Below are 57671 nucleotides of genomic sequence, written 5' to 3'. Positions count from 1 at the left end.
CTCGCCGATGGCGCGTCCCCATCTTTGAATGCGATCCTGAGGCGGCCTTTCTCCCTCGATGAGGTAACTGGACTTCGAATCTTTCAGCAGCAGAAAGGCGGCGGTGCGCGCGAGCAACTCCTTCGGGACTTCGCTGACGACAGCGCGCGCGCGCTCCTTCCAGTTCTGCGCGAGAAATTGGTTCAGCGCGGCCGTCTTGAAAACGAGCGGACAAAATTCCGGGGTGCCGGGAAGGTTGTTGCGAACGCGATGCCGGGCGGAATTCGTGCCAATCCCTCCGAACTGGAGGTCGGTATCGATGGCGTCTACATATGAGACCTTGTCTGTAAGCGACAAATTCAGCTCCCGGCCAAGCAACCACTCGTACAGAAACCAGATGCGCCGTGTGTAAATGCCGGTCGGCTTCTGCCGCACAAGCTCCGCGATATCACCCTCATCGACGACGCGGAAAAGTCGCTTCAGGACGGAAAGATCGACTCCTTCGTTCTTGAGGGCAAAAGTCAGGTGTCCCTCAAGCGAGGCCTGGGGAGCATGGCGAGGCGTGTAGATCCGCCAACCATCCTGTTCAATGATGCGGTGCCGGGCTCCGATGGCCGAAAGGGTGCGGGGGACCGGCACAGAGAGCGTGTAAGCGTCGATGAGCGCGGCATAACCCGCCGGGATGGCGGGCTCAGGCAATCGCCTGTCATGAAAAACCTTCACCGGCCCTGAAGATGCTGCGCTCACGATCGTTTCTCTGAAAGTTGCGGTCCACGAATTTTCCTCATCGGCGGCGTCAATTTCGAAATCACATCATGCCACGTGAAAAATATTCTCCCAATGGGCATTACTGTGAAAAGAGAACGGGAACGTCCACCAATAAACGGGCGGAGAAGGGTCGGTCTGGGCTGGGAACCCGTCATGGCGCCGGAGATCCGTCGATGTTCTTCTTTCGTTCTTCATCAAGTTCGGCCCTCGTTTGCCCGACTGTCCGACCAAGACGACGAATTCTCCAGGCATTCGGACCCACTGCGATGACGCCGGGACCACCCCGGTCCAGCCAATCGGGACGACTACGAGCGCTGCCGCTCTTGAAAATCGACACGGGCGTCCAGAAGCCGGCAGAGGCCACATCCTGTCAATCGCGGCTTCGAGCCCGCCGTCACCGGTGACATCGAAACGAGCAAGCGTCGCGTCATGCTGGTGGGTCTGCTTAGCTCGGCTCGCCGGCAGGCCTGGTGTTGACGGGACAGGTTTCGATCTCGCTCGATAGTCCCTCGATACGCCCATCCAGAGGGCGCTCCGCTAGACCCTTGATGCCTTAACCGCGATGCCTGCCTCTGCGGATAAGCCAGAAGGTGCGCAAGGTTTCGCAGAGAAACGAAAGCACCTTGGAACGGGCGCAAATGGCTGTTGGATTGGGAATAGTCGACAGAGATGTCAAATGGCCTCAAGATCTGCGATCAGCACCGAACCGGTCGATGACTCCGTAATCACCAGCATGTCGGCAGCTATATTAAGTGCGACGGTAGTGCATGTTGGGCCCGCGCAAGATTTGATGCGAGCAACGCATTCGCCGTTCGCTTGCTAGTTTGAGGAGAGCCGCGAATCCAGCGAATACCGCCGCCTTTGTGGGCGCAAGCGAAGATGCTCGTTCAAAGCTTTTCGTGCAGTAACCCCATGTGGAACCATCAAGCGCCTTCCAACAGGTCCGCCCTGTTACTCTTTCTCGTGGTGTTGCGACTACGCGTTCTCGCCTTTCAGCTCCAACTCAATCGCGGCATAGGGCTGCCTCATTCGCACCGCCATCAACGTGGCGCTGCCATCCGGCGCTAAACGGTCTCGGCGTGATCATGCGGCGCCGGGTCCGGCAGACTCATACGCTGACTCAACCGATACAGTTGAAAAGCTGGAGCTCCAGATAATCGCGGGTCAGATAGAAGCCGCCGTCGCCATTGCTACACTCGTAGCGGATCCTGCCGGCGGGACGTGCTTCGCTGACGCCGCATCGAAGGCACCGAGCCCCCGTGCCGGCTCGTGCCTATTAGACCGGCATGTTCCAGCCCGACGGACCAAGAAACCATATCGACAGAGGCTCCACCTCAATGCGAGCACGATGGACGGCTTCCCGCGGCCTGACGAACGGCGGGTACCAATGACGTATCGATCGCGATCGGCCCTCGGCACCAGCCTATTCATGGGAAGCCCTTCACTTCTAGGTTTCATATCGGCAAGAAGCCGTTCGAGCCCGTCGTTCGGGTCGTTGGCACCAGAGGCCGTGAGGCCAATGGAGCAACGGCAAATGCAACGTTGACGCGGACAGCACGGAATAATATCATTTCTAGATGGTCGAGAAGGATACACATATCGTCACCTTATTCCCCGGCATCCCAATAGGCGGGATGCCGGGATGTCGCCCGCTTTAATATCGACAGCGGAACGATACCGAGCCTCGCGCCTTCGTGGACGAGGCTTTTTGCATGACCTGTGCCTCGTCCCATCAACTTCGATGGAGTCCATCATGGCACAAAATATCTACGACAATCCCGACTTCTTTTCTGGCTATTGTCAGCTTCCCAGACAAGTTCAGGGGCTGTCCGGCGCGCCCGAATGGCCGGCGATACGCGCTCTGCTTCCTAACCTGGCCGGCAAACGGATCGTCGACCTTGGTTGCGGCTTCGGCTGGGCTTCCCGCTGGATGCGCGAACAGGGTGCGGCGTCAGTCCTCGGAATCGACCTGTCCGAGAACATGATCTCCCGTGCGCAAGAGTTCACGCGCGAGGACGCGATCACGTACCAAATGGCCGATCTCGAAACACTTGAGTTGCCCGAAGGGACTTTCGATCTCGCTTATAGCGCCCTGACATTCCACTATGTTCGCGACTTCAAACGGCTCGCTCGCATGGTTCATCGATCGCTCGCCCCCGGAGCCGATTTCGTCTTTACCGTCGAACATCCGATTTTCATGGCAGCCACCTATCCGCGATGGATCGAAGATGAGGACGGTCGCAAGACCTGGCCCGTGAACCGTTACTTTGTTGAGGGCGAGCGCCAGACCGACTGGTTCGTAAAAGGAGTGGTCAAATATCATCGGACCATTAGCACGACCCTGAACGCGCTGATCCAAGCCGGGTTTACAATTAAAGCAGTTGAAGAGTTCGCTCCATCACCGGATCAGATCAGAGAAAACCCCGCTTTGGAGGAGGAAATCGAAAGGCCGATGATGCTTCTCATATCCGCGAAACGGTAGCATGTCGGCTTTCTATCTGATGTGCTGATCATAAGATGACGCGCGCGGGCGGACATGAGAAAGGGGGCCACACTAGATCAGGGGCTCGCAACCACCGACACATTTGCTGGTAACCGCCGTCTGACGTGGACAGTTCACTTTCCCCAGCAAGGCCGCTCATCCGAACAAGATGGACGTTGCGTGCATGAAGTATCGCTCAGTTCCGACTGTCAAGCTGCGGCCGGCGTTCGCCCCCTCTCAACCCAGAAGTTGCAATAATCGGCCTGGACCGCGGCGGCGAGCCGCCAATGCGATGCCTGTACACTGGCGTCGGGGACACGCCCAGAAACGGTCGAATGGTCGGCTAAGCACTCCGCTACCAGGGAGACTGCATCGTCTCCAGAGGCTGCAAATCCGCACGGCACATTGCAAAATTTCGTAGTTCCCGACGCTTGCGGCTCGGCGGAAGCTGGCCGGTAGTGGATATCAAGACCTTCTGGGGGGGGTGGATGGACGCGCAGACTTCCGTCAATTCCGGCGTCGCGCCTCGTTCTGTCACGCTTGCGAGGAGGCGCCTTCGGATCGCGCTGCTGCTTTGTGCGACGATGATCACGATCTATTTCGGCTTCATGGCATTGTTCGCATTCGACAAGCCGCTTTTGGGCACTGTGCTTGCGCCCGGGCTCTCGCTTTGCATCGTGCTCGGCCCTCTCGTCATCGTTTCATCGTTCCTGCTCTGCCTCATCTATGTGCTGTGGGCGAACCGGGTATTTGATGCCAGCCTTCGTGACCTCGAACGATAGGACCTCGCGATGGCCAACAACTCGCTCTCGATCGGCTTCTTCTTCGCATTTATGGTCCTGACGCTCCTGATTACTTACTGGGCGGCGCGGCGCACCCGTACCACGGAGCACTTCTTTGCCGCGGGGGGCGAGATCACTGCATGGCAGAATGGCTGGGCGCTCGCTGGCGACTTCCTCAGCGCGGCCGCGCTGCTCGGCATTGCCGGCATTGTCACCTCGAATGGCTTCGATGGCATGGTCTACTCGATTGGATGGCTGGTCGGCTGGCCGATCATCCTCTTTCTGATTGTCGAGCCACTGCGCAATGTCGGGAAATTCACGTTCGCGGACGTGGTCGCCTATCGGCTCAGCCAAAAGCCGGTGCGGCTCGCCGCGGCGGTCGGTACGCTGGCGGTGATCCTGTTCTACCTGATCGCCCAGATGGTCGCGACCAGATCGTTGATCAAGTTGCTGTTCGGCCTGCCCTACACTTGGTCGGTGGCTTTGGTCGGTGGCTTTGGTCGGTGCTGCCATGCTCATCTATGTGCTGTTCGGCGGCATGCTCGCCACCACCTGGGTGCAGGTGGTGAAGGCGGCGCTGCTGCTCGCCGGCGGAGTGATCCTGGCAGTCCTGGTCCTGATGCATTTCGAAATGAACCCGCTCAAGCTGTTCGCCGCAGCGGCGGAGAAGTACGGCACAAGAGTGCTGCAGCCAGGTTCGAAGGTGGTTTCGGGGCAATGGGACGCGATCTCACTCGGCCTCGGGCTGATGTTCGGCACCGCGGCGATGCCGCACGTCCTGATGCGGGTATACACGGTTCGGGACTCCAAGGCCGCGCGACTATCGATACTTTATGCCACCGGGCTGATCGGCTTCTTCCACCTGATGGTGTTCATCATCGGCTTTGGGGCCATGGTGCTGGTCGGCCCGGAGGCGGTGATGAAAGCCGGCGGTGGCGGCAACATGGCTGCACCTCTGCTCGCCCTCACAGTCGGCGGCGACGCCTTCTTCGGTTTCATCTGCGCAGTTGCGTTTGCCACCATGCTGGCGGTGGTGGCAGGCCTGACGCTTTCCGGTGTGGCTACGTTGTGCCATGATGTCTGGACCAACGTCGTTCGCCACGGTACGGCATCGGAGGCTGAGCAGCTCAAAGTGGCGCGGATCGCCACCGTTGCCATCTCGGTGCTGGCAATCGTGCTCGGCATCACCTTCGAAGGCCAGAACGTGGCCTTCATGGCCGGGCTCGCCTTCTCCATCGCCTGTGCCGCCAATTTTCCATCACTGGTCCTCGCTATCATCTGGCGTCGCTTCACGACGCCAGCGGCCGTCGCTAGCATCATGATCGGCACGCTAAGCTCGCTGGTGCTCATTGCGCTGTCACCGACCATCCAGGTCGACGTGCTCGGTAAGCCGCTGGCCCAGGTGAGCGGCGCCTGGTGGTTCGTCTCGCTGCGTAACCCGGCCATCATCAGCATGCCGCTGTCGTTTGCCGTGGCGATCGCGGTGTCGTTGTTAACGCGGGAAACGAACGCGGATGGCCGCTTCGACGAGATGCAGCATCGCATCCTGTTCGGGCGATCAAGGACGATGCCGCAATCGGCGGAGTGAGCCAGAGCTGGGAATTCCGAATGGCATGCGCGGAACTGCAGATGCTCCTGCACAATTTCGCCGTTGGCCCTTCGAGCGTCAATGTTACGATTTTGAGCCGGACATTTTGACCAGGGGGACAGAAATGCGCGACGCCTCACATCACCATCGTTTCATCGGCAGCCTGTGCAGTTGCGGAGCGCATGCTCCCGCGCAGCCGACTGTCGAAGAGGCCGTGTCCGAAAGCGTCCAGCAGGCACTTCTGCATGGCCTTTTCCCGCAGCCGGTTTTGCGGCGGGAACTGCTTCGCACCGTTGGCGCCGGGGTGATCATCGGCGGGAGCAACTGTTTTGCTTCATCGGTCGTCAAGGCGAGAGAGTGTCTCGACTGCCGATCTATTGCGCGAGATGATCGGCTTTCACTCGACCCCTTAAGCCATAGGATACTTCGCCCCGCGCCGCCGCCAGACGACGCCTCCCTTCACAGATCCGAACTCGCATTGTGCGGCCAGCGTTATATGGACTTGGATTGAATGAGTAGCTAGTCGGGCAGACGAAGCCAAACGTCTTTACTGGATAGCGTGCCGGTTGGCGTCGCGATCTCCATATCGACGACGCGAAACGAGCCATGATTTTCGTAGACGTAGCAAAGGTGCCAGACCGGGCCGAGTTCCGGCGAAATGGCGAAGTCGTCCAAGGCGCTTGTGATGTTGTGAACGGCATCGCGTCGCCCCACCGGTGCGGAGAACATCGCCTCTATCAGGGCGGTCAGGCTCATGCCGCCGACCAGCATGGCTCGTGCAGCTTCATCGCCGTGAGTAAGCCGGAGGGCGGTCACGATTACCGCAATAGCGTCGGGGTTCTTGACAGCCACGGCAGGTTCGCTTCGCCCAGCAAAAGCATAATGCCGGATCCCGATCCTTTCATGCAAGCAGGATCGAGCCGTCGCGAACCGGCTGGGGGCCCCCGAGCCATTCTTATGGTCCGCTTATGGATGGTCGGCTTCGATTCGATTTCCTCTGCTGCGATACCACTCGCAAAATTCTGCTCTATAGATAGGAGGCGGCGGGACTGAGTGGGTTCCAGATAAAGAACCCCGTCCACCATCCTGAGATCGCATAAGAAATTTTGCTCCGCGACGAGATCGGCCGGTGCGGCTTAGGCCGCCCGCGCCACCTCGAAACCCGGGTGACGCTTAGATGTGCGTTCGAGCGTCGCGATCGTATCGTGAAGATTGGCGCGCCGAGCTCGGAGGTCCAGCGCGAGCATGGGGTAGGAGAGGCTGGCCGGGTCGGGATTTCCCGCCTTTCGCTCCTCCTCTTGGATATCGCTCCCCAGCATCCGGACCCGTCGATGCAAGTCGGAAATGAGAGCGTGGAGGTGGAGGGACGCAGTTGCATCGAAATGGGGATGTGGGTGCATGTGATCGCTCCAATTTGAAACAAACGCCGTCACGGGTCTGCTTATTAGCGGTGACTGAGCAATAGCGGTGCCAGGGCGCTGACATAGAAGGTCAGAACCGATGCCAATTCTTGGCACGACTTATGCTCAGGCTTTGGCACCGGGATTTTGCTCATCCCCCGGGGCTGGGAAGCCGCCGCCTGCGATTATTCAAGCAGGCGGCGTTTTTTCTTCTGAAATCGATCGTGATTAATCTGCCCAAATTGATCGAAGCGTGCGCGGCCTTAGCCGTCTAATCGTGTGGGTCGTTTCCTTTCGGCTCTTGCAAGATTTTTGGCAGGTGTCCGCGCGTTTCGCGGTCGCGCGGGGCGGGGCGTTCGGACGGGTCGCGGCCGAGCTTGGACTGGAGCTCGACGAGGTCGGTGAAGACGTCGGCCTGACGGCGCAGTTCGTCGGCGATCATCGGCGGCTGGCTGGCGATCGTGGAAATCACGGTCACCCGCACGCCGCGGCGCTGAACGGCCACGACCAGGGAGCGGAAGTCGCCGTCACCCGAGAACAGCACCATCTGGTCGATGTGCTCGGCGAGCTCCATGGCGTTCACGGCGAGCTCAATGTCCATGTTGCCCTTGACCTTGCGGCGGCCGGAGGCGTCGATGAACTCTTTGGTCGCCTTGGTGACGACGGTGTAGCCGTTGTAGTCGAGCCAGTCGATCAGGGGGCGGATCGAGGAGTACTCCTGATCCTCGATGATCGCGGTGTAGTAGAACGCCCGCGTCAGTGTCCCGCGGCTCTGAAATTCCTTCAACAGGCGCTTGTAATCGATGTCGAAGCCGAGAGTTTTCGCCGTCGCGTAGAGATTGGCTCCATCGATGAAGAGCGCGATCTTGTCCGTAGAGGAAGTTGACATTCGATTCACGCTTTCGGTGGAGCAGCTCGGAGCAAGCCTGGAAGCATCTCGGATACGCGATGCGCACGGGCGGTCGCATTCTATATAGATCACTACCGAAGATCGTCGAGTAGACAGACGCTTCAACCTTCTACTTTTTTCAAACGGTATCACGCCTTGGAAGTCTGACATCAGCCGAAAGTCGGCCTGTCAGATTTGTAACGTGTCCTATCTTTTTGCAGGTGCTTGTTTCAGAGTGCTCGCGCCGTGACCGTTGGCGATTTTGCTCTGTTTGATCTTTGGATCCACCGGCGGGTCCGCGGCTGTCGGTGGTCTGTCTCAGCTCCAGGCGGAGACGTTCTCCTGGTCGGAACCGACGAAGCCGACCCCGCAGCTCAATAGATGGCTTCTCGAGCCATGTTCCAGTTGCTGCTGACCGCTCCTTATCGCAACGGAATGAGATCTAAAGATAGGTCGGCGCGGTGGCGTCGACCTGAATGCCAGCAAGGGATTTCGGCGGTGCATCGCATGGGCCGAGACGGACATCCCGGCCATTGAGGCGGGTCTGCAGACGCTGTCGGAGCGGCTGACCGGATAGAAGCGGGGTGCCACGGAGACCTTGAAGGACTGGTCCACCGGCCACCCGAACGAGATTCCGAAAGCGCTTCGTCGCAAGCCTCATCGCGCCGGGAGTCGGTCCACGATGTTGGTGAGAATCTTGGGTGGCAGCCCGATTCCAGAGAGCTTCCAAGTTGTCCCTTCAAGATGCATGCTGATGCTGCCTGCCTCCTGGCCTCCTCCAAGCCGCAATGCAAACTCAACGGCTTCACAAAGGTGATCCGTCCGGCCAAGGCAAAGATGCTCGAGATGTCGAGCTCGGCCACTGAGGACATCGTTCCGAAAGTAATGTCCTCCGTGGCATTGCGAACAGCTCCGCTTTTCAGAAGTACCGACAGATTTTCCGAGGTCATGAGCTTGGCTGCCAGATCATCAGCGATGGTTGCACCAAAAGCGTTGATGGCTATTCGCTCGATCGGCCGCAGCTGGCGTTTTTGTCCGAGCCGGTCCAGGTAGGCCGTCATCACCTGGTCGACGATGGAATGGCGGAGGCGGGGCATATCCGTCCGAGCCAGGATTTGCGCAACATCGGCACCCCGGACTGCGGAAACCAAACCCACCAGCGAAACGAAAGCCGATCCGCCATAGATTCCTACACAGACCAGGACGGCCAACACGACGCCGATCAGCCATTTCATGGAATTGCAATGGAGCCAACTGAGCTTTGTTCCAAGGCCCGCGCGCGCCGGACGCTCGTTAACAGTCGCCAAAGGCACTCACGAGATCAATCGAAATGAGACCGACCGCAAGGCACGTCCATAAGGCTGGCGAGCTGGAACCGATACCGGCAATAAGGATGCCGACGCCGAGGACGACGATGAATGAGATCGCATAGGCAACCGCTTGGTCCATTGGTCCGAGGGCAGCTTTATGGGCATCCGACCCTTCTGCCGTCGAAACGTTCCTAATGAGCGGCCGGGCTCAAACCAAAGGACTGGTGCGGGATTTAGCCGGTGATTTCCACACCCCTTTCATCCGGGGTCCGCCAGGCCGCCACGCCAAAGCAGCCGGTCAGCAATACGGCCGTCACCAACAGCAGCACGGATAAAAAGTGGCTCATGCTTAAACTCCGCAAACCGAGACATAGCGGTGAGCGAGCACGCTCGGGCGCTTCGGAAAATCCAGACCGGCTGACCTACAGGCCGTTTTCTCCAGATTGTACACTTGTCTGTCAACACTCCATGTTGTTTCTTGTTTCGTGTTCGCGTCTGATCATGGCTTAGATGCGCCGAGCGGTCCCGAAAGGACCGGGGCCACAGCCTGTTTTTGTGACGCCCCCGCCTATGCTCGACCGCGCACCATCCCAGCAGCGATCTCACTGTTGCTTGTCTCTGGACTTCTTGTTGATCTTCTCCACCATCGTCGGTTGAGGCGCTAACCCGCCGTCGACAAGTGTCGCGGTACGATTGATCAACGCGGATTAGTGACGAGTACCGAGGCACGCTGGGGCATTGTGACAACGCGCTGCCTTCGAGGTGGCGGGTTTTTCAATTGGGCCATTACGGGTGGTTGGCGGGGCAGGTTTGAGTGGGGAATTTACACCTTCGATCTAAGTGCTAAGTGGCCTCCCGCGGTAAGGCGATAATTGCCAGCACCGGCGCGTTCGACCCACCCTTTGTGGAGGAGCCTAAGCACCATCCTTGGGGTTGCCTGATAGTTTCGGTCGCCCCGAACGCGTCCATCGGCCCCCGTTCTTGGTAGCTCGAGAGATGTGGAGGCGGCCGGCTCATCCTGCGATCCGGACCCATGTCGGAATCATGATACACACAACCAGCGGCCAGTGCCCGGCGGCGGTCAACAGTCTTTGATCAAACTACTCCCGCTGATCGCAAGCTCGGCAGGACTTTTGGATTTACTCAAATCGGGTTTCCCTCTAGCCTTCCAACATTGCGAAAATGACATTGTGGGGTTGCGTTATGTCGAGTGCCATTGAGTTGATCGTCGAAGGCTTCACCCAACTGAACGACCGGAGATCGCTTGAAGAGCTCAGAATGCACCGCCGGCGGTTGGCAGTCGATTTGAAGGCAAGGACTTTCGACTATGGTTTGTCAATCACACAGGTCGAGCAGGACATCGCGGCTATCGAAGCGGGCTTGCATACCCTTTCTGGACCAGTTGCAGGATGATCGCTGCTAAATCGCCGGGGTAGCTCCATCTGACTTCCTTCTACAAGCTGGGGCTAGATTGCGTGTGGTCGCATGTCAATTTTGGCGGGCTCTCTGATCCTCCGAAATAAAAGTACGGATCAACCCACCCCCGCTGCTTTGGCAGTACCTTATCAACCATAACGTTCGGCGGGAATCGTGAGCATCAAAGTTATCATGGCGGCAATGCTGGAGCGCGAGCTAGTTGCGCGAGGCGTACAATCATTGGGGTATTTCGATTGCGTGGAGATCGTGGAGAAGGTGCTCCAGCGCCTGATCGAACTAGATCGGCAGTTGATCTCGCGCAGCTTCGACCGACAGCATTGACCGGTTTTATCGACCCGCCCGCGCAATGGTTCAGGCCGTCAATTTGTGCACGTCCGCGCAAAGGGTAAACCCTGGTACAGGTGCTCACCCTGGCTTCGAGCTGCTCTGCTCCCGCGCAATCTCATTCTTTAACTCGCATTCCAACGCATGTGTCACGACTGCCGATCTTCTAGGAGAACATCGGAAGTTTGAATATCTCGTCCGCCAGCTTGCCGGTTTTCATTGGAGTTTCGCCCCTGGAGCAGCCCTCGAGCGCCGCCGGGGGGTGAATAGCGACGTATCTGCATCTTGTTGGCGAGAACGTCCCTGGCGTACAGCCTCTTCTTCTAGGCAGGAAACGGTTCGAAGGACACAGCCTTTCTATTGCTGCTGGCCCTTGGCGACGGAGCCGTCCTCATCGTCGGCTATGGGGCCTTTGCGGCCGCGCATAGCTATTGACCTTAGGAATCTGTGGTGGTCGCCGGCTCATGCTGGAGGGCGAATGGCAAATACAAAGGCCGCAGCGGGAGGTTTAAACCGCTGCGGCCTGCGCACGGTCGAATGAAGCCGGGTTAAAAAGACCAAGTGAAAATATGTAGCCAGCCCCGGTGACAAAAATCTGCCCTAGCTTTGTCTCGTTTGCAACCACCATTTCGGCGGAACCGAACTCCACTGAATGGACATTTAGTTCCGAGAACGGAACGATTTTGCTGTTCTCCCGGCGAGCCAGAGCGTGGCGGTGCCAAACGACAAACCCAAGCAGTGGACCGAGGCGCGGTAGACGCTGATCAAACTTTCGGCTTGGCCGCGGCTGAAATCTTAACCGAGCTTTGAGGTATATCGCGTGCGTAAAACGCGCGACAGGAGACATCGACATTTTGCTGCGAAGCGAGAGGGGTGCTGCACACAGAGTAGCCGTAAAAGGCGCTGCTAAAATTCCTCTATGCTGGCTCCGCCAAACCCTACGGGAAAGCAGGGAATGGTGAGGCCGCCGCGTCTTACCGCACAACGAGGCGCCCGCCCTGAGCGGATACTCTCGACGTCTTCGTTCTTGAAGGTTGGAGGCGTCTACATCGCTTGTCTGCGTTTCCAGAGGTGGTCCGCTCGGCGCGAAGGGTCATGGAGCATGGGCTACTTGTTTGTTGTGAATTCCGGTTCGCTAGTTGTATCCGGCGCGAGACGACCCATCAGTCCATGGATGTCGCCCAAGACCCACAGATCGCTCACCTTGTCGCCTCGAAACGTGAAGATCGGCGCACCGTACCACCACACGTGGCGTCCGGTGGGCGCGTGGCCGAACATCGGCTTTCGATGGATGCCGTGGAAGCGCAGCTTTCCCGAGACTGCGTTGTCCTCCTCGAGGAGATCGAGGATGTCAGACGTGTAGTTTTCCAGGGAGTCTGTCACCCATCTGACGTAGTCCGCGAACTGATCGAAGCCGACGAGGACAGGACCGAGAGAGCCCCGGAAGGTGAACCCAGGCTGAAATATTTCGGGGATTAGAGCAACATCCGCATTGTCCCACATTTCCTTGTAGAACTTTCGGACGATCTCTTTCTGAGGGCTTAGAGTAATCCGAGCAAAGTCCATGGCGGGCTCGAGTCCTGGCGGCGGCGCAATCATCTTTGGCCTCTCCTTGACTTACGTTCGTTGCGGGCGACCTAGAGACGAGTCAGGGACTGCTCAAGGTCGCCGAGCAAATCTGCCTCGTCTTCCAGACCAACCGAGAGGCGAATCAGGTCATCTCCGACTCCCCTTTGCAGGCGCGCTTCAGGACGAACGGCGCGCCGGGCATGAACCAGGCTCGCGGGATGCATGATAAGCGTTTCAGCATCTCCGAGACTGACGGCAAGCGTAATGAGCTTGAGGTGGTCGAGAAAACATCGGGCGGCATCAAAACCCCCGCGTAGACCAAAGGACAGCATTCCAGAGCCCGCTGCATTTGTCTCTTTGCGATTGCATGCCGCGGATGGGACGGCAGAAATGGATAATTCACCCACTCTACCGCCGAGTGGGCATCGAGCATGCGCGCAATCGCAAGTGCGTTGGACCCGTGGCGGTCCATTCGGAGAGGAAGCGTCTTGATCCCGCGCAAAATCAGAGAAGAAACCATCGGCGACATGACGGCACCGGTGATGTAGCGCAAGCCGCGATCACGTATTTTTTCGATCAACTCGGTCCGTCCCAGCAGAGCCCCTCCAAGAACGTCTCCATGCCCGCTGATATACTTGGTAAGGGAGTGGAGCACGATGTCCGCCCATTGGAGAGGCCTCTGCAGCGCGGGAGATGCAAATGTGCCGTCGACGATGACCAAGAGGCCGGCCCGCCGAGCACGTTGCGCAATGGCTTCGATGTCGAGCACGTCTCCTGTGGGATTGACCGGCGTCTCAAAGTAGACGGCTCTACTGCGAGATGTGAGAACAGTATCCAGATTGGCGGGGTCATTGAGATCGACAGGGATGGTCTTTATGCCGAAGCGCGGCAAGCCCTGTTCCGTCATGGTCGTCGTATTCGAATATAAGGTCCGATGGACGATGAGTTCGTCATCTTGGGATAGGAGCGAAAGTACCAAGGCACCGAACGCGGCCATTCCCGAGGCCAGTACGACGGCGTCTTCGGCACCCTCCAAGTTTGCCAAACGGGATTCCAGCAATGCGGTCGTCGGATTGAACTCCCGCCCATACAGTTTGCCCCCCAATGCGGCCACCGCATCTAATTCGGCGAGCTGTCGAAGGCGAAGGTCGACGTCATATGAATGGGATGGGATAACGCGCGAGAGTGATGGCCAGGGTCATACCCATGGTGGATCGCTCGCGTCGAGAACCCGAACGCAGGTTCATCCGTTCCAATTAGTTCCGAAGCAGCCATATTTGGGGATCTCCCATTTTTTGGACGAGCGGTCATTGCTTTCAGATTTCCCCCGAGGCGGACCGCCACGGTCGCATCGCTCTACTTTTCGGACGATGTCATCTATTGACGTTAACGACGGTGCGCCCGCGCACTTGGCCACTCATCAGGCTGCCAGCCGCGGCGACGACCTCATTCAGACCGATCTCGACCGCCGTCTTCTCCAGATCGGCTTCGGTTAGCAAGGAAGCGAGACGATCCCAGGCTTCGACGCGTTCTGCCTTCGAGCGGGTCACGCTGTTGATGCCGAACAGCGCCACTCCTCGCAGGATGAAAGGGGCGACGCTTGCGGGAAATTCCAATCCTTGCGCCATGCCGCACGCGGCGACCGCTCCGTCCGGTTTGATTCCGGCGCAAACATTGGCGAGCGTATGGCTGCCTACTGAGTCGATCGCGGCGATCCATCGTTCCTTCTGCAGCGGCTTGCCGGGCTGTGACAATTGTGACCGGTCGATGATCTCGGCAGCGCCCAGGCTCTTGAGATAGGGCTCCTCGTCCGGTCGGCCGGTCGAAGCCACGACGCGGAAACCGAGCTTGTGGAGAAGCATGATCACGATGCTGCCGACGCCTCCGCCGGCCCCGGTCACCAGCACGTCGCCCGCGCCTGGACGGATGCCATACTTCTCGAGGGCTACGACCGACAGCATCGCGGTATAGCCCGCGGTACCGATGATCATCGCGCGGCGGGAAGGCATCGAGGGCGGCAGCTTGATCAACCAGTCGGCCTTGACCTTTGCTCGCTGCGCCAGGCCGCCCCAATGTTGTTCGCCGACACCCCAGCCGTTGAGAACTACGCGGTCCCCCGGCGTGTAGGTCGGGTCGGAGCTCGACGACACCACGCCAGCGAAGTCGATCCCGGGCACCAGCGGGAAGAATCTCACGATCGGGCCCTTGCCGGTAATCGCGAGGCCATCCTTGTAGTTCAGCGTGCTGAACTCGACTTCGACCGTCACCTCACCGTCGGGGAGGCGGCTGTCCGGTAATTCAGCGACGTCGGCGCGATATCCCCGCTCGTCCTTCTCGATCAACACGGCTTTGAACAACTCGAACTCCTCTTCACGATTTTCTTCTGGACCTGGCCTTCGGCTCGTCCGGACGCGGCAGGCCGGCGACGAAACCGGCGATGAAGGTATCGAGCGGGAGGCCGTTCTTGACGAGGCGCGCACGCATCACCGCTCCCTCCCAACCGATCCAGAAAAACTCAGCCAAGGCATCGCAGTCCGCGCTGCCGATCTCGCCAGCCTCGTATGCGCGTGCCAGGCAATGCGCCACCTTCCGCTGCCATCCTTTGACGATCTCGTCCAAGGCGGACCTGTAATCGTCGGGCAGCGCTTCGACCTCTTGGCTGAGGTTTCCGACGAGGCAGCCGCGCGTATAGCTGTATTTCGCCATGCCCGCTTTGGCGCCTTCGACGAAAGCTCGCATGCGCGCCAACGGCGCAAGCGTTCCGTCGTCCAGGGCGCGGTCCAGCTTGTGTCGGAAGAAGGAGTCGTAGGCCTTCATGATTTCGCGGCCGTAGTCGGCCTTGCTTTCGAAGTAGTGGTAGAACGAACCCTTTGGCACGGTGGCGCGGCGCAGCAGCGCGTCCAGGCCCGTAGCTGCAAAACCTTGTTGGGTCATCACCTCCATTCCGCAACGGATCAGAACGTCGCGGGTCGGCGCATAGCCGACTTGGTTTCGGCCCTGCCCATTGAGCTCGCGGTGGCTGTCTGTAGATTTCGCCATTTGTGTTCTCTGTAGACCGATCGTCTAGAACACAACGACGGGGTTTGGCAACCCTGGAAGGTCGGGCTGCGGGGCGGCACATTCGGCCTCAATGTGGCGTAGCAGGCATGATGCACCCTTTTTCCGCAGCGTTTGGCCGGTCAATGTGCGCCTCCTGGGCGGATCACGATCGTTTCACACTTGACACAAAGTGTCCTTGGCTTGAAGGTGGGTCGTCCTTCGAAGGAGGTGCTGCATGTTTCGATCGTTCCGAAAAACTGCCTCGATTGGCGCCGGCGCCGCCGTTCTTTGTCTCGGCTTCCTTGCTGGACCGATCGAGGCCGCCGATGCTTATCCCTCAACCACGATCAAGCTGGTCGTCGGATTTCCCCCCGGAGGGCCAACGGACATCATCGGCCGGGTGATCGGTCGTCTGCTGGCGAAGGAGTTGAACCAGAACGTCATCGTCGAGAACAACGGCGGCGCCGGGGGCATGATCGCCGCGTCCAACGTCTCCCGCGCAAACCCTGACGGCTACACGCTTCTCGTCGCGGTGGAGTCCTCGAATACTCGCGCAAAGGCACTGTATTCGTCGGTGCGCTACGATCAGCAGAAGGGCTTCACCTATATCCGCAAGGTTGCGAAACAGCGGAACCTGCTCGTGGTGAACCCGAAGCTTCCAGTGTCCACTGTTCCGGAACTCGTGGCCTATCTGAAAGCGCACCCTGGAGAAGTAAACTTCGGCGGCACGTTCGGCGCGACGTCCCATGTCGGCGGCACGCTGTTCGACATGGCCTATGATACGAAGATGACGTTCATCCTATTCGGGCGGCAATCAACCGATCGTCGATTGCATGTCGGGCATCCTGCAGGTGGGCTTCTTCACCGAAGCCACGATCGGCCAGCAGGTCAAGGCCGGATCCCTGAAGGCGCTCGCGGTGACGTCGGCCGACCGGTCGCCGGCCTTCCCGGATCTGCCGACGATCGAGCAGGCCGCTGGCAAGCCTCTCGATATCTCGCCGTGGTTCGGGGTCGCGGGTCCGCCGAACCTTCCCGCGGACGTCGTCGTCAAGGTTGGCGCCGCACTTGACAAGGCTTCGAGCGACCCGGAATTCTTCAAGCAACTGGAAACGATCGGCGCCACGCTGATCACAGGTTCAACGGTCTCGACCTTCACGGCCGAGGTCGGACAGGAAGAGGCCTACTGGAATAAGTGGGCCAAGGACATTGGGGCGCCTCTTCAGAAGTAGCTCGAAGGATCTCCTGTGGACTTCTATTACCAGTATGACGTTCATCTCTCCGCCGAAGAGCGTGATCACGTGGCGAAGGCGCGGGCGTTCTGCGCCGGTGCCTTCTCCGAGAGCGTCTTCGCCGCGCACGTGTCAGGTGACGCGTTCCCGCAGAGGTGGATCGCCGAGTGGGCCGCTCTCGGCATGCTGGGCCTCCAGGCCAAGCGCGCTCACGGTGGCTTGGAAGCGTCTTATTTGTGCAAAGTCCGCGTTGCGCAGGAAATGGCGCACCACGGGTTTGCGGCAGCGTTCTGCCTGAACCACCATCAAGGCGGAGCGACGCGCCTATCACAAACCGGTACGTCGATCCAGATCGAGCGCCTGCTGCAGCCCGCGTTGCGCGGCGAGCTTCTTCTGACAACCGCCATGACGGAGCCAGCTGGTGGCAGCGATGTCTCCGCCCTGACCACCACCGCGGTTCCAGTCAACGGCGGCTGGGCTCTGAGCGGCACCAAGGCGTGGATGACCAACGGCCTGCTGGTCGGTGGTCTGATCGTCCTGGCCCGCGTCGGAGACGCTGCGGGGACCGGTGAGATCGCCAGCTTTTACGTGCCTTTCGGCCAAGCCGAGACGGTGAAGCGGACCGAGATCGTCGTTCCCGGAGCGCGTTCCTTCCGTCTGGCCGAAGTGGCCTTTGACGCCCACTTCATTCCCGATTGGTGTCTGATCGCAGCGCCCGGCGCCGCGCTCAAGGCATCGATGGCATCGGTCAACGCGGCCCGCGTTCACGTGGCCGCCATGTGCGTCGCAACTCTGCATGCGGCGCTGTGCGAGGCGGTGGACTACTGCGAAGGCCGGCAGGCCTTCGGAAAGCCGCTGACCGGACATCAGGGCCTGCGCTGGGAGCTGGCGGAGGTGTCGGTCCGGCTTGAGGCCGCCAACGCGCTCGTCTTCCGCGCCGCCGAGCAGATACAGACCGGGGGAAATCCGGTCGCGCTCGCGGCGCAAGCCAAGAAGTTCGCTGTCGATACCGCGCTTTGGGGCATCGATCAGTGCGTCCGGATCGTGGGCGCGACGGGCGCCGGCGCAGCCCACCGCCTGAACATGCATTTCGCCGAGGTCCGGATGGCGGCCTACGCCGACGGCACCAACCAGATGCTGCTCGACCGGGTCGGCCGTGGCCTGTCCACGACGTACCTCAAATCAATCCCGTAGCAGAGACGGCGGATTTAACGATGCGCAACGTAGTGGTTGAAGACGCGGCGGCGGCTGTGGAAGGCATCAAGGACGGCGACGCCGTCATGATGGGTGGGTTCGGCGGAGCGGGGCTTCCGCTCGGAGTGGTCAAGGCGGTGCTCGACCGGGGCGTCCGCGACCTGACGCTGATATCGAACAACGCCGGCTCCACGGAGGACGATCTGTCGCTGTGGTTCGAAGCCAGGATCGTTCGCAAGATCGTCTGCTCCTATCCGCGCAGCGCCAAGCAGTTCGCCGAGCAATATCGTGCCGGCACGGTCGAGCTCGAACTCGTTCCGCAGGGCACGTTGGTGGAGCGCATCCGGGCGGGCGGCGCCGGTCTCGGCGGCTTCCTTTCTCCCGTCGGCGTCGGAACGGTATTCGCTGACGGCAAGGAGAGGATCGTCGTCGACGGACGCGAATTTATTCTTGAGCTACCGCTTCATGCAGATTTCGCTTTCGTCAAAGGTCATCTCGCCGACACGCTCGGCAACGTCACCTATAACAAGACCGCGCGCAACCACTGCGCGGTGATGGCGACCGCCGGCCGGACGGTCGCCGTGGAAGTCGACCGCGTGGTCAACGTCGGCGATTTGGATCCGGAAGCCATAGTCACTCCATGCATCTTCGTCGATCGCGTTTTCGCAAGGAGCTCCCGATGACACCGCTTGCACGCGATGCGCTGGCGCGCATGGTCGCACTTCATCTGCCGCAGGAAGGATTCGTCAATCTCGGTATCGGCGCCCCGACGCACGTCGCTGACTACCTGCCGGAGGGGTCTGGCGTGATCCTTCACAGCGAGAACGGAGTCCTCAACGTGGGTCCGAAGCCGGCTGCGGGCGAAGAGGACTGGGATCTCATCAATGCAGGGAAGATGCCCATCTCGCTCCGGACCGGCGGTTCCTACTTCGACTCCAGCCTCTCGTTCGCGATGATGCGAGGCGGTCATCTCGACGTGGCCGTGCTCGGCGCCTTTCAGGTGTCCAAGGACGGTGATCTCGCCAACTGGACGACGGGTGACAACGGGTCTCCGCCCGGCATCGGCGGAGCCATCGATCTGGCGGTCGGCGCCAAGTCGATCTGGGTAATGATGGACCACACCACCAAGGATGGCCGCTCCCGCATCGTGGAGCGATGTGGGTATCCGCTCACGGCGCGCGGAGTGGTGACCCGCATCTTCACCAACCTCTGCATCATCGACGTAACCGAGGATGGCCTTGCCGTTCGGGCCCTACTTGACGGCCTCGCGATCGAGGCACTGCGAGATCGGACGGAGGCGCCACTGCGCGTCATGGGCGATCCCCTGACCATCAGGCAGGACGGGAGCGTCGCATGACCTATCGCGTCGCGGAACTCGTCGCGGACTGTCTCGTCGCGCACGGGGTGGACAGGGCCTTCGGCGTCCCGGGAGAAAGCTTTCTGGCGCTGCTGGACGCGCTGCGCGACCGTAACGATTTCGATCTGGTGACTTGCCGGCACGAAGGAAGCGCGAGCCTCGCGGCGGTCGCTGACGCCAAACTCACAGGGCGCGCAGGCGTCGTGATGACGAGCCGTGGTCCGGGCGCCTTCAACGCAGCGCTCGGGTTGCATGTGGCCGCGCAGGAGGCGATTCCGCTGGTGATGCTGATCGGTCAGGTCGATCGTCCGAACCTCGCAAGGAACGCGGTGCAGGAGATCGACTGTGGCCGATCTTTCGATGGCGTGCTGAAGTGGTCGGTGCGTCTGAGCTCGGCGGATCTCGTTCCAGAGATGATGGCCCGCGCGTTCGCCGTGGCCCATGCGGGAACGCCAGGTCCCGTCGCCATCGAACTGCCGGAAGATCTCCTTGAAGGGGATTTGTGGCCAGAGCCAACGGAGCTGTGCGTCCGGAGCCCGGTGCTGCGGCCATTGAACAGGCGAGGGCGGCGTTGAGGGCCGCGGAGCGGCCGATCCTGCTGGTCGGAGGCGAATGCCGGACGGCATCGTTCCGCCAAGATCTGATCGCGTTTTCCGAGAAATGGAACGTGCCGGTCGTCACTATGAACAAAATGCAGGACCAGTTCCCGAACTCTCACCCGCTGTGGGCGGGTCAGTTCGGGTTCTTCACGTCTCAGCCTCATGTGAAACTGCTCGAACGCGCCGACCTCGTCGTTGCCGTCGGAACACGTCTGGGCGATCTGTCCTCGCTCGGCTTTGCGTTTCCGAGACAGGCCGAGCCTCGCCAGCCATTGGTCCATGTCTATCCAGATCCCGATGCGATCGGAAAGCGCGTCCGAACCGACGTCGCGGTCGTCTCTGGATCGCATGCATTCGTGTCGGCCATGCTCGCAGCTCCCGCGACGGCGCGGGCCTGCGCCGAGTGGTCCTCCGCGGCTGCCGCGGCGCGGACGGCCACGCATGGTTGGCCTCAGTTCGGCGTACCATCGGCGGACGTCTTCGGTCACGCGGTGGCGGCGATCGCCGCGCACTTCAGGCCCGATGGCATCGTCACGACGGATTCAGGCAATTTCGCCGGATGGGTCCATCGCATCTTCAGCCTCGAGCCGACCGCGCGGCTGCTCGGCTCGGCTTGCGGGGCGATGGGCAGTGGGGTCCCGTCCGGGCTCGCTGCCAGCCTTCGCTTTCCGGAGCGGCAGGTGGTTGCCTTCTGCGGAGACGGCGGCTTCCTGATGACGGGCAATGAGCTTGCGACGGCCTTCGCCAGAGGCGCGAACCTCACGATCGTCGTATCCAATAACCAGTCCTACGGGACCATCCGGTCGCACCAGGAGCGTGCCTATCCCGATCGTCCGTACGGCACGGATCTTTCGAATCCCGACTTTGCCGCTTTGGCGCGCGCCTTCGGCGCGACCGGCTTCGTCATCGAGGATGCGGAATGTGCCCCCGGGACCGTCGCGGAGGCGATGACGACCAAGGGACCGGTCGTCATCGAGGTGCGATCAGACGTGCGCCAGACCCTTGACAAATCGCTCGCCGCATCACGTTGAGACCAGTTCGGATTAAGGCCCATGGAGAGAACATGATGGACGCGACCGCAATCGATGAGCCCGAGGTCACCATGTCCTGGCAGGGCGTCGTCCGCTTTTTGCACAAGACCCCGCGTGCCTTTTTGCCGATGCGCTCGTTTCCCTCGCTCGAGCTCGTCGCTGGACGCGGTATCGAGGGCGATCGATATTTCGCCGGCCAGGAAACAGGATTCTACTCCCACAAGCCGGAGGAGGGGCGGCAGGTCACCCTGTTCGAGATGGAGACGCTCGAGGCCCTGCAACGCGACCACAAGATTGAGTTGCTGCCCGAGGAACATCGCCGGAACGTCACCGTCGAAGGCGTCCCGCTGAATCATCTCGTCGGCCGTCGCTTCCGGCTCGGAGAAGCGATTGTCGAGGCGACCCGCCTTTCAACGCCGTGCCGGCACATCGAGGAGATACTCGGCAAGTCCGTCTTCGATCCGTTGATCAACCGGTCGGGGCTAAACTGCAAGATCATCGCAGGGGGCACGCTACGCGTAGGCGACGCCGTGAGGCCGATCTAGATGGCGAAGGCGATCAAGACGGTCTCCACCGTCGTCTCGAAGGTCGAGGATCTCGGCAACGACACCAAGCGCTTCACGCTGGTCGACCAGGACGATTGGGAGCTGCCACCCTTTCGGGCCGGGGCCCATATGGACGTTCACCTGGACCAGGGTCTCGTCCGGACCTATTCGCTCTGCAATGAACCGGACGATGATCGGCGCTACGTGATCGCGGTGAAGCGCGAACGCGAAGGACGCGGCGGCTCGAACTTCCTGCACGATCGCGTGGAGGCGGGACAGCCGATTTCGGTCTCGCTGCCGCGCGGCGGGATCGCACTGGACCAGGAGGGAACGAACGTATTCCTCGCGGGAGGCATCGGTGTAACCCCGTTCATCTCCGCAATTCGGCATCTCGAACGACGAGGGCGCTCGAACTACGTGCTGCACTGGACCAGCCGCGGACGACCGGTCCTGACCGACATGATCGCGCCGGCAATCGGAGCAGGCCGTGTCCGCCTCTACGATACGACCGCGCAGGCCAAGCCCGTCATCGCCGAAATTGTCGGGGAATTTGCCAGATGTGGCCTAGCGGCCTGCTGCGGACCCGCAGCGATGCTGAAGGCTTTCGAAGATGCCGTCTCGGCCTGGCCGGAAAAGCGCAAACACATCGAAATGTTCACCCCGCCCAAGGCCATCGCCCGAAGCGACGTGCCTCCCTACGAGCTGTATCTGTCGGCGAGCCAGAAGCTTGCAACTGTCACGCCAGATGTTGGTCTTCTCGGAACGCTCGATGCCCTCGGCGTCGACGTCCCCGTGTCCTGCGGCGGCGGCATCTGTGGCGCCTGCCGCACGCGCTGGACCGAAGGGCCCCCCATCCATCGCGATCGCGTGCTTTCGCCTGCTGAGCGGCAGAATGAGCTCATCGTCTGCGTGGGCGATTGCGCCGGACAACGGCTAGTGCTGGATCTGTGATCAGTCGGCACCCGTTCTAAGGTTTGAACTATCGGTGGTTTGGTGCGAGATCGATGCGGGCAATAACTTGGGAAAGAGCCGAGCGCAATGACACTCAACCTCAAATTCCTTCGCGTGCAGAGCGGCATGACGCTGGAGCAGCTTGCCGCCGATTCCGGTTTGACCCGCAGCTATCTTTCCAAGCTGGAACGCGGGCTCTCCTCTCCGTCGATAGGCTCCGCCCTCAAGATCGCCGCGGCTCTCGGAACGACCTTAGACCGCTTCTACGGCCAGCCGGACGACCACGACCCGATCACGATTGTCCGCGCGAAGAACGGGAAGGCCGGCGACGTCGACACGCACCTGTCGCTAGTCGCCGGTCTGGCTCCCGACCGCACCATGCGCGCCTTTATCGTGCGACCGACCAAGACGGCGAAACGCGGTCGCATCATGAGTCACCACGAAGGTGAGGAAATCCTGTTCATTCTCTCCGGCCGGATCGAGCTCGTCATCGGAAAGCGCAAGGAGACATTGAAGCCGGGCGATTGCGTCCAGTTCGACTCCACGATTCCGCACAAACTGACGCAGGTGTCTTCCGAACCAGCCTCGGCGCTCGTCGTGATAGCGACCAAAACCAACTAGAGGTGCCGATATGCCGATGATGCTGCGGAAGAAGGACTTCTACGCCGGGCTGCTCATGGTGCTGCTGGGCGCCGGGATCGGCGTCAACTCAGCAACATATTCGCTCGGGACCTTCGCGCACGTGGGACCGGGCATGTTTCCGTTGATGCTCGGCCTCATGATGGTTCTCGTCGGAGCCCTGATCTTCGTCACCGGATTGGCGACGCCTCTCGAAGAGGGAGAGCGCGTCTTGCCCGCGGCGATGGAATGGCGTGGCTGGGCCTGCATCCTCGCGGGTCCTCTGATGTTCGTCCTCTTCGGCCTCTATTTCGGAATGGCCGCGGCCACCTTCATGTGCGTCTTCGTCTCCGCGCTCGGCGACAGGACCGCCACGCTGAAAGGATCGGCCGTCCTGGCCGCGGTCGTCGCGGTCGTCGGCTGTCTCCTCTTTTCCTACGTGCTGAAGGTTCCTTTCCCGCTGTACCGTTGGGGGTTTTAGATGTTCGCGAGCGCGCTTTCCGATCTCTGGTACGGCTTTGGTGTCGCTTTCGAGCCGCAGAATTTCATGTGGTGTTTTGTCGGCGTCCTCGTAGGTAACATGGTGGGCGTCCTGCCGGGAATGGGGCCACTCGCCACCATCTCGGTGCTGCTGCCGCTGACGTTCGGCATCAAGCCGGTCGGCGCCATCCTGATGCTGTCAGGGGTTTTCTATGGGGCCCAATACGGCGGCGCGATTTGTTCGATCCTGCTCAACTTACCGTGCCATCCGCCGCACGCGGTGACGTGCCTCGATGGGTTTCCGCTGACGAAGCAGGGCCGCGGCGGTGCGGCGCTCGGCATCACGGTCCTATCGTCGTTCGTCGGCGCTTCCTGGGGCATCCTGGAAATGATCTTTCTGGCTCCGGTGCTGGTGAAGGTCGCGCTGGAGTTCGGTCCAACTGAAATATGCTCGCTGATGCTTCTGGGCCTGCTCGCCGGTTCGACGCTGGCGAAAGGCTCGCCTCTCAAAGGCATCGCCATGACGTTGCTCGGCCTGTTTCTAGGAATCGTGGGAACGGATGTCGAGACCGGCTCGGAGCGCTTCACCTTCGGCATCCCGAATCTCCTTGACGGCATCGAACTCGTCGGACTCGCTCTCGGCCTATTTGGTATCGCCGAGTTCATGAAGAGCGTGAACCAATACTCCGAGGTGAACACGCGCTATTCGAAAGTCGGTTTGCGCGATCTGCGCCCATCACGCGACGAACTGCGCCGTTCCATCCCTGCGATGTTGCGCGGCACCGTCATCGGGAGCCTTTGCTCGCTCATTCCGGGAACGGGACCAACGATCGCTTCCTTTATCTCCTACGCAGCCGAGAAAAAGATTTCGAAGACGCCGGAGAAGTTCGGCACCGGCATGATCGAAGGCGTCGCCTGTCCAGAGGCGTCGACGCATTCGTCGGTACAGGGCGACTTCATTCCGACAATGAGCCTTGGTATTCCCGGGGACGCAGTCATGGCGCTGATCCTGGGTGCGCTGATGATTCAGGGCATCGTACCCGGTCCCCAACTGATCAAAGAGCACCCCGACATCTTTTGGGGCCTGATCGCGAGCTTCTGGATCGGCAACGTCATGCTGGTCTTGCTCAACGTCCCGCTGATCGGGCTGTGGGTGAAGCTCCTCATGATTCCGTATAAATATCTCTATCCAAGCGCGCTGTTCTTCGTCGCGATCGGCGTCTACTCGACCAACAACGACATGTTCCAGGTCGGCGAGACCGTCGTCGTCGGATTGATCGGCTATCTACTCCTGCTGCTCGATTTCCACCCGGCCTCGATCCTGCTCGGCTTTGTCCTGGGGCCACGCTTGGAGGAGAACTTTCGCCGCTCGCTGCTGGTCTCGCGCGGCGACGCCATGATTTTCGTCGAGCGGCCGATCAGCGCGTTCTTTCTTTTTCTTTGCGTGACGCTTCTGGCGGCGCAGGTCTATGTGCGTTTGCGCAAGCCGAAGGCTCTTGCGGCGCTCGACAATGCGGAGGGGAACGCCGTCTCGACCGCCCGGCCTGCCGAGTGAGCTTCATTCGTTCAAGAGCAGGTCGCTTCGCGGGCCAATAAAGACGACAGGCACTCCAGGCAACAAGAGCCCCAAGATGAGGCGTATCTCGACGAACGCGCCACCCGCGCGATGGCGCAGCATCGGCACGCCAGCAAACGCAAGGTGCAGGTGATGATCACGATCGGCGAAACAAAGGGAAGAGTAGTATCGCAGGCAAGAAACTGGTCCGGTAAACTGCATTTATCTGGCACTGTTGGATAGGCCAGCCTTGCCCTAAATCGAACTCGTGAACCCTGCCACAGGAATAGGGGAAGTTGTCATGAGCAACGAAACTGCTCACGTGAACACGGAAATCCCAGGCGATGCGCCCGTCTACAAAACCTGGATGTGTGCGCTGTGCGGGCTCATTTACAACGAGCGAGACGGATGGCCTGACGAGGGCATTCCGCCCGGCACCCGCTGGGAGGACGTGCCCGCAGATTGGATCTGCCCCGACTGTGGTGCTGGCAAGAGTGAATTCGAGATGACCGAGGTCTGAACCAAGCCTGTTGATGCTGCGCGACCCAAGGGTGCACAGCGTCCTGCAATAGCCAAGGAGTTGTCATGTACGTCCCTCCGCACTTCGTTGAGGCTCGCGCCGAGGTGCTTCACGATCTCATTGAAAATAATCCGCTCGGCATCCTCTTTACGAACGGGAAGAGTGGACTCGACGCGAATCATATTCCGTTCGAACTGCATGCGCACGAAGGTCAGCAGGGCGTGCTTCATTCGCATGTAGCTCGTGCGAACCCTGTTTGGCAGGATCTCGCCACCGGTGATGAGGTTCTGATCGTCTTCCGCGCCGCGGATGCCTACATCGCGCCGAACTGGTATCCGAGCAAGGTCGAGTTCAAGAAGCAGGTCCCGTCGTGGAACTACATGGTTGCGCATGTGTACGGACGTGTCACAATCCGCGATGATGAGCGTTACGTCCGCGGCATGGTCGCGCGCCTGACGCGCATTCATGAGGCGAAACAGGCCGATCCTTGGAAGATGACCGACAGCCCCAAGGACTACATCGACACGATGCTGAAGATGATCGTCGGCATCGAGATCGAGATCACACGCCTGGTCGGCAAGTCGAAGCTCAGCCAGAACAAAGAGGTCCGGGATATCGTCGGCGCCGGCAATGCCCTGAAGGCACAGGGCAACATGATCGACGACGCGATGCTGGCCGTTGCCGCCGTCAAGGCGGAGCAGGCCTCATAGCCAGAGATCCCAAAAAACGACCATCGCGGCGACGCCGATCGTCGATACCGCAACGATCTCCGATCGAAACACTTCGGTTGACCTGCTCCTTGGCGGCGTTGCGCTCCAACTGCAAAGCAGAGTGCAGCTCTTAGCAGGCAATCAGTTAAGGGCTATCGAATCTCTCAGTGGCCCTCGCAACGACCAAAAACGGTCGCAAGTGAAGGGCGACGAAACGGTTGGTCGGTGCGCAGTCATCTGAATAGATTGAAACAAGCCGATGCCGGAGCTTCGACGCAAAACCGTACTCTGCCTTCAATCCGACTGAAGGCGGAGGCGCACATTTACCATCGCGACGCCGAGTTCTCTGCAGAAGCGCCGCTCTGGTGACCACCATTGATGCGGTATAAGTCATCCTACCGGAGCCGTCTTAACTCGCCGCTTCCAGACCCGGCGGCTTCGACATTTTTTAGTCTTTTACAGCACCGACGGAAGCCTCCAGGAGCGTTCTTAGTCGGATCACCGCGGCCCTCAATTCCGGCACCGAAAATCCTCCCAAGCCGAGCATCAAGCATCAAGCCGCAGCGCGCCGGAACATCAATTCCTTGGGCATCGGCCTGAATTCGATGTGTGCTCACACCGAAATTTCCAAGCACTGTGGATCCTCGCCCAGACGGCGTCGCCGGGCGGATGCGCCGCTAAGATGCTCCAGTGGCCGAGCGACTTCTGTTTGTGGCCGATCGCGTCGGTTGCGCCGTGCCGCGGCAGGTGAACTCCGGGGCAGAACAGAGTCATCCCTCCGGTGCGGACCGCACGCTTTGACCCAATTGAGACAGTGGCGGTCCACTGCGCAACGGTTTTGAAGCGGGTCTCAGCCGTACCCCAATAGCCGTCTTAGCCGTTAACGCTGGTGGAAGGACTGCGCGCGGCAGGAAAGCCCAGAAATGCGGTTCCCTTCCCAATTCGTTCTGGACAGCCGCACGGTCCGATGTAGGCTCATGATCATATTTTAATGGTTTCGTTGCGGAGTGTGGCGTTGAGTTTTCAGCTCACCATCCTCATGGTCCTGGACGGCCATCCCAGCGGACGGGCGACGCTCGAAGAGCTGAAGCGCTATCTTGCCGTGCTCATGACCAGCGGGCCGGGAATGGACGGCGCGGATGAAGCGCATGGAGACCCGTGCCGGCGGAAGCGTGGACATCTTCGGCAAGAAGCTGATTGTGCGCGAGCCTGGCGAGTGGCGCATAACCGACGCGGCAGGGTCTTTCTCGCCGCGCTGGAGCGTCCACCAGCCGAGCACGAGCCGACGCTTGGTCAGTCGACCGATGACGCGCCCTCGAGGGGTCTCCCGCGGCTTGCCAACACGCCGCAACGTCGCGTCTATGATCGCAAGGGGCATGGCGGGAGAAGGGGACGGACGCCACGAGAGCGCCGGTTGGCGTAGACCAGGAGGAGTGACGATGACCAGCGTGCTCCTTGTACACGGGACTTGTTGTCTGGATCACCATCATGGGCGCAGCCGTCGGTATTCTGGCAGCGCCCATGCATGAAGGCCGTGTCAGGCAGCAAAAACGGAGGCAGGGTTGACGGGATCGACGCAAACCACGGATCGTGTTGGGCGACATTGGCAAGGCTCGCCACCACGACGACCTCGCTGACAATTACCTCCGCGCCGCCGGCGTCGCGGCGATCAGGATCGATGGAGGCCGGGACCATCGGCGCGGCGGACGATGCGACCGTCGAGGACCGGCCGGCCGCATCGTCTATTGCTGCCCACATCCGCCTCAGCTATCACCTGTACGATTGGAAGCACTCCGTCCAGGCAAGCCCGCAGCCATCGCGCGCAAGCTCGAGGAGGCGGTGGCCGGGGGTCTGCGGAGGGGGCGCTCGCGCCGCGGTGGCGGCCTTCGAAGCCGCCATCGAGAACATGGAGGCCGAGCGGCGAACTATTCGAGTTCAAGGCCGCCTTGAAGGCCGCCCGGAAGGTGGACCCAACCATCCGCTAAAGATTACCTGCGCGCCCGAAGGCGGCTATGCTGGATGGCGAGCGAGGCGCAGCGGTAAGGCGGTCCTCAGGTTTTGACGCCTATTCACATACTAGCCGTCTTCTTCGCACCAAACCCGGTTGTGCCCATTCACTTTTCAGACGAAACCCCTCTTGATTAAATTGACTTGCCGTCCCGTCTTCGCAATGCGCTCGAGATTGAAGGCGTCAAGACTGTCGGCGAGGTCCGGCACATGACCGATGCCGATCTGCTGAGATTCCAGAACCTCGGCGCCGCCTCCGTTCGCCATCTGCGTCAATTATTCGGAGCTTGGCGAAGCGACCCGCGTCGAAAAGGACGCGGCGGCTGACCCAGGAGTGGCGCGCGAGGCGAACGCCGGACCGCTCTTTCAGTGTCCTCGCCGAGACGCGGCGCTGCCGGATAGTTAGCTTTCGACAGAGTGGCGGAGGCTGCGGCAGCCCACGCGAATATTGGCGCTTGACCTACCTCTGGTTATAAACCCGATCAGCCTGCGAAGGGTTGGCCGTGTCCGTCCGGTCTTCAAGAGCGGACGCGGCCAGTTCGCCCTAGGTAGTCGGCCAACGGCCCAGAAGCGGACGTCTCTGCGTAGAATAGCTAGGTTCCTGACAAAGGTAGACGGACGTGAAAATCGGCGCCATTCCCAGCCTTGGCCTTTGCCCAAATCTGACCTCCATGGGCTTCCACTATAGTGCGGACAATTGACAATCCCATTCCCATGCCTTCGGGCTTCGTCGAGAAAAATGGCTCAAACACCATTTTCAGACAGCTCTGTTGTTCGATCGTCTTGGTCGGCACGAACCGCATGTTGGGCCTCGTGACCGCCTCGCAAATAGCCTCCGCATCGGTGCTGTCGTTCTTCTGCCGCTTAACGTAGGGCTTCACAAGGCCGGAGGCATCAATCGCACCGTATGCCCCAACGCCTGCAGCTCGCGGGACCAATGGTGCGATGAAGCGCAAGCCTCGATCCCAACTAGGCACGGCGGCAACTTCTCAAGGAAGGATAGCACGAAACGGCGCTTGAGCTGACGGCGTATGACCACCTGGCCGGCTGCATCGACGCCATGCACTTGAAAGACCGACTTCGCGATATTTAGACCAATCGTTGAAATTGACTGCATAGGCTGCTCCTCCGAATCGTGGGAGCCTTAAACGGCGCCCACTCCTTTGCACTCTCGTGCCCGTGGAGGAGCCGTCCACAGCATCACGAGCGGACCTGTCCGCGGCGCATTCGGGACCAGAGCCGTTAAGCGACCGGTACGAAGAGCTATTTCCGGACGGGCGCGTCGAGATTATTCCTTGCTTGGAGTGACATTTTTGTCCTTTTGTTCCCGTGGCTGCATGGTAGCCTTGTGACGGGTCAATGCACTCCACACCTCCAACGCCTTCAGCGCCGATCGAAGTCAACCGTGGGCCTATTTGCGAGAGAACCGCGGCGGGGTTTCCAATCCAGATTGATGATCGTCTGGATTGCGGCCTATGCCTTGGCATTCCAAACGGTGCTCGTGCCGCTGCTGGCGGCTCCCATGCAAGTGAGCGGTCCGGACGGGGCTCCGCTGTTTGCGCTCTGCCTTGCGGGCAAGGCCGCCGGCTCTCCGGCCTCCACAGACATTCCCGCCGGCAACCATGATCCCGACACCCATTGCAAGCTTTGTGTCCATGGCGCTCTGACCTTCGCCGAGACGTCGAATGTCGGGACGGCCTGGGTCAAGCCGCATACCAGCATGCTGCTCCGATGGGCAGCCATCGAAAATCCGATCCCCGACTCCGCCCGCCCTTTCAGCGAGCACGCGCGAGGGCCTCCGCTGCCGGGTCGAGCCTGAGGGGCCCGCTCGGGTGGCCGCCTCATCCATTCGTCAACGACAGCAGAGTGACCTCTCATGCCTATTCGTCATTTGCGCGCGGCCCTGCCTGGGCTCGCAATCGCGCTCGTTTCTTCCAGTCAAGCTACTGCCCACGAAATCGTCGGCAACCGCTTCTTTCCTGCAACCCTCGGGATCGATGATCCCGGCGTCAACGACGAACTTTCGCTGCCGACGCTCGCCAATTTCAAGACCGGCGATGATCCGTCGTTCAGGCAGCGCGATTTTTCGGCCGAGTTTTCCAAGCGCATCACTGAAGCATTTGCGATTTCGTTTGGATCAACTTTTAGCAGTTTCGCGGCTCCCGGCGGGCCGACCGGGATCGGCGCGAGCGGATTTCAGAACCTGGAGACGACGTTCAAGTACCGTGTCTTCCGGGATCCGGAGCATGAGTTTGTGATGTCGGTCGGTCTCAGCGTCGAATGGGCCGGAACGGGCTCGCAAAGTGTCGGAGCCGACCCTTTCAACACCTACACACCCACAGTGTACTTTGGAAAAGGGTTGGGTGATCTTCCCGACACCGTGTCATGGATTCGACCCATCGCTGTCACGGGACAGATCGGCTATGCGATCCCGGCGAGACGTTCGACGACGACGTTGAGCGTCGACCCTGATAGCGGCGACCTGACCGCCGAAACCGAATTTCATCCGAGGGTGATTAATTGGGGAGCGACCATCCAATACAGCATGCCCTATCTTAAGTCGGCGGTCGTCGATCTTGGCCTGCCGGATTTTGTTAATCATCTGATCCCGATCGTCGAAGCAACGATGCAAACCCCGGTCTCGAATACCTTGACGTCCGGGACCCTGACGACCGGGACGATCAATCCGGGGATTCTGTGGGTCGGAAACTCGTTTCAGGTCGGTGTCGAAGCCCTGATTCCGATCAATCGGCAGAGCGGAACGAATGTCGGGGTGATCGCGCAGTTGCACCTGTACCTCGACGATATCGATCCGCGCGGAATTGGAAAGCCCATCTTCAGCAATGCCGTTCAGCCCGCCAGCCCGTTTGCGAGGAATTGATCATGCGCCGCACAGCTTTTGCCGTACTGGTTCCGCTGTCGCTGCTGCTCGTGACGGGCAACGCACTTGCGCACGCTTCTCTCGACCATGCCGAACCGCGCGTCGGCAACAAGGTCGCGACCGCGCCGCGCGAGGTCACCCTGTGGTTTACCCAAAAGCTGGAGCCTGCCTTCAGTTCCGTGACCGTGACCAACGCCGCCGGCCAGCGTGTCGATACCGGCAAACCACGTGTCAGCGGCAACCAGATGTCGGTCGCACTGCGTTCAGGGGGCGCGGGAACATACCGCGTAAACTGGCGTGTTCTTTCCGTGGACACGCACACGACGGACGGCAGCTTCACCTTTCAGGTCGGGCAGTAAAGGCCTGATGATCTGATGCTGGGGGACGCCGTGAACGTCTCATTGATCGTCGTCCGCGCGATTCACTTCGCTGCCACCGCGATTACCGTCGGCGTCTTGATTTTCAGGGCGGTGATGGCGCAGCCCGCGCCGCATTTAACGGGAGCTGCCCGCATCCTAGTCATGGAGCAGATGATCGTTCGTGCCGCATGGATCGGGGTGGCGGTGACCGTGGCGTCCGGCGCGGCCTGGGTTCTGTTGGAGGCCGCCGCCATGAGCGGTCTGCCGCTCGGCGAGGCCGCGACCACGGACATCCTGTCCACCGTCTTGGCGGAGACGCAGTTCGGGATGGTTTCGGAAATTCGCGTTGCACTGGCGATCGTGCTGGCCGCTTGCTTGAGCTATGACCGACTTCCGCTGGCCCAACCGCTCGCGCTCGCCTCTAGCCTCGGCCTCATTGCGGGCATCGCATGGACCGGACATGCCGGGTCAAGCGCGGGCGATATCGGCAGCATCCACGTGATGGCAGACGCGTTACATCTCATCGCCGCGGCGGCCTGGCTCGGTGGACTTGTGCCGTTCACCCTGTTGCTGGCGGAGGTTCGGCGCAACCAGGATCATGCGTCGGCCTTTGTATCGCAGGCAGCACGGCGGTTTTCCAGCCTCGGCATGCTCAGCGTCGGCACAATATTGGCGACCGGCATTGTCAATGCCTGGATTCTGGTCGGTTCAATCAAGGGGCTGCTCACAACGGAATATGGATGGCTACTCATTGTGAAGATATTTCTCTTCATGATCATGCTCGCCTTTGCCGCCATCAATCGGTATTGGCTGACGCCTGATCTCGCCTTGCCGCTGGGTAATGAAGCGCAGCTCAAGGCCGTTCGTCGACTGACGCGCAACAGTGGAATCGAGATTGCCTTCGGACTTGCGATCTTTGCGGTCGTCGGGGTGCTCGGGACCTTGCACCCCGCAGTTCACTTGGCGAACTAGCGTTCCCAACAGCCCCTCTGCCATAGCATTCAGTTGTTCTAATGTTATTCGCTCGCATTGTCCCTTCCGGGTCACAAGCCGCCGTTCACGCTGAGGGTGGCAGACTTCCGCTTCGCGTTGGTAAGGGACCGAGTGCCTTCGCGCGGGCCAAGATCATCCGCGCGCTGTTTCATCTCAGTCCTTGCCGCCTCGACGACGTGATCGGCGGCTTCGTCAATGCCAGCGACCGCATTCGAAGCCGTGGTCGACCGCGCCGGCATAGATGAACTCGTCGCCCTTCTGCCGGCCGACATAGATGCCGTCCCAGCGGCTGCCGTCCAGGGCGAAGCCAGTGACCTTTCATCGGCCTATTCGGCACCGTGCAGGTATCATGAACTCCTCATCGGCATCTCCGAGGCCCTTTCCGTCGGCGCCACCGTCAGCGGCGTAGTCGCCGCGCATGCGCCCGCTGCTATCGTGGCCGCCAGCAGGCCACGCGACATCTTTCTCCATGCCCGAACTCCTCGATCGGCATTCGGTCCGCCGAAGGGGAAAGACCGGTGTATGTTCCGAGCATGGAACGTCGCCGCTCGCTGCGCAGTTGAGGGACCAGGAGCTGCTCATGAGCCTTAAACGACGGATCGAAAATCTTGGACCCTACCAATCGCTATTTCTGTGTGGCGGTGCCGACGGCGACCGTAGAGCCGTTGAAATTGGTCGCGGTCGCCGTTGCCGGGGAAGGTCACTGGATCGCCGGGACGGCGATGATCGCAACGTGCTATCTTCTCAGTCTGTTCGTGGTCGAACGGCTCTTCGTCATCGTCAAGCCAAAACTGCTCACCATCCCGTGGTTTGCCAAGCTTTGGATGGCAATCCTCGGGTGCGCACATGGTTCGTCGCGGCGTTCCGAAGGATGCGTGCGTGAGTTGAATTGCCGCTTCGTCGGTGCATATCGATCTCGAGGCGACCCAAGGCGGAGTCGGTCCGGGCGATCCGCAGGAGCGGAACGCTACGGCGTTGATTTTCACGTCAACGATCAGCCCCTTCTTCTCGGGCGGTCCGGTACGAGTGGAACAACGACAAGGGCGACCGATCAGCGGCGGGGCTCGAACGGCGTATCATTTGCCGTCCTGCCAACGGCGCGAGCCCCTGCTAATGTCGCGCGATCTCGGCAGCCGGGCGGTCTTCAAGCAGCAGATCGATCTCGTCCCGACAATCGCGGGATCGCCAGGGTTGCCGGCGGCGGCGCCGACCGCAATGCTATCGATCTCTACGCCGGGCCTCGAGCTCGTCAGGTTTGCACGTTAACCGTCCTGACGACAAGTTGCATCGCAGCCGGTACGCTCACGTGTCAAAGCGGGCGCAGGCGCTCGATTTGGGCCATCGGGAGCCCGGGTTGATCCAAATTGGCCGGGTACGAAGCTTCGAACGACTTCTGGCCGCGCTCTATTAAATTGAAATTAAGGACGCCTGGACCGTTCAGCCCATTTTCCAATACACCGTCCAGCCCGGCGGCGGTGCCACGTTTCCGGGGCCCGCTCGCTGTAAGGCCCTGAGGAACGGCTCGGCATCCAGTCTCAGGACCACCTTGGATTTTTGAGACGACCGGAAACTGCGCTAAGTTGAGCCTCGCCGCTGCTGAAGAGCTTGCAGTTGCAGCAAGCCATTAAGCCCCGGGATACCAAACGGCTTTACCCGTCTTTCGTCTCTCCCGCCTAAGTTCTAAAGGGGGTAGGACAATCTCGATGGATTTATTCGCGCGACTACGTGCCGCGTTCGCCGTGGGCGATACAACGGATCCGCTCGGTCGTTCGCTGGTCGTCGAGCAATTCCGGATTCTACGAAAGCAGGTTCCAGTTCTCTACGCTGTGCTGCTGGTCGATAGTATCAGTGTAGCCCTGATCCTCCCGCTAACTGTATCGGCCTGGCTCAGATTCGGCCTGCCAACCGCTCTCCTCGCACTGTGCCTGCTCCGGTTGGTTCAGTGGCTCCGTTTGAAAACGGTCGATGTCGCGCCGGAGGAGGCGCACAGTGAGCTCAGGCGGACTCGCGTTGTCGCGGTGCTACTCAATGCGGGCTTTGTTGTCTGGATTCTGGCCCTGTTCGCGACGGTAGATCCCGGTCTGCGCGCGCCCATCGCGTTGCTGGTCTTCATGGGGTGCATCGGCACGGCCTACTGCCTCGGCAGCTTTCCAGCGGCGTCCCTGCTGACCATGCTGATTGCCGGCACCCCGATCGCGACCGTGCTGCTCGTTTCGGGTGACGGGATCATGATCTCGCTCGGGATCAATTTGCTGTTGTTGCTCGTGCTGCTCGGCCGGATGATCAACACTAACTTTCGCTCGTTTGTCCAACTGATCCAAGCTCATAGCAGCCTGATCCAGGAGGGGGAGCGCGCAAGAGCCGCGGAGCAGACCGCGACCGCCGTGGCTGAACGGTTCGATCGGGCCCTTAACAACATGTCCCAGGGCTTCTGCTTCTTCGACGATGATCAGCGTCTGATCGTCTGCAATCGGAAGTATCTGGAGATTTACGATCTGGATCCAGAAGTCGTGCGGCCGGGGATGAAGCTGAATGACATCGTCGATCTCAGGTACTCGGCCGGCAGCGCACCGAAGATCTCGAAGGAGGAGTATCTGGTCTGGCGCAATAGTGACCCGGTGATCGCCCAAAACTCAGATACGACCGTCGAGCTGACGAATGGACGAATTGTGCGCATCCGGCACCGCCCCATGGAGGGCAGAGGCTGGGTTGCCACGCACGAGGACATCACGGAGCGGCATCGAACCGAGATGGCTCTTGCCGAAGCGACGGCTGCGGCCGAACAGGCCGAAGCTGCCGCCCGCGCCGCTCACTCCCATCTCACCGAGGCGCTCGAGGTCGTTCCTGAAGGCCTCGCCGTCTTTGACAAGGATGATCGACTGGTCCTTTGGAATAGCCAATACGCGGAATTCTATGCTGCCAGCCACGAAGCGCTTGCGGCAGGCGCACCGTTCGAAAGCATCCTCCGGGCTGGACTGGCGCGGCAGCAATATCCGGAGGCGATTGGGCGAGAGGATGAATGGCTCATTGAACGCTTGGCACGCCACGCGCTGCCGAGATACTCCCACGAGCAGCATCTGCCTGGCGACCGCTGGATCCGGGTGGAGGAACGGCGCACGGCTGATGGAGGCAGCATCGGGGTCCGGATCGATATCACCGACCTGAAGCGTCGGGAGGCCTCGTTCCGGCTCCTTTTCGAGGAGAATCCACTGCCCATGTGGGTGGTCGATACAGCAACCCGGCAATTGCTCGCGGTGAACGCAGCGATGTGCCGGCACTACGGCTATCGGCGCGAGGATCTTCTTCTGATGTCCGAGCAGCAGCTCGAGTGCGGAGCATCCGATGACCTTGTGGACTTTGAACTGCACAGAACCGCTGGCGGGGATCTCATACAGGTCGCGATCGAGTCTCGTCCGCTGCAGTACGAGGCACGTTTAGCCCATGTTTGCGTGGCATTCGACATTACCGAGCGCAACCGCGCCCAGGAGAGGATCAGCTATCTCGCTTCCCATGATGTTCTGACCGAGCTGCCCAATCGCACAGCCTTAAATCAGCACCTCTCGGCTGCGGTCGAGCGGGCCGAGGTCACCGGATCCGGCTTCGCCGTGCTGTGTATCGACCTCGATCACTTCAAGGAGATCAACGATCTATTCGGGCATGCGGTCGGAGATGCCGTGCTGCGCGAAGCGTCACGGCGCCTTCAGGAAGCCGCGCAAGGCTGCTACGTAGCGCGGGCGGGCGGCGACGAGTTCATCGGCATTACGGAACAAGAGCCATTGTCGGCAAGCGCGGAACTCCTCGCGACCAAGATGCGCGCTGCATTCGAGGATCCGATCGTAGTCGATGGTCATGGTCTGAAGCTGGACCTCTGTATCGGCGCGGCGCTGTTTCCCAGAGATGCGGATAATATCGTTTCTCTGCTCGCGAACGCGGATGCGGCGCTCTATCGCGCCAAGCACGAGGGCAGGGGCGCGATTCGGCTGTTCACGAGCGCGATGGACCAGCAGCTCCGCGAGCGCCGCGCGCTCGAGCATGATCTGCGGTTCGCCGTCGAGCGCGGGGAGCTCTATTTGGATTATCAGCCTCAGCAGCACCGCGATGGGCACACTACCGGCTACGAGGCCCTCGTTCGCTGGCGGCATCCGCATCGCGGAATCATCCCTCCCGGAGATTTCATCCCAGTGGCGGAGCGGAGTGGCTCGATCGCCCAGATCGACGACTGGGTGCTGATGGAGGCCTGCCGTGAGGCCGCATCGTGGGACCAGCCCTTCAGGATCGCCGTCAACGTCTCGGCCGCGCAGTTCCGCAGGGAAAACCTCGATGCACAGGTCCGCAAGGCGCTGCGTGAAAGCGGGCTCGCGCCTGTGCGCCTGGAGGTCGAGATCACCGAAGGCGTCCTGATCGAGGACGTCTCGCGCGCCAAGAGGACGATGCAATCGCTCAAGAGCCTGGGCATCCTGATCGCGCTCGACGACTTCGGGACCGGGTATTCCTCGCTGTCCTATGTTGAGGCATTTCCTCTCGACAGGATCAAGGTCGACCGGTCCTTCGTCGCCTCGTTGGGACAGAGCGAGCGATCATTGGCCATCATTCGCGCGATCATCGGGCTCGCCCATGGGCTGGGTGTGCCGGTCCTGGCGGAAGGGATCGAAACGAAGGACCAGATGTCATTGCTCATTAAGGAGGGCTGCGACGAGATGCAAGGCTACTTGATCGGACGCCCGCAACGATTTGCGGCCGAGAAAGCTCTTTCATGGCAGAACTCCAACTCGCTCATTCTGTCGACGTCATAGAACCTTGCGACATCGCTGCGGAGCCTTATCGGGCGGCAATCTCGGTGCCGCTGCATTCGGTTTGCTTCAGCGTGCCGGGATCGGCGCAGCGCTGCTCGACAGTTCAAACGTAAGGGCAGTTCAGCGGCCACCTGCCGGATGACGGTGTGATGTGCGAGACTGCGGTTCGGTTTCGACCGTTAGGCTTAGAATGCACACGGTGCATACTGCCACCACGGAGCCGGTGCGGCGGCTTGAAGTCTTCACAGGAGCCGCCAGATTGTGGCCGCAGCAGTCGTTTGGCTCCGACGTCAGTTGCGAGAAGCAGCAGGCGGTCATTCCGAAGCTGACCAAGTACAGGTTGTGCCGGCGGTGGTGGTCGGAGTGGTACCGACCCACGTGTCACCGGGAGCGCAAAGCGGTGCGCAGGGCAGATAGCGGGATCATCGAGATTTATGTTGACGGCATCACGATCCGAGCCTGGCGTGGAGCGGATACGGCGATGATTTCGTCGATTGTCCAGGCGCTGAAGGCGAGCCGGTGATCGCTCCGTCAGGGGCGGTCCGGGTGACGGTGGCGACCAAGCCGTGATGCGGCGCCCAACATTGCCCCCGCAGAATCAAAGCCGGTCAATAGGGTTGTGATGCCGATCGGCGCACGGTCCCCACGCCGATTCACAGACGAGCAGGGCAGGATCAGTCTCTATTTCCGATGGGACGTCATCAAACAGAAGTCGATGCCGCCGACATCGTTTGGCAGTAGCCGCGTGCACAGCTCCGCAGCTCGATCTCACTTTTGTCATGGAACTTCGTAGGAATAAGCCGTTGGGAATCATTCATTAATTCATGTTCATACAGCATGGATTATATCTTTATTTTCCGAAGCAGTGACGCGCGTGACCCTGGTACAGGGTCGCGAAACTGACGAGAGCATCCTGGCAACCGAGGTGGGGGGAAAGCGCGGCGTCCGCTACTGCAAGAGCATGCCTACTGCCCTCGCGCCTTTCTTCAGATTTCGAAAGCGTGCCCGGCGACTAGAAACGGTCGGCAGCGGCACGATCGCTCTGTTAAGGGACTCTCAACAATGTCGGCGGCTGGACACACTCCCGTGCCGAATCCCTAAAATGTCATCCTTCATATCAAGCCGTCCGCAAAAACAGTCGCTTATAGACTGCCCCGTTCGAACTGCGGGGCTCCTTCCATGACTCTTCATCCGATTGCCGGCCGTCTTGTCGCGGCCCTGGGCATCGTTGCCTTAAGCACCGTGGCGGCTTCGTCGGGCCTTGCCGGTCCGCTCCTGACTGAGAAACTGACCTACTCGGAGACCACCGTTCAGAACCCGCAGGACCCCGAGTTCGCGTCGTTCTGGAAGGACAAGCTCAACGAGGTCGACTGGGTCGGACGCCGCGGCGTCAAGGTCTACCGCCGCTGGTTTTTCAACGCGGATGGACGGCGGCTCCTGGTGACCATGCTGAGTGCGGGCGTGGCCTGCGGCATCCGTGAATGTCCCGTCCGCATCCAGACCGAGCTCGGTCAGCCGGTGCTTGAGACGATGGCCTGCGACCAGCCGGACCTTCACGAGATCTCAGCCGACCGGCTGTCCTTCGTCGCCTGCGGGGTGTCCCACGCGATTCCGCAGGCGGGGCCGCGCGACTCGTTCGAGGCCAGCGCTGTTCGCGACTACTCGCACAACGGCTCCGTCGTCCGGGCGTCCTTCTACAAGAACGGCACGATCCGTATCGAGTACGACGAGCTGAAGAAGGGGCTTCCGGCCGAGCTGCGCGGCGCTGTCCTGTTTCAGGGCGGCGTCGATAGGCACGGGACGGTCGTCGGCACCGCTTACACCTTCAAGAGCGGCTGCAACCCGGCGCCCTACGCGGTGCAGGGACGGCTCGGCCGCAAAGGCGAGCTGACGCTGGCCGGCAACGCGCCGGTCAGGGATGCGCGCTCGTGCGACATTGCCGGATTTTCGGCGCGATCGCCGAATGCCGGGCTGGCGTTCGTCGATATCGGTTGGGATGACTAGAACAGAGTGAGACTGCGATGAAGAAATGGGTAACTACCTCGTGGATGTACCAGACATTCGGCTCGACTGCGCACACCGAGCGCAGCAAGACCAACCGCTGGAAGGATGGTATCTGGGAAAAAACCGACTACACCACGGATTATCAGCAGCTGCAGGCCAAGCTCAACGAGCTGACGGAATATTGCAACCGCCACCAGATGTCTGTGAAAGCTCTGATGCCGCTCACGAACGCGAAAACTCATGAATATGGTCAGTTTCTCGACTATGCCGTGATGAGCAGCATTGCCGCAGCGGGGATCGGCCACGGTTGGGCGTTCAGCAACGTAGTCGGCTTCGCGGCCCTGCTCGAACACGTCGAAGAAATTACCGAGGAGGAGTACGAGCGCCGCTGCGGCGAAGGCGTCAGGCATGAATCTTCGCCGCCTCTGGCAGTCGAGCCCGCTTAGCGCAGCAGCGACGTCGTGAATTCGTCCACTGGCATCACGCCAAAGCCATTGCCCGTTCGCGAACTCGATGTGGCTACGGCGATCTACTTCCGGTCCATCGTTTTCTTGCCAAACAATCCCGTCCTCCTCGAACCGGTGAGCGATGGCCAAATTGAGTAGGGTATTGGAGCGGCCTTCTTCGGCCCGCTCGACTAGCCCTTCCTGGACGTCAATTTCTTGAGCATCGACCTGCATTCGATGTGTGCTCACATCGAAATTTCCGAGCACATACCCAGGAATTGTCGCCGGGTGACGCGGTCCGGGATCGGCTGCATTCTCGTCGAGCAGCATGTCGACATGGTCTTGGACTTTGCCGACGATGTTCTCATTCTCGAGCGTGGCAGGCCGGTATTTTGGAAACAGCGAATGAACTTAGGGAAGATCCCACGATGCTTTAATCAAGTGATCGGCTTTGAAAAGACGCCACGGCAGGGAATGGATTGCTTCTGGGCAGTAGGATGAAGCACATCCGAATAGGGTGTACTTTGTCAACGCCGGTAATCATGCGTCCGGTGCGATCTGCTCGTCAATCAGTAGACTGGCACCCCCGCCGCCCAGGCCCACTCTCGCGCAATTTCGCCGACCCGCCCGATGAGGTCTTAATCCGACTCCATTGCGCATCTTACGCGCACGAACTTCCAGAAGAGGACACGTTCAAATTGAAGGAGCCGCAAGCTATTGATTTCACGAAAAATATTTATGCGCATAACATAGATTATGGAATATTTCGACGGATCCGCACGTTCGTCCACAGGTGGAAATCCCATGTGGACACCCACATTCCGCTCTGGCGCCGACACACCAATACGGTTCAATCGCGACTCAGCGACGAATGAGATCAACGCGATGAGCTTCAAAGCGGCAGCCACGAATGGCGCATACGAGCCTACCTTACATTGTCCGAACTGCAATCACGAAATTCGACTGACGGAATCGCTTGCCGCGCCGCTGCTCGAGCAAACCCGCCGGCGCTTCCAGGAACAGCTCGCGGGAAAAGATGCTGAAGTCGCGCGCAAGACTGAGGCGCTCCGTCTGGAACGCGAACAGCTCACCAAGGACCGCGAGGCGGTCGAAGACGAGGTCGCGAAACGATTGACGGCCGAACGCGAGCGGATTGTCGCTTCTGAAGCCAAGAAGGCGCGCGAAGCCTCTGCCACGGAACTATCAGCGAAAATTAATGAGGCTGCCGAGCTCCGTCAGCTTCTGGAGGCGAATAACCGCAAGCTGGCCGAAGCCCAGCAGGCTCAGGCTGAACTTATTCGCAAGCAGCGCGCGCTGGACGATGAGAAGCGTGAGTTGGACTTGACCATCGAAAAGCGCGTTCAAGCGTCCGTTGCAACGGTTCAGACCAAGGCCAGGCAGGAAGCCGACGACGCTGCCAGGCTTCGCGTTGCCGAAAAGGATCAAACGATCGAGTCGATGGCACGTACGATCGAGGAACTGAAGCGCAAGGCGGAGCAAGGTTCGCAACAGGCCCAAGGCGAAGTCCTCGAATTGGAACTCGAAGAGCTTTTGCGCAGCCGTTTCCCAACGGATATCATAGAACCGGTCGGCAAAGGCGAGCTTGGCGCCGACGTCATCCAGCAGGTCAACGGCGCCGTCGGGCAGCCGGCAGGCATAATCCTATGGGAGACGAAACGTACCAAATCGTGGAGCGACGGTTGGCTGGCGAAGCTCAGGGATGACCAACGGCGGTCGGGCGCCGACGTATCGCTCATCATCTCGCACGCGCTACCCAAACACATCGAACAATTCGATCTGATGGATGGCGTGTGGGTCGCTCATCCTCGGTGCGCCCTCCCCGTTGCGGTGGCGCTGCGTCAAGCGCTGCTCGACGTATGCGGCGCACGGCTCGTGCAACAAGGACAGCAGACAAAGATGGAGCAGGTCTATGACTATCTGACCGGCACCAGATTCCGGCAACGTGTCGAAGCGGTCATCGAGAAATTCAATGACATGAGAGACGACCTGGACAAGGAGCGCAAGTTTATGGGTCGCCAATGGGCTAAACGCGAAACACAGATTGTATCTGTGATAGATTCGACCGTCGGGATGGTGGGCGACCTCCAAGCGATAGCCGGCAAGTCAATGCCTGAAATTCCCAGTTTGGCGCCTCCGTTGCTAGAAGCCGGTGATCCGCCCGATCGCAAAGCGAGCTAGTTTTCACTAGACGATCGCCTCCCTTCCCTGCCGCGTCAGCATGACGATTGGGAACGGGCCTGTAGCTCAATGCTTAGAGCCGGCCGCTCATAACGGTCTGGTTCCTGGTTCGAGTCCAGGCAGGCCCACCAATAAAATCAATTACTTGCAGAGACGGTCGACTTTGCCGCGGACCGCTTCGCGGACCGTTTGACTGTCGCCATTAACCGGGTCAACGCGTTCAAAGCAACTGCGCTCATAATCGCTCGCTCGATCTCACAGCAGCACTCACGGAGAATCCTAACTGCTTCGAAAGCTGGCGGCAGCAATCGCGCTTTCCGAAGATGGGGCATCACGTCGTGTCGGTCACTTCGCGAGCGGTGGGTGCCGAGATGGCGCTGAGTGCGCGCGAAGCTCACAACTCACCCAAAGCAGTCAAAGCGAGTAGTGAATGGTCGGTCTGAAGCTCCGGCTGACCACGCCCGAACGCGTCGTTTCTGTGGGATAACTATGTGGGTAGGTGAGCGGATGTTCAAAATAGCATCCCGCGAAAGCCATCAAGTGCGAAGGCGTTGGGGGCAGACGCAAGGGCCTGATTTTAGATCCCCTCCGAGTGGAAAGACAAGCCCACCAAGACCCACGGAGTGTGCGAATCATACCATCAAATTGAATCGCAGTCCGGGGACCCGCAACTTCGCGGGCGAAGTCTCGCAAACGACTGGCCACCTGATGCTACTGAGGGGGACGCCTTGCCCCTGTGCCGGAGGCGGCGCGCTATCGTCATTTCGCGCGTCAACGCCGCGATCTTGACAGGTTCCGCCCCCAACCCCACCTTAACGTTTGCTGGCGATATCCTACGACCTCCGCTCTGTGGCGTAACGTGACGCTACATGACTTCAGACCCTATGCGCCTTGACGTATCGTAATGGTACGACGGGTGAATATTGTCTCGGTTGACGGCTCCGTGTTCACGGGGTCGTAGTTTGCCAGCAGAGACAGGAGACGTGCAATGAGGAGAAAATCCAAATTCACGCGCCTTGCTCGCGAGATACTCGGGCTCGCTCTGTTAGCTGTAAAGCTGGCAGCGGCGATCTGGGGCCTCGTGAGTAAGGCCGTTGACTGGACCGCGTCATGTATCAAAACTTCAAATGGACCTGGCAGCGCAAAGGGAAGCACATTTTCGCGCCGTCCAAAGATGCAGATCGACGCGGGCAAGAGATCATTGATTTTTGCGACCGCGCGGTAGACTTCCCGCTCTGTTTCTATCATTACCGCAAGGGTGGTCACGTCGTCGCTCTCCACGGACACCTGCGAAATCTGCTTTTCTTCAAAATTGATATTCAAAATTTCTTCTATTCAATTTCTCGCAACCGTATCGCAGCCGCCCTTCATTCCGCAGGATTCCCTTGGGCGCGTAACTTTGCAAAATGGTCGTCTGTTCGCAGTCCTTACGCTATAGGACCCCGATATTGCTTACCAATCGGCTTCAAACAGTCGCCTGCCCTCGCCAGCCTTGTTCTCATGCGCTCGCCTGTCATGGCGATCGTAACTCGCGCCGAACAAGCCGGGGCTTTCGTGTCGATCTATCTGGATGATCTCATCTGCTCAGGGAATGATGAAGCGGTGCTTCAAGAACTATACACCGGGTTTCTCGTGGCTTTCGCAGAAGCGAACCTCGCGCCTAACCCGGGCAAGCTCGTACCACCTATCGACGAGCTCGTTGTTTTCAATTGCGAACTGCGGAATGGGTTTGCACGCGTGACGCAGGACCGGATCGACGAATATTTTGCAGAGCCGCGAACGGCTGCATCCCAAACATCATTCGCGGCTTACTGCGCCAAAGTTTCAGAAGCCAACGTATAGTCGTAACGCCTGTAGCAGGAGAACTGAACGTCACGCGTGCCGACAGTGGCGTCCCCATGAAGAGCACGGTCAAATGTGCCCGCACACGGCGTCCCGATCTGCGAACGAAAAATGCGCTTGTGAAAGCGGCCTACAAACGAGGCGGGGTCAATGCCGCGATCAAGAAAGGCATGCAACTCGGCTACACCAAACTCGCAGGCTTCGACATGTGCAGGCGATGGATCAAATTCGAGCCGTGACGCAATGTGAAAACACCTCAACGCAGGGGGGCTTACTCCACTGGGACCTATCCCGGTACCATCTAGTGATCGCGACGGAAGTCAGCCGAGCTAACCATTGAGTTTATGATGCCCATGGACGGGATGCACTTACAATGCCTGACGCCGTTGAAAACGCTAGAGACTCTTTAGCCCAACCTGGAATTAATTTCCCGTGTTGTTGCTCCGCGCCGCTCCGCTAACGCGCTGACCTTTTGCAAGCCATACCGGTATCTCAGTAGTATCAGACAGTTACATAAATTTTTTGCACGACGTAACTCGTCATTACTTTCTTCTGCGGCAGATGATTGGCAAATGGAAATGCTTGTGTGAATCGCCCCAGATGGCAATCTTCAGTTGCGTGTACGATAGCAGCTAACCGAATCGGTCCGGGGGAATAGTGGAAGAACGCGTTGCTCCATCAACTCAGTCTGTCGGCGCGCCGGTTGAGCGGGACGTTATCTTTCTCAGCAAAGCGACGCCGGGCGACGATGAGTTCGCGCTTTGGCTTGCACCAAAGCTGGAGGCGGCAGGGTATAAAGTTTTCGCCGATATCCGCACGCTTGAAGCAGGTGACCGTTGGCGCAACATCATCACCTCCACCCTACAAAACCAATCGTGCAAGATGCTTCTGTGCTGTAGCAACGAGACGCTCGCAGCCGGTGGCGTACAGGAGGAAATCGAAATTGGCCTGGACCTTGTCAAGGAGCTTAAAGACCCTCGATTTGTCATTCCGCTGCGGATCAGACCGTATAGGAAGCTATTCGGAATTGGTGGACTGCAGTATATCGATTTCGTTCGTGGATGGGCCGAAGGTTTAGACAAGTTGCTGGATGTCCTTAAACGCCAAAAAGTGCCCTGCCGAGACGATGGCGGTGTCATCCAACCAAGTTGGGAAATCCATAGACGCCTCGGTGCCGTTACACTGAAGGACGAACCGGAGCGTTTGACCTCGAACTGGCTCCGAATTTCCGAAGTGCCCGACGTTATCAACTATTTCGAGCCGAGCGGGGTTATTGATCGTGACGCGCTCGGAAATGTCGCACCAACAAGTCCGTTTCCTGTCGCGCTCATGCAGCAGGGTTTTGTAACTTTTCAGACGTCAGACGAAGTGGCCGCTGTTTTTGGTGCCGTTGGCCGCTTCGTTCTAAAACATCAAATTCCGCTCGTGGAGTTCGTGGAACACGGATGCGCCGCCGTTAACATCAAACGGCAAGACGCATCAAACGTCGTGCACTCTATGCTGCGCCAGGCGTGGGATCGGTTTTGCCAGAAGCGGGGATTGCTCGGATTTCAATACTCTAAGGGGGTGGGGTTTCATGTTGGCAAAGACCAAATCCCCGTCGGAAAGAAAATTCCGTGGGGAACGCAGGGTGAGCGGCGTTCGTCTATGCTTCGGAATATTGCCAAGGGCCACGTATGGCAATTTGGCGTTTCTGCAATTCCGTCCTTTTGGCCGTACCCCCACTTCAAACTGAAATCCCGCGTTTTGTTTGCGCCCGTCGTGGATGGTGAGGCCGATAGCCCAATGGACGACGCAAAAAAGCAGCATCGGCTGCGTCGCACGGTCTGCAAGGGGTGGAGAAATCGGCAATGGCACGGTCGGCTTCTTGCATTCATGGAGCTTCTTTCAGGAGAGGCTTCGTCTATTTCACTTGAATTGGCGGAAGCGGCTACGGTCCGAGTTGAGGCCGCGCCATTACTTTTCTCTTCGCCCGTCAGCACAGTCCTTCCAAAGTCGATGCAAGACGAGGATGAAGAAGTCGATCTTTCGACCCTCGGCAGACCCGAGCCGGAGGATGAAACGTGACGAACTTCCCAGAGCGTTCCCTTCAAGTCCTACATTTCAATGAGCCGTTGCTTGAATTCAATTTCAAGCAGACAACGCCGCATCCGAAGGATGGCCTTTTTCTCTACGGGCCGCACGAGAAGGCCAAGAAAACAAAGGAAGTGCGCGTCGGTGTGATAGGCACGCCAGCGGGCATCAATTATTTTCGAAAATGGGCGGCCTTGTTGAAGAAAGGTATACCCGTTCCCCCGCCGGGCAAAACTGAAAAGCAAGACAGGTTACATTTGGCAAATTTCCCGGGCCTCGAAGAAGCCTTCGGGATTTCGTTGAATGAAACCGAGTTCGTAGCATATCCGCTCGACTTGAAGGTTATTGATGCCGCTACGCGCATTCTCAATTTGCACGAAGCGGTCAAAAAGGTCGTAAAGCTCTATGCTGATCGAACCAAGAAACACCGAGAGAACGACGAGCGAGCGGTCGATCTATGGATTCTCGTAGTTCCAGAAATCATCTTTGATCGGTGCAAGCCGAACGCACGTAGAGCCGGTTTGAATTTGGAGTTTGGGGATTTCGAAAAGAGGAAGAAGAACCGGTCTGACCTTCCGCTTTTGAAGGAGGTTTTAACGGAAGAAGACGTTTTCGACGACGCGCCAGATTTCCATCGTCAGGTGAAAGCCGAGTACTTAACTTTATCCCCGACGCAAATCGTGCGTGAAACCACGATTGCTCCCGACGAGTTTAAAAACAAAGCGGGCTACCCGCTTCGCCGCACCCAAGACGCCGCTACAATCGCGTGGAATTTGGCAACCGGACTTTATTACAAGTCCCAACCGAAGCCGCCTTGGAAGCTTTCCGGCATCCGTGCGGGTGTTTGCTATATCGGTCTTGTCTATAAAACGTTGCCCGGCAACGTGGCCGATCACTGCTGTTGTGCGGCTCAAATGTTTCTGAGCGAAGGTGATGGCGTCGTGTTTCGCGGTGCAAATGGCCCTTGGAAGAAGGGTGATTATGATTATCACCTGAGCGCCACGGCGGCTACCGATCTCATCAACAAAGTGGTAGGCACCTACAAAGACCTGCACGGCTGCGACCCCCAAGAGCTCTTCATCCACGGGCAAACGTATTTCAACGAAGAAGAATGGAAGGCGTTTGAAACTGCTGCACCCGCGACGACAAATGTCGTGGGCGTTCGTATTCGTACAACGTCTGGCGAAACGAAATTATTTCGTGATGGGGATTATCCGGTTCTTCGCGGAACTGCGATGCTCCTGGACGACAAAAGCGCCTATCTTTGGACCAACGGCTATATTCCGCAATTGGATACCTACATCGGGCCCGAAACTCCAAATCCGCTGTTCATTACCGCTCTTAGAAGTAAGGCGAAGATGCCACTGCTGGCGACAATTCTCAGCGATATAATGGGGCTCACAAAAATCAATTACAACTCATGCAATTATAATGACGGCCTACCTGTAACCGTGAGGTTTGCGAAAATGGTTGGCGAAGTTTTGACAATGGGATCAGCAAAAGGCGCAGATCGTCAACCGTTCAAATATTACATCTGAGGGGCATGCCTGTCGTGTCGATTTGCCCTTCATTGTATTCCAAAGGAACAGCCCATTTTGTACAGACCGAAGCATTACAGCCACCCCCGTGCACCGAACGCAGAGAGATCAACTCCAGGCGGAGCATACCATCCATCGGACCCATAACGGGCACCGAGCTTCACAGCGATCTCCTTGTTGCCATACGGAATCCGCAGTGGCGTCCTGCTCGAATTGCGTGAAACAGAAACCGCCAAACAGGAATCGGCGTCAACTTTTCGTTTGCGAGACCTCTTTGGCGGCGTAGCCGGATGTGCCGCCGACCCAACCGTCCTGTTGGAGGTTTTGCGATTAACGTTGCGGCGTTTTTTACCTCGATTTGTATCGATCCATGCGGACATTGCGGCCGAGTTGACCCTCGCATCATCGGGTATGATTAGTCCGTTCCCCTGCGCCAGCTTCTTGGCGTACAACAATTGTGCAGGACTGACCGGCTTAGGATCGAGCTTACCGGCCGTCTCGACTGCGGACTTTTTAGGCGCGTTTTCGCTAAGGAATTTGCGACAGATCGATATCGATGTCTTATAGCCAGGCGGTGGTTTTATTCCCTTTTGCCGGACGAGGCTGTCAGCAAACCGCTTCATCGCAGGCGTCGGTGGATACGTTCCAGTGCCGTTGTCCCCTGCGCTGCAAAGCAAAGACGGCACGCCTGCGGTAGCCCCTTCCTTCAGCTTGCTAATAATGCGCTCGGCGACACTGCATACGGCGTCAATCGCGCCGACCATCTCCTGTTTGCCTACAACGACCTCATCGAGCAGGCACTCAAGTTGCGCCGTCACGCCCGGATCGACTAGCGCCGGATCTGCTTGTTTGAGAACGCCGAACAACGACAGGCCAGTCTCGGTCGGCGCAATATTCTTTCCCTGGCCAATCAGGAAACCCTGCTTCTTCAGCCCACCGATGATCTCAGCCCGAGTCGCAGGCGTGCCAATACCCTTCGCTTCCTTTAGGCGATCACGCAGAACCTCGTCATCGACGAAACGCCAGGCATTCTGCATTGCCTCGATCAGCGTGCCTTCGTTGTAACGCGGCGGCGGCCGGGTCTCCTTGTTCTCAATTTTGGCATCTTGCAGTCGCGCGGTCTCGCCGTTGCGCAGCGGCGGCAGCAATTGCGCCGCATCGCCCTTTTCGTCGGCGGGCTGCCACTCCGGAAATGCTGCTCGCCAGCCGAGATCAACCGGCTGGCGACCGGCGGCGCGGAATTCGAAGCCGCGTACATCGAGCGTTGCGGTTGTCTGCCGGTAGCGGAAGTCAGGCATCAGCGCTGACAGATAAGCACGCGCGATGACATCAAAGAGTTTCCTCTCGTCAGACGACAGACGAGGCCAGACCTCCGGCAGTTTGTCGATGGTGTTGACATTGGGAATGACGGCATGATGGCTCGCACCCTCAAGCCCTTTGTCGTAGAAGGTGCCGCTCGCACCTCTACGAATCACCGGCGGCTCGGGTAAAGGGATCGTGCTGAACGATTGGCCCACCCGCAGTCCGGCTATGATTCGCGGTACGTCCGGCATCAAGTTTTGCGGCAGATAGCGCACTTCGGCACGGGGATAGGTGACAATCTTCTTGCCCTGGCCGTCATACAGCTCCTGCGCCACTTCGAGCGTTTTACTGGCTGACCAGCCGAAGCGCGAGCCGCAGAGTTTCTGCAACGATGGCAAATCATGCAGCTTGGGTGGCCCTTGCCGCTTATCCTCGACGCGCACGGCAAGCGCACCCTCGAAGCCTTCAGCCGCTTTGACTACGTCCTGGGCAATTTCGCGCTTAACAATTCTGTCCTGCGGCGCGTGGCGCATCTGGAATTGCCCGCCCGCAACTTCCGCGCTGGCGACAACTTCGAAATAGGCAATCGGCACGAAGTTCCGGATTTCCAACTCGCGCTTGCATACAATAGCTAATGTCGGCGTCTTTACACGACCAACTCCAATCACTCTTCGCGCGCCTTGTCCCAGGATGACGGTTGCAGTGCGTGTGAGTGACAGGTTGTAAATTTGATCGGCCTGTCGGCGCGCAACGGCGGCGGCGTATAGGCGGGAGTATTCGGTATTAGGTTTTGCACGACCGAATGCGTCGCGGATGGTCTGCGAATCCTGCGCTGTGAACAGCACCCGCATCACCTGACCGCCATACTCGTAATGCTCAAGAATTTCCTGACCGATAAGCTGACCCTCGCGGTCGCAATCGGTTGCGAGCCAAACTCGCTTGGCAGTGCGCAACGCCTCGCGAATGGCCTTGAGCTTAGCGGCCTTGTTGCCACCCTCTGCCGGGCGCGTTCCGTAAAGACCTTCAGGCCGTAGAAGTATCGGCGACCACCGCTTCCAGGCCGGAACAACGTCCTCCGGTTCGAGTAGATCGAACAAATGGCCCTCTGCTGGAAGAACATCACCGTAGCGAGAACCAATTGCGGCGCGGACGTCTTTGGCCTGGCTGGTTTTCTCGGTGATAACGATCTGATCAGCCATGACGACCCACTCGGGAGGAGGTATTTAACGCGCAATTGACAAAAGAACATATAGAGAACATTATTCGCCGGTCAGGTCAAGCAGTTGGAGTCAGGCCATGGCTGAGGTCACCTATTTTGTCGCGCTGCCGTTCGTCGCCGCCGATGACGGCATTGCCGCTGGCGAACCCACGGAATGTTTCAATCCAAATGCCGCTGTAATGCGCGCTGAGGCGTTATCGCGCAAAGAAGGTCATGTCTGCAGTCGCCTTTAGCCGCACTGGTGACCCTGCTACCGGCGATTTCGGCGATGCCAAGGTGATCAGAAAATTCGGCGACGTGCCGGATGATTTGAGTACGCTGTGACTCTTCAATTCATCTGCGCTGAGATCGAAAGGCTGCACCTGCAAATTCGTAGGCAGCAGAACGAGGTCTTTACGCTTCAACGTTGGGCATTGGTATTGCGTCGGCGGAATTGTTGCTGGCACGGACGCAGGCTTCTGTGGATGCGCTGTGTATAAAGCGCGACAAATTGGTTCGCGAAAAGCGCATTGTGCCACTCTGCACGAACGACAGCGATGTGATTCACTGAGGTTGATCGAGGGGAGCTATCGTGGCGAACGAGGAAGCCGGGTTGACGCCATCGTCGAAGCGTTCGTGACCATGCAGGAAGATTTGCAAGAAGAGCGTCGATCAACCGAGCGGCGGTGGGCAAAACGCGAAAAGACGATTCAGCGGGTTATTACCAACACTTCTGGCATGTATGGCGATCTTCAAGGATTAGTCGGGTCCTCGCTAACAACCATCCCGGCCCTCACGTCAGGGGATTAACGGCTCATCCTGGTGCAAGCTCAAGGTGTGGCAAGCGAACCTGCCCTCCGCAAATTTCCACGATCTCAAACCATGCGGCCAAGACGGCTGCTGCACGGCCGATTGACCCCCGAGCATAGAGCTTAGGAACCCCAGGTTTCTCCTATTATCTCTTCCTTTCTCTTGCTTTCTCTTGTTTTCGCTCAATTTCTCTAGGAATTGACCGGACCGACCCATATAGTTCCCGAATGGCCGACGACATTCTGACAATCCGTGAGGTTGCTGAGCTTCTTAAGATCAACGAGAAGACTGCATACAAGCTGGCCTCGGCTGGCAAGATTCCCGGTTTCAAGGTCGGCGGATCGTGGCGCTTTGAGCGCCAGGAAATCGCAAGATGGATCAAACGGAAGGTTGAGGAGCAGCAAGGGGGCAACGGGGACGCATGAATGCCGTCGAGATCGAGGGAGCCATATCGGCCTTTGCCGAGCAGTCGTTCGTCGGCGAGGAGTTCCGGCTACGCGGTGAGAGCGCCTATAACATTCGCGCGGCCGGAAAGAATGCGAAATGACGAACGAGGCCGATACTTGCCGAAAATTCGTCGTCCCAAAGTTGCAATCGGCTGGGTGGGATAGCGAACCCCATTCCATCGCCGAACAGCGCACTGTCACGGACGGGCGCGTCATTCCCGTGGGCAAAGGTTTTGTCCGCAAGCCGCCCAAACGGGTGGACTATCTTCTGCGCTACACGCGAGACTTTCCGCTTGCCGTGGTCGAGGCCAAGGCCAGCTACAAGTCCGCAACCGATGCCGTGCAACAGGCGCGCAGCTACGCGGAAATCCTCGGCCTCAAATACGCCTACGCCACCAATGGCATTGAAATCATCGAAATCGACTACTTCACGGGGCAGGAAAAGCGCGTCGCGGATTTTCCAAAGCCAGAGGACCTCTGGCAGCGCTATCAGGCGGGCAGCGGGATCAACACGCCCGAACGCGTGGATAACCTGATCGCTCCTTACAACATGGTCGGCGGCAAGCCGCCCCGGTACTATCAGCAAATCGCCATTAACCGGACGGTCGAGTCCATCCTTGCCGGAAAGCAACGCTTGCTCCTCACAATGGCGACTGGCACGGGCAAGACCATCGTTGCCTTTCAGATTTGCTGGAAGCTCTGGTCAAGCCGCTGGAACAGAACCGGAGAGCATCGCAAGCCGCGCATTCTCTTTCTCGCGGATCGCAACATCCTCGTCGATGACCCCAAGGACAAGACGTTCAGTCCCTTCGGCGACGCCCGCCACAAGATCGAATCCGGCGAGATCGTCAAAAGCCGCGAAATGTATTTTGCCATCTATCAGGCGCTGGCCGAGGATGAGCGCCGGACCGGGCTTTTCCGCGACTACCCGCCTGACTTCTTCGACCTCATTATTGTCGATGAATGTCACCGTGGAAGCGCGCGGGACGACAGTTCATGGCGCGTCATCCTTGAGCATTTCAAACCTGCCTATCAGCTTGGCATGACGGCCACGCCATTGCGCGAGGACAACCGGGACACCTACCTCTATTTCGGTAACCCGATTTACGAATACAGCCTTCGCCAAGGAATCGACGACGGTTTTCTCGCGCCCTACCGCGTGCATCGCGTCGTCACCCAATGGGACGCCGCCGGATGGCGGCCAAGCAAGGACGAGGTTGACCGCTTTGGCCGCGCGATCCCCGACGACGAATACCTGACCAAGGACTTTGAGCGGGTCATCGCCTTGCGCGCGCGCACACAGGCCATCGCCCACCATCTGACCGACTTCCTGAAAAAGACGGATCGCTTCGCTAAAACCATCGTGTTCTGCGTCGATCAGGAACACGCTTCGGAAATGCGCGAGGCTCTGGTCAATCTCAATGCCGACCTTGGGGCGCAGTATCCTGACTATGTGGCGCGCGTCACCGCCGATGAAGGTGTTATCGGGCGCGGCCACTTGTCGAAATTCCAAGACCTCGAAACCAAGACGCCGACTATCCTCACATCCTCCCAATTGCTGACCACGGGCGTGGATGCGCCAACCTGCAAGAATGTTGTTTTGGCGCGCGTCGTGGGTTCGATGAGCGAGTTCAAGCAAATCATCGGGCGCGGAACGCGCCTGCGCGATGATTATGGCAAGCTTTCGTTAAGACGCGCGCTTTTCGTCAGCAAGTCGAGGCGCAAGGCTCCACAAACTATGCTGCCATTCGCCCCGATGATGTTCTCGGATACGAAATTCCCCTTCCGCCACTCGACCAGCAACGCCGCATCGTCTCTCGTATCGAGGAGTTGGCGGAGCGAGTGCAGGAGGCGCAACAAGCAAGAATACATGCAGTCAACGAGCTAACGGCTCTCCACACGAAGCTGCTTTTCTCGACATTCGAAGCTGTCGCTAACTCAAGCACCGCGATTGGTGCGGAATTTGTCGTGACAACCGGGGGCACGCCGTCTCGGGCAAATTCTAGCTACTGGGGCGGGTCGAATGCATGGGTCAGCTCAGGGGAAGTGGCCTTCCGCGACATCATCGACACTCGTGAAAAGATAACTGATCTTGGCCTCAAGGAAAGCAACGCGAAAATCTATCCTCCTGGAACCGTATTACTAGCGATGATAGGTCAAGGAAAGACACGTGGTCAGTGCGCAATTCTTCAATGCGCTGCCGCGACCAATCAGAATGTCGCTGCCATACATGTAACCAAGACGATTCATTCGCCGCGCTACGTATACTGGTGGCTGCATGCTAACTATAAAACGAGTCGGTCTACAGAGACCGGCACGGCTCAGCCAGCCCTATCAGCAGACCGCGTGAAGCGAATGCTCATTCCACTACCTGAGCGTAACCGACAAGACCAAATTGTTTCCCAGCTCGACGCCCTTCAATCCAAGCTCAACGCGGTGAGAGCACTTCAAGCCGAGTCTGCCACAGAGTTAGATGCCATGCTCCCCGCGATTCTCGACAAAGCGTTTAAAGGGGAATTGTAGAAACAACATGAGCGCTGTAACGACGCCCGCTCCTTTGACCGAAAAGGCTGCGCTCACAGACCTCGTAACATGGGCTGAGAAACGCCCTGCGTGGCGAAGAGACGCCCTTCGTCGGCTGGTCACAGGTGAAACACTCGACGATCAGGCGATTGCGGAACTTACAGAGCTTTGCCTTGATCCCACGCGCACCCATACGCCGATATCGCAATCGCATATTGTGGCCGAAACCAGCGCGGCGGAGCCGATTTCACTTGTTTCGATAAAGAACCCCACCGCCATCAACGCGCTTGCCAGCCTGCAGGAGCTATCCTTTAAGCCTTCTGGGCTGACGGTGGTTTACGGCGATAACGGCTCGGGAAAGTCCGGCTATGTCCGTGTCCTGAAACACGCATGTCGGTCGCGGGATGAGAAGTTCGCAATCCACAGGGACTTGGAGGACAAGACCGACACGCCGCAGTCTGCCGAGATATGTTTTGCACGGGGCGCGAACACTGAACAATTCAATTGGACGCCTGACGGCGAACCGCACGGCGACCTTCCATCGGTCAGTATTTTTGACTCTCGAAGCGCAAGCATTCATGTCGAAAGCACCAACGAAGTAGCCTATATTCCCCGGCCAATGCGTTTGCTGGAGGCGCTCGCGGAAACTTCCGACCGCATCAAAACCGCACTCGACGCCAGGATTGCCACGCTTAAAAATCAAGTGCCGCTTGCGATTTCAAACTCCTCGTTGAGCAGAGAAACGGCTGCTGGCAGCTATGTCTTTGGGTTAAGCGCAAAGTCCAACATTCCGCAGCTTGACAAGCTCGCCACGTTTAGCGATCAGGAAACCATTCGCCTCTCCACGTTGGAAACCGACTTCGCTCAAAACCCGAAGCGCGCCGTGGCGCGGCTTGAGAATCAACGTGGTGAGGTGGAGCGCATCCAGACGGCCCTCCAAGCTCTTATCGGTGCTACGAATGCGGCGGCGTTCGCCGAAATCAATACGCTGCGAAAGACCCACAGCGATGCCGTGGAAGCCGCATCGGTAGCTTCGCAACAGCTATTCGGCGCATCGCCGTTGCCGGAAGTAGGCCAAGCCGCCTGGCAGAAACTATGGGAGGCCGCGCGCACCTATGCGGACGCCGTAGCCTATCCCGGCAAGACATTTCCTTCGGGCGAACCGGATACGCTTTGCGTGCTTTGCCAGCAGCCCCTTAGCGCGGACGCAATCGCACGCCAACAGACATTCGAGTCCTTTGTAAAAAGCTCGACGAAGGGTGACGAAGTGGCGGCGCGCGCGAAGCTGGACGCTACGCTTACACAGTTGAAAGGGCGGATGCTGTGCGTTGGCGATATTCTGAAATCCAGGAACTTTCTCGCAACCGAGATCGGCGATGCGTTGCTTGCGCAGCAAGTTCGTCGGGCCTTTGTCGTGGTGCTCTGGCGGCTTCGGGCGATGCTTAGGGCATATGGCGAACCTAAGGCACTTGGCGCTGATCCGCTCCAGGCGCTTACGACCTTGGCAGCCGATCTCAAAACGCGCGCCTCGCATCTTTCCGCCGATACACAAAGCGACGACTACAGGAGACTGAAATCCGAATACCTTGAACTCAAGGAGCGCGCCGCGCTCGCACCGCTGCTTCCGGACATCAAGGCTCACATAGCGCGCCTCAAGAAAATAGAGTCGATAAACACCGCGCTGAAGGCGACCGCCAAGAAGCCGATCACCGACAAGAACAAGGAACTTTCGGATCACATGGTGACGGACGCGCTGCGCGGTCGATTTGCGCGCGAGATCGGAAAACTCAAACTGTCCAGAATGCCAGTTGAGCTTCGGAAGGAGAAAGATCGGCAGGCCGTATCGTATTTTCGCGTTGCGTTGGTGGAGAATCCGAACGCCAAGGTCGGCGAGATATTCAGCGAAGGCGAGCATCGGTGCGTAGCGCTTGCCGCGTTCCTTGCCGAACTGGTCACGGCGCAGCGTTATTCCGGTATCGTTTTCGACGACCCAATGTCATCGCTTGACCACGTTCACAGAGGCGCGGTTGCGTCACGGCTAGTTGAGGAAGCGGAGCATCGCCAAGTCATCGTATTCACGCACGACCTTGTGTTCCTGTACGAGCTTCGTCGTGAAGCAGAGAAAGCAAACCGACCCATCGCTTTTCGCAATGTCAGGCGTAGCCAAGATAAGCCTGGCTACATCGAAAACGAGTTGCCGGATAAGGCCAAGTCGGGCCTTGAGATGTGCAATTCGCTGCGATCCTCGCTCAAATCGGCAAAGCCGAACTTTGACAAGTTGACCGATACTCAGCGCACTACTTTCTGTAAGGGTACTATCGGTCAACTGCGCGATGCTTGGGAGCAAGCGATTTCCGACTACGTCCGTCCGGTACTCGAAAGGTTTGACAACAAGGTAAAGCCGACTTCGATCTTCAAGCTCGGCATTCTCACCGAGGACGACGTGGGGTCTGTAATGGCAGCCCAGGGTAGGCTATCTGAAGACCTCCATTCCTCGGCACAGGCGTTGAACCCTGAGGCCGTATCGCTTGATGATCTGCTTAATGAGGTAAAGGCTCTGGAACAATGGATTCAGTCTATCCGTGATCGGCAAAAGAATGCGGCAAGACCTGTGCTGAGGTGAGTTTGGTGAGAGACTGGTTCATCGATAATGCCATTCGGCCTCCTCCCCTCGCGTTACCTCCACGGTACTTAATGCGCTCAAATATCATCGAGGAGAGCCGTGCCACACTCGATGCTTTAGCAGATGCGTGCGCCTTCGCTCGGGAGTATTCCAGCTCCAACAGGCCGGTACGGTGGCAAACTCTTCAAATAACAGATGGTCCATTCCCCGGCTTCATTTTGGACTCGCCTGCGTTGCGTGACGCCCTGAGCCAGGCAAAACGACTCGGACTTCTAGGTGAACGTCACGCCAACGAAAGCCTTTCCCCTCCAGACGAAGTCAACGTTAACCTTCGCGATTGGAGACATCCACGGATGCTTCGAGGAGCTTAGGTCTCTGCTCGACGCCTGCCGAAAGGCCGCGGGCGAGATCGAGCACGATTTCCTCTTCCTGGGCGACTACGTCGATAGAGGACCCGCCTCCGACGAAGTGATTACCTGCCTGATGCGAGAACAGGCCAGCGCCCCGTCGCGCTTCCGCTGTCTCCTGGGGAATCACGACCACATGTTTTGCCTCGCCGCGGATCGGAGCCGCTCTGATGCCGACCTCATTCAGTGGTGGGCGAACGGCGGCGAAGAGACGCTGGATGCTTACGGCATAGATGACCCCTCCGATCTCCCGGCGGAGCACCTCGCATGGATGAGAGCGCTGCCTCTTCAAGTTCGCGACGAGCACAGGTTGTTCGTTCATGCCGGAGTAAGACCCGGCGTTCCCTTGGAGGCCCAGTCCAAAGACGACATGTTGTGGATACGTGAACCGTTTCTGTCCTCAAGGCTGTGGCACGGCGCGCTTATAGTGCATGGCCATACGCCGACGGAAACGCGTGCTCCCGACGTTCAAGCCAATCGCGTCAACCTCGATACAGGAGCCTGCTTCGGTGGACCTCTCACCGCAGCGGCTTTTGGCTCGGTCCAGCCAGGCCCGCTGTTCTTTGTCAACAGCGACGGCTTGAAGTTTGAGCTGCGATCCGAGCCCACAAGAATGCGAAGCCCCAACAGCCAGGTGCGCTGAAAAGTCTCGCACTTGATACACTTCTCACCTTATGTTCACAGTTGAACCGCCAACGTGTCCGCTCGGTCAAGTACCGCGCGACATAGATTCATGTTTATGTTCACAGTCGAACTAGCATTACAGTTGCAGTTTTTTGAGGTGGGCTTTGCGCGCGTTGGCCTGATGAGCCCTGCGCCAGGACGACCATGCGAGGATATAGGCGTGCGGGATGCGCCGCTGGGTTAGCTT

48 protein-coding genes, 1 tRNA gene and 5 pseudogenes (1 of these 54 running past the window's edge) are annotated in these 57671 nt (G+C 59.1%); 42 read left to right on the top strand and 12 right to left on the bottom strand.

Features of this window, described 5'->3' with window-relative positions; translation table 11 throughout:
• A protein-coding gene (locus IVA74_RS09570; RefSeq protein WP_247342102.1) for a Fic family protein crosses the window boundary here: on the bottom strand, positions 1-726 show its 5' end (the start). Its footprint begins 822 nt before the window's first position; 726 of the gene's 1548 nt are visible here — the first part of the coding sequence; its start codon is at positions 724-726; the stop codon falls past the left edge of the window.
• A 1774-nt stretch (positions 727-2500) separates the two neighbouring features.
• On the opposite strand from IVA74_RS09570, the gene IVA74_RS09560 reads away from it, so the two are divergent.
• The 3 genes and pseudogenes from IVA74_RS09560 (at position 2501) to IVA74_RS09545 (ending at position 5599) form a co-directional block, all read left to right on the top strand.
• Positions 2501-3229, top strand: coding sequence for a class I SAM-dependent methyltransferase (locus IVA74_RS09560; protein WP_247342099.1), 729 nt, complete (start codon positions 2501-2503; stop codon positions 3227-3229).
• Between the two features lie 488 nt (positions 3230-3717).
• Complete coding sequence (locus IVA74_RS09555; protein ID WP_247285533.1) at positions 3718-4011, top strand: DUF485 domain-containing protein; 294 nt, start codon at positions 3718-3720, stop codon at positions 4009-4011.
• Positions 4012-4020: 9 nt separating this feature from the next.
• Positions 4021-5599: pseudogene (locus IVA74_RS09545) on the top strand (cation acetate symporter).
• 519 nt (positions 5600-6118) lie between these two features.
• Here the strand turns inward: IVA74_RS09545 and IVA74_RS09540 are convergent.
• From IVA74_RS09540 to IVA74_RS09525, 3 genes are all read right to left on the bottom strand, one after another.
• Entirely contained in the window at positions 6119-6451 is a 333-nt protein-coding gene (locus IVA74_RS09540) for a hypothetical protein (RefSeq protein ID WP_247342094.1), read from the bottom strand.
• A gap of 819 nt (positions 6452-7270) precedes the next feature.
• A complete protein-coding gene (locus IVA74_RS09530) occupies positions 7271-7888 on the bottom strand; it encodes an NYN domain-containing protein (protein ID WP_247342088.1) in 618 nt (205 codons plus the stop codon).
• Positions 7889-8310: 422 nt separating this feature from the next.
• Positions 8311-9123, bottom strand: coding sequence for a DUF2939 domain-containing protein (locus IVA74_RS09525; protein WP_247342085.1), 813 nt, complete (start codon positions 9121-9123; stop codon positions 8311-8313).
• Positions 9124-10401: 1278 nt separating this feature from the next.
• On the opposite strand from IVA74_RS09525, the gene IVA74_RS09520 reads away from it, so the two are divergent.
• Complete coding sequence (locus IVA74_RS09520) at positions 10402-10611, top strand: hypothetical protein (RefSeq protein WP_247342082.1); 210 nt, start codon at positions 10402-10404, stop codon at positions 10609-10611.
• Between the two features lie 177 nt (positions 10612-10788).
• On the top strand, positions 10789-10956 hold the full coding sequence (locus IVA74_RS09515) for a hypothetical protein (protein WP_247342079.1): 168 nt from the start codon (positions 10789-10791) through the stop codon (positions 10954-10956).
• 1110 nt (positions 10957-12066) lie between these two features.
• On the opposite strand, the gene IVA74_RS09510 is transcribed toward IVA74_RS09515, so the two are convergent.
• The 4 genes from IVA74_RS09510 to IVA74_RS09495 form a co-directional block, all read right to left on the bottom strand.
• The gene (locus IVA74_RS09510; protein ID WP_157642969.1) at positions 12067-12558 is read right to left on the bottom strand and encodes an ester cyclase; all 492 of its coding nucleotides are present in this window, start codon (positions 12556-12558) and stop codon (positions 12067-12069) included.
• 112 nt (positions 12559-12670) lie between these two features.
• Positions 12671-13633 carry an aminotransferase class I/II-fold pyridoxal phosphate-dependent enzyme gene (locus IVA74_RS09505; RefSeq protein WP_346730930.1) on the bottom strand — a complete coding sequence of 321 codons (963 nt, stop codon included), beginning with the start codon at positions 13631-13633 and terminating at the stop codon, positions 12671-12673.
• Positions 13634-13901: 268 nt separating this feature from the next.
• Positions 13902-14885, bottom strand: coding sequence for an MDR family oxidoreductase (locus tag IVA74_RS09500; RefSeq protein ID WP_247342075.1), 984 nt, complete (start codon positions 14883-14885; stop codon positions 13902-13904).
• A 13-nt stretch (positions 14886-14898) separates the two neighbouring features.
• The gene (locus IVA74_RS09495) at positions 14899-15567 is read right to left on the bottom strand and encodes a TetR/AcrR family transcriptional regulator (RefSeq protein ID WP_247342072.1); all 669 of its coding nucleotides are present in this window, start codon (positions 15565-15567) and stop codon (positions 14899-14901) included.
• A gap of 235 nt (positions 15568-15802) precedes the next feature.
• Here IVA74_RS09495 and IVA74_RS40860 point away from each other — a divergent pair.
• The 14 genes and pseudogenes from IVA74_RS40860 to IVA74_RS09430 all read left to right on the top strand — a co-directional run.
• Positions 15803-16306: pseudogene (locus tag IVA74_RS40860) on the top strand (tripartite tricarboxylate transporter substrate-binding protein); the annotation flags it as partial.
• A 94-nt stretch (positions 16307-16400) separates the two neighbouring features.
• Positions 16401-16796, top strand: a complete 396-nt coding sequence (locus tag IVA74_RS40855) for a tripartite tricarboxylate transporter substrate-binding protein (protein WP_253075627.1) — start codon at positions 16401-16403, stop codon at positions 16794-16796.
• Between the two features lie 15 nt (positions 16797-16811).
• Positions 16812-17990 (top strand): acyl-CoA dehydrogenase family protein, encoded by a 1179-nt coding sequence (locus tag IVA74_RS09485; RefSeq protein ID WP_247342069.1) that lies wholly within the window; start codon positions 16812-16814, stop codon positions 17988-17990.
• 20 nt (positions 17991-18010) lie between these two features.
• A complete protein-coding gene (locus IVA74_RS09480) occupies positions 18011-18673 on the top strand; it encodes a 3-oxoacid CoA-transferase subunit A (protein WP_247282258.1) in 663 nt (220 codons plus the stop codon).
• Positions 18670-19347 carry a 3-oxoacid CoA-transferase subunit B gene (locus tag IVA74_RS09475; protein WP_247342066.1) on the top strand — a complete coding sequence of 226 codons (678 nt, stop codon included), beginning with the start codon at positions 18670-18672 and terminating at the stop codon, positions 19345-19347. The genes IVA74_RS09480 and IVA74_RS09475 overlap by 4 nt, the downstream gene beginning before the upstream one ends.
• Positions 19344-19922, top strand: coding sequence for a thiamine pyrophosphate-binding protein (locus IVA74_RS09470; RefSeq protein WP_247342064.1), 579 nt, complete (start codon positions 19344-19346; stop codon positions 19920-19922). The genes IVA74_RS09475 and IVA74_RS09470 overlap by 4 nt, the downstream gene beginning before the upstream one ends.
• Complete coding sequence (locus IVA74_RS09465) at positions 19919-20977, top strand: thiamine pyrophosphate-dependent enzyme (RefSeq protein WP_247342061.1); 1059 nt, start codon at positions 19919-19921, stop codon at positions 20975-20977. The genes IVA74_RS09470 and IVA74_RS09465 overlap by 4 nt, the downstream gene beginning before the upstream one ends.
• A 32-nt stretch (positions 20978-21009) precedes the next feature.
• Positions 21010-21522, top strand: coding sequence for an MOSC domain-containing protein (locus IVA74_RS09460; protein ID WP_247342058.1), 513 nt, complete (start codon positions 21010-21012; stop codon positions 21520-21522).
• Positions 21523-22473: a PDR/VanB family oxidoreductase gene (locus tag IVA74_RS09455; RefSeq protein WP_247342053.1), complete on the top strand. Its 951-nt coding sequence runs from the start codon at positions 21523-21525 to the stop codon at positions 22471-22473.
• An 87-nt stretch (positions 22474-22560) separates the two neighbouring features.
• The gene (locus IVA74_RS09450; protein WP_247385366.1) at positions 22561-23094 is read left to right on the top strand and encodes a helix-turn-helix domain-containing protein; all 534 of its coding nucleotides are present in this window, start codon (positions 22561-22563) and stop codon (positions 23092-23094) included.
• 10 nt (positions 23095-23104) lie between these two features.
• Positions 23105-23572 (top strand): tripartite tricarboxylate transporter TctB family protein, encoded by a 468-nt coding sequence (locus tag IVA74_RS09445; RefSeq protein WP_018456533.1) that lies wholly within the window; start codon positions 23105-23107, stop codon positions 23570-23572.
• Positions 23573-25126 (top strand): tripartite tricarboxylate transporter permease, encoded by a 1554-nt coding sequence (locus IVA74_RS09440; RefSeq protein ID WP_247342049.1) that lies wholly within the window; start codon positions 23573-23575, stop codon positions 25124-25126.
• A 367-nt stretch (positions 25127-25493) separates the two neighbouring features.
• A complete protein-coding gene (locus IVA74_RS09435) occupies positions 25494-25646 on the top strand; it encodes a rubredoxin (RefSeq protein WP_039799797.1) in 153 nt (50 codons plus the stop codon).
• Positions 25647-25711: 65 nt separating this feature from the next.
• Positions 25712-26356, top strand: coding sequence for an FMN-binding negative transcriptional regulator (locus IVA74_RS09430; protein WP_247342045.1), 645 nt, complete (start codon positions 25712-25714; stop codon positions 26354-26356).
• 2600 nt (positions 26357-28956) lie between these two features.
• Here IVA74_RS09430 and IVA74_RS09425 read toward each other — a convergent pair.
• Positions 28957-29073: an ATP-binding protein gene (locus IVA74_RS09425; RefSeq protein ID WP_346730932.1), complete on the bottom strand. Its 117-nt coding sequence runs from the start codon at positions 29071-29073 to the stop codon at positions 28957-28959.
• 42 nt (positions 29074-29115) lie between these two features.
• Positions 29116-29480, bottom strand: a pseudogene (locus tag IVA74_RS09420) (transposase); the annotation flags it as partial.
• Positions 29481-29816: 336 nt separating this feature from the next.
• Between IVA74_RS09420 and IVA74_RS09415 the strand changes: the two are divergent.
• The 4 genes from IVA74_RS09415 to copD are packed head-to-tail and all read left to right on the top strand — an operon-like array spanning position 29817 to position 32575.
• Complete coding sequence (locus IVA74_RS09415) at positions 29817-30182, top strand: hypothetical protein (RefSeq protein ID WP_247342042.1); 366 nt, start codon at positions 29817-29819, stop codon at positions 30180-30182.
• Between the two features lie 57 nt (positions 30183-30239).
• The gene (locus IVA74_RS09410; RefSeq protein WP_247342039.1) at positions 30240-31244 is read left to right on the top strand and encodes a hypothetical protein; all 1005 of its coding nucleotides are present in this window, start codon (positions 30240-30242) and stop codon (positions 31242-31244) included.
• A 2-nt stretch (positions 31245-31246) separates the two neighbouring features.
• A complete protein-coding gene (locus IVA74_RS09405) occupies positions 31247-31603 on the top strand; it encodes a copper resistance CopC family protein (RefSeq protein WP_247342036.1) in 357 nt (118 codons plus the stop codon).
• Positions 31604-31618: 15 nt separating this feature from the next.
• Positions 31619-32575, top strand: a complete 957-nt coding sequence (copD, locus tag IVA74_RS09400; protein WP_247342033.1) for a copper homeostasis membrane protein CopD — start codon at positions 31619-31621, stop codon at positions 32573-32575.
• A gap of 231 nt (positions 32576-32806) precedes the next feature.
• Here copD and IVA74_RS09395 read toward each other — a convergent pair.
• A pseudogene (locus IVA74_RS09395) lies at positions 32807-32911 on the bottom strand (DNA ligase); the annotation flags it as partial.
• 1388 nt (positions 32912-34299) lie between these two features.
• Here IVA74_RS09395 and IVA74_RS09390 point away from each other — a divergent pair.
• The 11 genes from IVA74_RS09390 (at position 34300) to IVA74_RS09340 (ending at position 47491) form a co-directional block, all read left to right on the top strand.
• Positions 34300-37389 (top strand): EAL domain-containing protein, encoded by a 3090-nt coding sequence (locus tag IVA74_RS09390; protein WP_247342030.1) that lies wholly within the window; start codon positions 34300-34302, stop codon positions 37387-37389.
• A 259-nt stretch (positions 37390-37648) separates the two neighbouring features.
• The gene (locus IVA74_RS09385; protein ID WP_247342027.1) at positions 37649-37912 is read left to right on the top strand and encodes a hypothetical protein; all 264 of its coding nucleotides are present in this window, start codon (positions 37649-37651) and stop codon (positions 37910-37912) included.
• 656 nt (positions 37913-38568) lie between these two features.
• Complete coding sequence (locus IVA74_RS09380; protein ID WP_247342025.1) at positions 38569-39393, top strand: hypothetical protein; 825 nt, start codon at positions 38569-38571, stop codon at positions 39391-39393.
• Between the two features lie 17 nt (positions 39394-39410).
• Positions 39411-39839 (top strand): hypothetical protein, encoded by a 429-nt coding sequence (locus IVA74_RS09375; RefSeq protein WP_247342023.1) that lies wholly within the window; start codon positions 39411-39413, stop codon positions 39837-39839.
• Between the two features lie 216 nt (positions 39840-40055).
• Positions 40056-40340, top strand: a complete 285-nt coding sequence (locus tag IVA74_RS09370) for a hypothetical protein (RefSeq protein WP_247342021.1) — start codon at positions 40056-40058, stop codon at positions 40338-40340.
• 384 nt (positions 40341-40724) lie between these two features.
• A complete protein-coding gene (locus IVA74_RS09365) occupies positions 40725-42038 on the top strand; it encodes a DUF2130 domain-containing protein (RefSeq protein ID WP_247342187.1) in 1314 nt (437 codons plus the stop codon).
• 55 nt (positions 42039-42093) lie between these two features.
• Positions 42094-42169 (top strand) — tRNA-Ile (locus IVA74_RS09360).
• A gap of 979 nt (positions 42170-43148) precedes the next feature.
• A complete protein-coding gene (locus IVA74_RS09355) occupies positions 43149-43880 on the top strand; it encodes a reverse transcriptase domain-containing protein (RefSeq protein WP_247342019.1) in 732 nt (243 codons plus the stop codon).
• Between the two features lie 56 nt (positions 43881-43936).
• Entirely contained in the window at positions 43937-44119 is a 183-nt protein-coding gene (locus tag IVA74_RS09350) for a hypothetical protein (RefSeq protein ID WP_247342017.1), read from the top strand.
• A gap of 418 nt (positions 44120-44537) precedes the next feature.
• A complete protein-coding gene (locus tag IVA74_RS09345; RefSeq protein ID WP_247342014.1) occupies positions 44538-45947 on the top strand; it encodes a toll/interleukin-1 receptor domain-containing protein in 1410 nt (469 codons plus the stop codon).
• Positions 45944-47491: a hypothetical protein gene (locus tag IVA74_RS09340; RefSeq protein WP_247342011.1), complete on the top strand. Its 1548-nt coding sequence runs from the start codon at positions 45944-45946 to the stop codon at positions 47489-47491. Before IVA74_RS09345 ends, IVA74_RS09340 begins: the two co-directional genes overlap by 4 nt.
• A gap of 74 nt (positions 47492-47565) precedes the next feature.
• Here IVA74_RS09340 and IVA74_RS09335 read toward each other — a convergent pair whose 3' ends face one another.
• On the bottom strand, positions 47566-49992 hold the full coding sequence (locus IVA74_RS09335) for a DNA topoisomerase (RefSeq protein WP_247342008.1): 2427 nt from the start codon (positions 49990-49992) through the stop codon (positions 47566-47568).
• Between the two features lie 97 nt (positions 49993-50089).
• Here IVA74_RS09335 and IVA74_RS09330 point away from each other — a divergent pair.
• From IVA74_RS09330 to IVA74_RS09300, 8 genes and pseudogenes are all read left to right on the top strand, one after another.
• A pseudogene (locus IVA74_RS09330) lies at positions 50090-50336 on the top strand (hypothetical protein).
• 147 nt (positions 50337-50483) lie between these two features.
• On the top strand, positions 50484-50801 hold the full coding sequence (locus IVA74_RS09325; RefSeq protein ID WP_346730929.1) for a DUF2130 domain-containing protein: 318 nt from the start codon (positions 50484-50486) through the stop codon (positions 50799-50801).
• 227 nt (positions 50802-51028) lie between these two features.
• Positions 51029-51226: a helix-turn-helix domain-containing protein gene (locus IVA74_RS09320; RefSeq protein ID WP_247342004.1), complete on the top strand. Its 198-nt coding sequence runs from the start codon at positions 51029-51031 to the stop codon at positions 51224-51226.
• Positions 51223-51348: a hypothetical protein gene (locus tag IVA74_RS40925; RefSeq protein ID WP_256467593.1), complete on the top strand. Its 126-nt coding sequence runs from the start codon at positions 51223-51225 to the stop codon at positions 51346-51348. The genes IVA74_RS09320 and IVA74_RS40925 overlap by 4 nt, the downstream gene beginning before the upstream one ends.
• On the top strand, positions 51345-53135 hold the full coding sequence (locus tag IVA74_RS09315; protein ID WP_247342001.1) for a DEAD/DEAH box helicase family protein: 1791 nt from the start codon (positions 51345-51347) through the stop codon (positions 53133-53135). The genes IVA74_RS40925 and IVA74_RS09315 overlap by 4 nt, the downstream gene beginning before the upstream one ends.
• Positions 53090-53770 (top strand): restriction endonuclease subunit S, encoded by a 681-nt coding sequence (locus IVA74_RS09310; protein ID WP_247341998.1) that lies wholly within the window; start codon positions 53090-53092, stop codon positions 53768-53770. The genes IVA74_RS09315 and IVA74_RS09310 overlap by 46 nt, the downstream gene beginning before the upstream one ends.
• 7 nt (positions 53771-53777) lie before the next feature.
• Positions 53778-56393: an AAA family ATPase gene (locus IVA74_RS09305; protein ID WP_247341996.1), complete on the top strand. Its 2616-nt coding sequence runs from the start codon at positions 53778-53780 to the stop codon at positions 56391-56393.
• Positions 56394-56669: 276 nt separating this feature from the next.
• Positions 56670-57443 (top strand): metallophosphoesterase family protein, encoded by a 774-nt coding sequence (locus tag IVA74_RS09300; protein ID WP_247341993.1) that lies wholly within the window; start codon positions 56670-56672, stop codon positions 57441-57443.
• Positions 57444-57671 lie beyond the last annotated feature (228 nt).

Source organism: Bradyrhizobium sp. 132 (assembly GCF_023074185.1).
In the GTDB taxonomy this organism is placed as follows: Bacteria; Pseudomonadota; Alphaproteobacteria; order Rhizobiales; family Xanthobacteraceae; genus Bradyrhizobium.
The sequence above is the reverse complement of the archived record's forward strand: the minus strand, read 5'-3'. Positions and strand labels throughout refer to the sequence as shown.

Coding starts and splice junctions, on each gene's coding strand:
- IVA74_RS09560 (WP_247342099.1), top strand. CDS start 2,501: ATGGCACAAAATATCTACGACAATCCCGACTTCTTTTCTGGCTATTGT.
- IVA74_RS09555 (WP_247285533.1), top strand. CDS start 3,718: ATGGACGCGCAGACTTCCGTCAATTCCGGCGTCGCGCCTCGTTCTGTC.
- IVA74_RS09530 (WP_247342088.1), bottom strand. CDS start 7,888: ATGTCAACTTCCTCTACGGACAAGATCGCGCTCTTCATCGATGGAGCC.
- IVA74_RS09525 (WP_247342085.1), bottom strand. CDS start 9,123: ATGAAATGGCTGATCGGCGTCGTGTTGGCCGTCCTGGTCTGTGTAGGA.
- IVA74_RS09520 (WP_247342082.1), top strand. CDS start 10,402: ATGTCGAGTGCCATTGAGTTGATCGTCGAAGGCTTCACCCAACTGAAC.
- IVA74_RS09510 (WP_157642969.1), bottom strand. CDS start 12,558: ATGATTGCGCCGCCGCCAGGACTCGAGCCCGCCATGGACTTTGCTCGG.
- IVA74_RS09495 (WP_247342072.1), bottom strand. CDS start 15,567: ATGGCGAAATCTACAGACAGCCACCGCGAGCTCAATGGGCAGGGCCGA.
- IVA74_RS40855 (WP_253075627.1), top strand. CDS start 16,401: ATGTCGGGCATCCTGCAGGTGGGCTTCTTCACCGAAGCCACGATCGGC.
- IVA74_RS09480 (WP_247282258.1), top strand. CDS start 18,011: ATGCGCAACGTAGTGGTTGAAGACGCGGCGGCGGCTGTGGAAGGCATC.
- IVA74_RS09475 (WP_247342066.1), top strand. CDS start 18,670: ATGACACCGCTTGCACGCGATGCGCTGGCGCGCATGGTCGCACTTCAT.
- IVA74_RS09470 (WP_247342064.1), top strand. CDS start 19,344: ATGACCTATCGCGTCGCGGAACTCGTCGCGGACTGTCTCGTCGCGCAC.
- IVA74_RS09460 (WP_247342058.1), top strand. CDS start 21,010: ATGATGGACGCGACCGCAATCGATGAGCCCGAGGTCACCATGTCCTGG.
- IVA74_RS09455 (WP_247342053.1), top strand. CDS start 21,523: ATGGCGAAGGCGATCAAGACGGTCTCCACCGTCGTCTCGAAGGTCGAG.
- IVA74_RS09450 (WP_247385366.1), top strand. CDS start 22,561: ATGACACTCAACCTCAAATTCCTTCGCGTGCAGAGCGGCATGACGCTG.
- IVA74_RS09445 (WP_018456533.1), top strand. CDS start 23,105: ATGCCGATGATGCTGCGGAAGAAGGACTTCTACGCCGGGCTGCTCATG.
- IVA74_RS09440 (WP_247342049.1), top strand. CDS start 23,573: ATGTTCGCGAGCGCGCTTTCCGATCTCTGGTACGGCTTTGGTGTCGCT.
- IVA74_RS09435 (WP_039799797.1), top strand. CDS start 25,494: ATGTGTGCGCTGTGCGGGCTCATTTACAACGAGCGAGACGGATGGCCT.
- IVA74_RS09430 (WP_247342045.1), top strand. CDS start 25,712: ATGTACGTCCCTCCGCACTTCGTTGAGGCTCGCGCCGAGGTGCTTCAC.
- IVA74_RS09425 (WP_346730932.1), bottom strand. CDS start 29,073: ATGGGATTGTCAATTGTCCGCACTATAGTGGAAGCCCATGGAGGTCAG.
- IVA74_RS09415 (WP_247342042.1), top strand. CDS start 29,817: ATGATCGTCTGGATTGCGGCCTATGCCTTGGCATTCCAAACGGTGCTC.
- IVA74_RS09410 (WP_247342039.1), top strand. CDS start 30,240: ATGCCTATTCGTCATTTGCGCGCGGCCCTGCCTGGGCTCGCAATCGCG.
- IVA74_RS09405 (WP_247342036.1), top strand. CDS start 31,247: ATGCGCCGCACAGCTTTTGCCGTACTGGTTCCGCTGTCGCTGCTGCTC.
- copD (WP_247342033.1), top strand. CDS start 31,619: ATGCTGGGGGACGCCGTGAACGTCTCATTGATCGTCGTCCGCGCGATT.
- IVA74_RS09390 (WP_247342030.1), top strand. CDS start 34,300: ATGGATTTATTCGCGCGACTACGTGCCGCGTTCGCCGTGGGCGATACA.
- IVA74_RS09380 (WP_247342025.1), top strand. CDS start 38,569: ATGACTCTTCATCCGATTGCCGGCCGTCTTGTCGCGGCCCTGGGCATC.
- IVA74_RS09375 (WP_247342023.1), top strand. CDS start 39,411: ATGAAGAAATGGGTAACTACCTCGTGGATGTACCAGACATTCGGCTCG.
- IVA74_RS09365 (WP_247342187.1), top strand. CDS start 40,725: ATGAGCTTCAAAGCGGCAGCCACGAATGGCGCATACGAGCCTACCTTA.
- IVA74_RS09355 (WP_247342019.1), top strand. CDS start 43,149: ATGTATCAAAACTTCAAATGGACCTGGCAGCGCAAAGGGAAGCACATT.
- IVA74_RS09350 (WP_247342017.1), top strand. CDS start 43,937: ATGAAGAGCACGGTCAAATGTGCCCGCACACGGCGTCCCGATCTGCGA.
- IVA74_RS09335 (WP_247342008.1), bottom strand. CDS start 49,992: ATGGCTGATCAGATCGTTATCACCGAGAAAACCAGCCAGGCCAAAGAC.
- IVA74_RS09320 (WP_247342004.1), top strand. CDS start 51,029: ATGGCCGACGACATTCTGACAATCCGTGAGGTTGCTGAGCTTCTTAAG.
- IVA74_RS40925 (WP_256467593.1), top strand. CDS start 51,223: ATGAATGCCGTCGAGATCGAGGGAGCCATATCGGCCTTTGCCGAGCAG.
- IVA74_RS09315 (WP_247342001.1), top strand. CDS start 51,345: ATGACGAACGAGGCCGATACTTGCCGAAAATTCGTCGTCCCAAAGTTG.
- IVA74_RS09305 (WP_247341996.1), top strand. CDS start 53,778: ATGAGCGCTGTAACGACGCCCGCTCCTTTGACCGAAAAGGCTGCGCTC.